We start from the raw sequence: 57,671 nt of genomic DNA, 5'->3' as shown, positions 1-57,671 counted from the left end.
CGCGGCGCTGACGTGGCCGTCGGAGGTCCCGTCCCCCTCGGTCCTGGCCTCCCTGGCCGGGTTGGGCGTGATCTGCACGGCCCTCGCCTTCGTCGTCTTCCTGGAACTGATCCGGGAGGCGGGACCGACCCGGGCGGTGGTCTTCACGTACGTCAATCCGGCCGTGGCGGTCTCGGCGGGGGTGCTGTTCCTGGACGAGGAGCTGACGGCGGGGGTGGCGGCGTCCTTCGCCCTGATCCTGCTGGGCTCCTTCCTGGCGACGGCGGCTTCCAAGGCGTCCACGGCCTCCGGAGCCGGCGGCGGAGCGGGAGGGGGTGGGCGCCCGGTACCATGGTCGACACGGCAGACGAGCCGGGCGGACGGCCGCGTGAAGACCCCTTCGGGGGACCTTCCCGAGGAACGTCCGGGCTCCACAGGGCAGGGTGGTGGCTAACGGCCACCCGGGGTGACCCGCGGGACAGTGCCACAGAAAACAAACCGCCCAGCGCTCAGGCGCTGGGTAAGGGTGAAACGGTGGTGTAAGAGACCACCAGTGCCCAGGGTGACCTGGGCAGCTAGGTAAACCCCACCCGGAGCAAGGTCAAAAGGAAACACCCCGGTGTTTCTGCGCGGACGTTCGAGGGCTGCCCGCCCGAGTCCGCGGGTAGACCGCACGAGGCCGGCGGCAACGCCGGCCCTAGATGGATGGCCGTCTCCCCGGCCGCCGCGAGGCGCCCGGGCGACAGAACCCGGCGTACAGCCCGACTCGTCTGCCTCTATGGGCCTTGATCAGCGAAACTGCTGGGCAGGGACCATTTTTCGTGGATCGGAGAGCTTGGCCGAACTCTGGTATATACCGGCCTAAACAGGGGCGCGTAGCTGCGTACGTAGCCATGAAAGTAGCCATGGATCAAAGGGCTGCTTGCCGAGGGCCACCGGCGAAAGCTGGACATGGGGTGGGTACAGGAGCTGTATGTGGCCGCTCACATACACTGCCGGTGCGTCGGCCGGGCTCGCGAACGCCTCGGGTGGCGGGGGATCAGCCGACCGACACAGCACAGGGACAGACACAGCGCAGGGGGAGGCCCGCAAGCAGTGGAGCCCTTGAGGGACGACGATCCGCGGACCATCGGTGTGTACAGGCTCGCGTGCCGGCTGGGCGCCGGTGGCATGGGGCAGGTCTATCTCGGGGAGTCACCGGCCGGTCAGCTGGTCGCCGTGAAGGTGATCAAGCCGTCGGTGCTCGACGAGGACAGCCGGGCCCGGTTCCTGCTTGAAGTGGACAGTCTCAGGACGGTGTACGGCCCGTTCATCGCGTCCTTCGTCGCCGCGGACGCCCACGCGGAACGCCCTTGGCTCGCCGTCGAGTTCGTCCCCGGGCCCGATCTCCTGGCCCACGTCACCGAGCGGGGGCCGCTGCCGCTCGTGGAGACCGCCAGTCTCGGGGCGCTCCTCGCCGAGGGGCTCGGGACCGTGCACGAGGCAGGGTTGCTGCACCGTGACCTCAAGCCGCAGAACATCCTGCTCGCCCCCTCAGGCCCCAAGGTGATCGACTTCGGCCTGGCGGTGCTGGCCGAGCGGCGTTCGACGCTGACCGCGACCGGTGTGGTGGTGGGTTCCGTGTTGTGCATGTCGCCGGAGCAGACCCAGGGCGGGCAGCACCTCGATCCGGCCGCGGACGTCTACGCCCTGGGCGCGGTCCTGCTGTACGCGGCCACCGGCCACTACCCCTACACCGGCACCAGCTGGCAGGCGATCGCGCGCCGGATCGAGGACCCGGCCGTTCCGCCGGACCTCAGCGGGCTGCCGCCCCAACTGGTACCGCTGATCTCCGCGATGCTCGCCCTCGACCTCGCCGACCGGCCGACGCTGACCCAGGTCACCGAGCAGCTCGTGCGGGTCATCGCAGGCCAGGGTCTGACCGCGGTCCGGGCCAAGCGCCGGCTCACGGCGCTGACCCCCGAAACCGCCCTGCCCGAGCTGCCGCTGCCGCCCGAGCCCCCGGAGCTTCTGGAGAGCCGGACCGCCTACACCCCGACCGTGGTGGACGTCGCCGTACGAGAGGATGACGAGGCGCCGCCGCAGGACCAGGAGCAGGAGGACGTTTCGTGGGACGGGGACGGGGACGATACCTCAGGTGCCGATACGCCCTTCGACGAAGCCGCCCCCGCCGCTCCGCCCACTCCGTCGGAGAGGCCGGCGAGAAGCCGTTCCGCCCGTCCGGGTGTCCGGTTCTCCGCGCCGCTGCGCATCGCCGAGGCGCTGAGGGCCGCGTACGCGAGCGACGCCCGCTTCTGAGGAGCCGCCCACCCCATCCGGTGAAGGCCTCTTCGCCACCGGGATTCCCTCATGCCCCGCATCCGCCTCGTGAAAGACTCGGGGCGGACCGAGCAGAGCACATTTTCCCGGTATGGACACCGGTACGAAAACCGATACGAAAACCGGTATGGACAACGGAGTGACCACGGGTGACAGAGCAGGGGCAGAATCGGTTTCCACCCGGGGCCCAGGTCCTCGTCCGGGACGAGGAGTGGCTGGTCAGGAACGCGCGCCGGACCGAGCACGACGGTGACCGTATCGAGGCCATCGGTGTTTCGGAGTTCGTCCGGGACGAGGAGGCCGTGTTCTTCACCGGCATCGACACGGTCGAGCTTCTCGAACCGGAGAAGACGCGGCTGGTACCCGACACCTCCTCCTACTTCCGGCGCGGGCGGCTCTTCCTCGAAGCGGTCCTGCGCAAGACGCCGCTGCCGCAGACCGAACGCGGGCTCGCCCTGGCCGACCGTTTTCTCCTCGACCCGCTGCCCTACCAGCAGCGTCCCGCGGAACTCGCCCTGTCCATGCGCAACCTCCGCCCCCGCATCCTGATCGCCGATGTCGTCGGCCTCGGCAAGACCCTCGAAATAGGCCTCACCCTCGCCGAGTTGATCCGCCGGGGCCGCGGGGAGCGGATTCTCGTCGTGACCCCGCAGAGTGTCCTGGAACAGTTCCAGCACGAGTTGTGGACGCGGTTCTCGATTCCGCTGGTGCGGCTCGACTCGCTGGGTATCCAGCGCATCCAGCGCGAGATCCCCGCGGGCCGCAATCCGTTCACCCACTACAAGCGCGTCATCATCTCCGTCGACACGCTCAAGAACATCGGCCAGTACCGGCATCACCTGGAGCGCATCCAGTGGGACGCGGTCGTCATCGACGAGTCCCACAACCTCATCAACCAGGGCAGCCAGCGCCGGGCCCTGGCCGAGACGCTCACCCCGCGTACTGATGCCCTGCTCCTGGCCAGCGCGACCCCGCACAACGGCGACAAGCGCTCCTTCGCCGACCTGGTCTCGTTGCTCGACCCCGCCGCCATCGTGGACCGCGACCACTACGACCCGGCGAAGGACCTCGGGCACCTCTTCATCAGGCGTACGAAGATCAGCCCTGAGGTCCGCAACGGCATCGGCAAGGAGTGGGCGGACCGGGGCCCCACCCGCTCGCTGCGCTGTCCGGCCAACGAGGCCGAGGAACGGATCTTCGCGGAGCTCGCCGAGTACTGGCTGCCCACGCCGTCCACCAGCACCGAGTTCGGTACGGCGGACCAGGAGCGGGCCTCGGTGAGCACCGACCCGCTCTTCGCGTACAACGTCCTCAAGACGTTCCTCTCCTCCCACAAGGCGCTGGGAGAGATGGTCGACCGACGCGTTGTCGCGCTCGGCGATCGGGTGCGGAAGATGGTGAAGGACGGCAGGCGGCCGGATCCGGCGATCGACGGCGAGCAGGCCGCCCTGCTCCGGCTGCGCACCCTCGTCGACTCGATGGGCGACGGCAGCGCACGGGGGGACTCCACCAAACTGGACGCCCTCGTCGAGCAGTTGGAGCAGATCGGCGTCGGACCGGGCAGCGCCACGCGCGCGGTGGTCTTCTCCGAGCGCGTCGAAACCCTCAAGTGGCTGGCCGAGAAGGTCCCCCAGCGCCTCGGCTTCACCCCCGGCAAGGACGGCGGCCACGAGGCCGTGCGCATCATGCACGGCGGCATCGTCGAGGAGCAACAGCGCGTGATCCGTGAGGAGTTCAGCCTCGCCGGTGCTCCGGTGCGACTGCTCTTCGCCGGTGACGTCGCCTCCGAGGGCGTCAACCTGCACCGCCAGTGCCACCACCTGATCCACTACGACATTCCCTGGTCGCTGATCCGCATCGAGCAGCGCAACGGACGCATCGACCGGTACGGGCAGCGCCACGAGCCGGAGTTCCGGGCGCTGATCCTGACCTCCGAACAGCCGGGCGCCAAGGACGACAGGACCGTCGCCGAGAAGCTCCTCGTCCGCGAGGAGGAGGCCCACAAGCTGAGCGGCACGGCGGAGGCGGAGACCGGCTACTACCGTGCCGACGAGGAAGAGCGGCGTCTCATCCGGGAGTTGATGGAGGGCGGCACGGTCGAGGACTTCCTCGCCGGCGCGCCCGCCGCGGACGACGCCGACCTGGCGGGACTGTTCGGCCAGGTCGACACCATCACCGAGGAGGAGCTGCCGGAGCGCGCCGAGGTCCCCTCGCTGTTCGACGGCGACACGGCGGCGTTCGTCGACACGGCGCTCGCGGAACTGTACGAGGACCACGCCGAGGACGTCATCGGCCTGTCCCGCAGCAAGGACGCCAAGCAGCGCCCGTACTTCTCCCTCTCCCCGGACATGGCCCCCGATCTGCTGCGCCGTCTGAAGGCCCTGCCGCCCTCCTATCTCAAGGAACAGGGTGTGGCCGAGCGGATGATCCTCTCCTTCGACCGCGGCCTAGCCCAGGACAAACTGACCGAGGCCCGCGAGGCGACGGACACGATCTGGCCCACGGTCTCGTATCTGAGTGACATCCACCCGGTCGTGGAGTGGCTCACCGACAAGGTGCTGGTGCAGTTCGGGCGGCAGGAGGCGCCGGTGATCACCTCCCCGCACGTGGAGCACCCCACCTTCCTGATCCAGGGCATCTACTCCAACGCACTCGGCCGTCCCACGGTCGTGCGGTGGATGGCCGTCAGCACCGACCCCGAAGCCCCCGTGGGCGAGATGACCGACGCCCTGCGCGCGGCGAAAGTCCGCCCGGACCTCGCCCGTACCGGCGATCCAGGTGACCTCGCGCACCTCCAGTCGCTGGTGCCCGCCGCGGTGGCTCGGGCCCGCGAGCATCTGGAGACGTCCAAGGACGACTGGGCGCGCCAGATCAGCGGCCCGCTCGCCGCCTACCGTGAGCGGCTGGCCGACTGGCGTCAGGAGTCCCTGGACTCGCTGTCCGGGGAGAGTGCCCGGCGCAAGCGGCAGGTCGAGAAGACCGCGGGCGACCAGGCCGACCTCCTCGACCAGTTGAACACCACCGGCCTTCCCCTGCTGCGGGTCCTCGCCGTCCTGGACAGGCCCGCTCCGGACGGGAGCGCGGACGACGGACAGTACGAGACCCCGGACGAAGCCCCCGATCACGGGACCCCCGACCACGCCTTCGACCCGGCGGAGAACTGACGTGACGTACGACTCGCTGGTCAACCACGGTGACTACCTCTCGGCGCACTACCTCGCCGAAGTCCTCCCCAAGGACCTCAAGGCCAAGGACGGTCTCCTGGCCCGGTGGGCCGAGACCGAGGAGCGGGAGCGGCGTGCCCACGCCACCGCTGTCGCCGAGGCCAAGTCGGAAGGGCTGGACCCGTCGACCGTTCCGCCGCGTGTCCGCACCCCTCGCGAGGGTCTGCGGGCCCTGCACGGCGCCTACTTCGCCTCCCGCGCCGACTTCGCCCGGGACGCGGAAGCCCTCGCCGTACCCGACGCCCCCGTTCCTGCCGACTGGGCCAAGCGGCTCACCGAGCTTCACCTGGACACCCTGCACGCGCTCGGCTTCGGCGAGGCCCACGAGCAGACCGCCACGGTCCACCGCTCGGGCCACGATTACCCGGTCCAGGTCCTGCACACCGAGCCCGGTCTGATCGCCGTCTCCTGCGGCTGGACCGACGAGCCGGACGCGGCCCTCGACCCGGACGGCGCGGGCCGCCTGCTGCACCCGGTGGCGTTGGAGGCGTCGGCACGCCTGACCGACGCCAAGGCCCTGGCGGACTTCCTCTTCGAGTGCGACGAGCCGCCGCGCTACGTCCTCATGCTGGTCGGCGGTGTCGTCGTCCTAGCCGACCGTCTCGCCTGGCACGAGGGCCGCTACCTCGCCGTCGGCCTGGATGCCGCGCTCAACCGGCGCGACGTGCGCAACGCCGGTGAACTCGACACGGTGGCCGCGCTGTTCGGCGCGGACTCGCTGCGCGTCCCCGAGGAGGGCGGCACCGCGCCGCTGGCCGGTTTCGTCGACAAGTCCGGCAAGCACGCGGTCGGTGTCTCCACCGAACTGCGCGAGGGGCTGCGCCTGTCCGTCGAGTGGATCGCCAACGAGGTCCTCGCCCGGCTGCGGGACCAAGGCGTCCCCCCGGAACAGATCGACGAACCGGCGCGCCTCGCCAAGGAACTCGGACGCGAGTCGCTGCGCTACCTCTACCGCATTCTGTTCCTGCTGTACGCCGAGGCCCAGCCGACGCTCGGGATCCTGCCGGCCGACGATCCCGAGTACGCCCGGGGCTACGGCCTTCAGCGCCTCGGCGACCTCGTCGTCCGCGACCTGGTGGGCGAGCGGTCCCGGGGCGGGTTCCATCTGTACGAGTCCCTCGACCTGCTCTTCCAGCAGGTCCAGAAGGGCCACCGGGAGTTCGGCAGCGAGCCCGAGGACCTGGAGGCCCAGGCCGCCGACCGAGCCGCCACCGAGGCCGAGCGGGAGGCCGCCGAACTGCTCGCCGCGGATGCCATCACCCGGGACGAGTACACGGAACGGATCCGTGAGGCCGACCGCGCACGCAAGACCGCCGCCCGCAGCGCCGACGTCGGCCTGCGCTTCGAGCCGCTGCGTTCCGACCTGTTCAAGAGTGACGCGGTACGTCTCATCTCGGCCGACCAGGTCGAGAACCCGGCGTACGAGGACGGCTCGGACCGGCCCGAGTTCCTGGACACCCGGCTGCGCAACGAGACCCTGCACAAGGTGCTGCGCCGCCTGATGCTGACCAAGGGCAAGGGACGCGAACGCGGCGGGTTCATCTCGTACGCCCAGCTCGGCATCAACCAACTCGGCGCGGTCTACGAGGGGTTGATGTCCTACACCGGTTTCATCGCCGACGAGGACCTGTACGAGGTGGCCAAGGGTGGTGACGCGTCCGGCGGCAGCTGGATGATCCCCGCCGGCCGTGTCCAGGACTACCCGGACGAGGTGTTCGTCGAGCGCCCCCACGAGGAGACCGGCCGCCCGCTGCGGGTCGTCCACCCCAGGGGCTCGTTCGTGTACCGGCTGGCGGGGCGCGACCGTCAGACGTCCGCCTCGTACTACACACCGAAGTCCCTGACCGAGGTCACCGTCGAACTCGCCCTCAAGCACCGCCTCGACCAGGACGGCACCGACACGTCGGCCGAGGAACTCCTCGGCTGGAAGATCTGCGAGCCCGCGCTCGGCTCGGGCGCGTTCCTCAACGAGGCGATCGACCAAGTGGCGGCGGAGTATCTCCGGCGCAGGGAAAGGGAGTTGGGTCGCCGCGTCGATCCGGAGGCCCGGCCCGTCGAACTCCAGAAGGCCAAGGCGTACATCGCCCTGCACAACGCGTACGGTGTCGACCTGAACGCCACCGCCGTGGAGCTGGCCGAGGTCTCCCTCTGGCTGAACTCCATGCACCCCGGCATGCGCGCACCCTGGTTCGGCCTGCACCTCAGGCGCGGCAACTCCCTGATCGGCGCGGGCCGCAAGGTGTACGGCGCGGACGCACTGCCGCACGGCCAGTGGCTGTCGAAGAAGGTCCCGCTGCCGCCCACCGAACTCCCTTTCCGCGACGGCGACTTGCCCGAAGGTGCCGTGCACCACTTCCTCCTCCCCGCGCTCGGCTGGGGCGCGGTGGCGGGGGAGCCCGAGGCGAAGAAGCTGGCGGAGGAGGAAGCGAAGGCGCTCGGGCAGTGGCGCCGGGGTGTGCAGAAGGCTCCCAAGTGCAAGCCGTTCGAGGAGCGGGACGGCGAGCCCCACGACAAGCGGCAGGCGCGTTACGACAGGTGGGCCAAAGCGGCGGCCAAGACCGAGCTGGGCCGGTTGCAGGCGGTGGCTCGCCGGGCGGAGTTCCTGTGGAGCCTGGTTGCCAAGCGCCTCGAACTCTCCGAGCGGAAGGTGTCACGCCGGATCGACGTCTGGGGCGCGGACTGGCTGGAGCCGGCGGCTGAGGCCGCCGACAAGCAGCGCGTCCTGGACGACCTGACGGCGGCCGGTACCCCGTACTGGCGGCTGAAGACGGTCATGGACGCGTGGTGCGCGCTGTGGTTCTGGCCGCTGGACCAGGTGGGGCTGATCGACGGCACGGACGCGAAGTACGCGCCGGGGGGAGGGGTGTTGGGGGCGGCGCCCGCCCCGGCGGCACCTGCCCCGGAGCCCGCCGCAGCCCCGAGCGGCCCCGCGCCGGGTGACCTCGCCTGGCGAGCCGCAGGACTCTTCGACGACCCGGACGGTGAACAGGACGAGCTGGGCGCCGCTGGTGCGGAGAGCGACAAGGGCCTGGAGATCAAGGGCCTGAAGATCAAGGGGCGGCGCGCGACCGGCCGACAGGCCGAGATCGTCGAGGACCTGCGGCGCCCTGTCATCCCGCTGAAGACGTTCGCCGACTGGCTGGACTTCCTGGAGCTGACGCTCGGAACGAGGGACGCCGAGGGCGACGCCGAGGGCAACACCTCGTTCCTGGACGGCCTGGACGATCTCCCCGTCGACGAGGCGCTGCCGCTCCTGGAGACGTACGAACGCAGCCTGGACGGCGTCCTGGGCATGGACAGCCCGTTCAAGCTGGCCGAGCGGTTCCCGTGGCTGGACGTGGTCGAGGACATCGCCGGCACGACGGAGCGCGACATAAAGGCGGAGGACGGGCACGGGTTCTTCCACTGGGAGCTGCACTTCGCGCATGTGTTTCGGGGGGAGCGGGGTGGGTTTGATCTGCAGGTGGGGAATCCGCCTTGGGTGAGGCCCCGGTGGGAGGAAGACACGGTTTTGGCGGAACTGGAGCCGTGGTTCAAACTCGCCGAGAAGCCAGGTGTAACGGCATGGCGAGAACGTAAGGATGAGGTGTTGGGAGCAGAAGGGGCGACTCCCTATTTCCTCAGCGAGCTGGCATCGAACGCGGCCATGGCGCAATGGCTTGCGTCGCCGGTGACGTATCCGGTACTCAGGGGGACCCAGCCGGATCTCTACCGCGCCTTCATGTGTCGGACTTGGGGAAATCTGGGGACAGAGGGGATCGCAGGTCTTGTGCATCCGGATACCCACCTCGGGGGGACCAAGGACGGGCGTATTCGCGGCGCGACCTATCAGCGACTGCGGCTGCATGCTGGATTTGTGAACGTTGGCAACTGGGCCTTCGAAGCCAGCAGGAACACCGAATTTGGAGTACACATCTACGGAGCCCCCAAGAGTGTCATCAGATTCGACAATCTGAGCCGTTTGTACGGAGTGGAACCCCTCGTGTCTTCCCTCGATCACGATGGAGAGGGAGAGGTGCCGGGAATGAAGCATGGAGGCGGCTGGGACCTTCGTCCACATCGGGATAGGGTCATTACGGTAGATGAATCGATGCTCGCGGAATGGCAGCGGTTGTCTGGCGATACTGCCACTCCCGCGCGGGAAGCGGCGTTGTTGCAACCGGTGACAGCTGAGGAGCAGGGGGCCATTGCTGCTCTCTCGGCGATGCGGGACCGCACAGGACAGCATGATCCGCATATCACGCGAGGCTATGACGAGGCGAACGGCAAAAAGGACGGCTTTATCAGCTGGGATACTTCGCAGCCCAGGTCGCTGTCCGATTTGATCCTTCAAGGACCCCATTTTGGCATCGCCACCCCGGTGAGCAAGCAGCCGAAGGTGCCTTGCCGGGGAAATCACGACTGGACGAGCTTCGACCTGACGGAACTGCCAGGCGACGCGGTGCCTCGATCCAACTACGTACGCCCCGAATCCTGTTCGCTAAAGCGCTATGAGAATGTCCAGGACCGCTGGCTGGACCGATCACGGTTGAGTGGAGAGTGGGAGCCCAGCGCGGAGCAGTGGGAGGGACGCGGCGATGTTCTGAGCGAGGAAGAATTGGCGCTCCCTGATGAGGAACAGCGGGAACTTCTGCGGCAGCGGTTGTGGTGGTTTCAGCCGTACACCAAGTTCTATCGACTGGCTTGGCGGCGCATGATTCCGTTCAACACGGAGCGGAGCTTGTTCGCAGCATTGGTGGCGCCTGGGCCAGCGCACGTACATACCGTGCAGTCAATGGCGTTGCCCAGCAACCTCGCCACGGCTCTCAACTCAGGCCTTTGGGCCGCACTGCCTGTGGACTACTTGCTTCGCATCACTGGTCGTTCGGATCTCCAGGTTGCCGAAGCCCAAAAGATGCCCTATGCGGATCCTGCTCATCCTCTGGCTGCCCCCCTCCTCCTGCGCACACTGCGTCTCAACTGCCTAACCGACGCCTACGCTCCCCTCTGGGCTGAGCTCTACGACACGACCTGGCCCGGCTGCGAGGTCTGGGCCGTAAAGTGGCCCAACCTGGCGCCGCTCGCTGGACACCTGAAGCCGCACTGGGAGTACGCCACACCTTTGCGTACCGAGTACGAGAGGCGTGCAGCACTCGTCGAGATCGACGCCTTGGTCGCGGTTTGGCTTGGCATGAGTGCCGACGAGTTGATTGCCATTCACAAAGCCAGATACGCGATTCTTGCGGACCGTGAATCGCAGATGTGGTTCGACGTGAGTGGTCGCCAACTTGCCAAGGACCCTTACGCTCACGGCCATGGCCAGGCGAAGGAGCACTACGAACAGTTCCTCGCCTACAACAACGGCGAGCGCCCCGACCCCCCAGCGGGCTACACCGCCCCCTTCTATAAAGCCAACCGTGAGAAGGAAATGCGGGCCGCGCACGCCGTCTTCACCGAGAGGCTCCGAAAGGCGCGGGAGAAGCAGGCGTAACGAGAGCGCCCCGCACGGGACTTGACTCCCGGCGGGGCGCTCATGGGTGGAGTAGCGTCAGTCTTGGCTCGCGTACGAGAGGAAGTGCGTCCACGTCTTCCCGGCGACAGCGAATTGCGGGCCCTGCCGCACCTTCGAGTCCCGGACGTGGACGGCGTCAGGGCATGAGGCCACTTCGACGCAGTCCCCGTCGCTGCCGCTGCTGTGGCTGGACTTGTGCCAGGCCAACGCCACCTCGACGCAGTCGTCTCCCTGCGAGCCGCTGTAACTGCTCTTGAACCAGGCCAGTTTGGACGTGTTCATAGCGCTCCTCGCATCCGCTTCAACAGGCCCAGGGAGTCCTCAGGGGTCAGAGCCTGTGAGCGCATCTTGGCATAGCGCTGGTGAAGACGGCTGATCTCTTTCGCGTCAGTGATGAGGCGACCGTTCTCCTGGCCTTCCGAGTAGCCGAACCAGCGATTGTCCGGACCCTCCGCCAGCCGCATCGGCCCATCCAACCCCGCATGCACCGGCTGCCGTAGCGGCATCAGCTGGAACTCCACGTTCCAGTGCCGTTCGACCACGTCCAGCAGGTGGTCGAACAGCTCCCGCGTCACCGCCTCCCCGCCCGTGTGCCGCTCAAGTACCGCCTGCTCCACGATGAAGCTGAACGCCGTGGGCGGTTTCCGGCTCGTGGACAGCAGATCCTGACGGGCGAGCCGCGCCGCGATGCGCTCGGTCAACTCCTGCTCGTTCGGCAGTGGCGGGACACTGAACGACACCGCTCGCGCGTACGCCTCCGTCTGCAACAGGCCCGGCACCACCCGGCATTCGTACGTGTTGAGGCTCACCGCCTCCGCCTCGAACTTCGCCCATTGCCGGAACCAACTAGCCAACCCCGGCTGCCGAGAAAGATGCCGCGACGCACCCCGTAGCGTCCCGAACGCGTCCAGGATCTCCTCCGACCGCTCCACGAAGTCCGGCTGCGGAAAGCGGCGGCCCTGCTCGATCTTGGCGACCGTCTGGACCGAGTACGGGACCAGTTCGGCGAACTCCTCCTGCGTGAGGCCCGCGCGTTTGCGGAAGGCCTTGAAGACCTCGCCGAATGCCCTGAGACTGTCCGACACCTCCGGCTCGCCGCCGCCCGGCGACCCACCCGATCCGCCCGACCCGCCCGCACCGTCCGTCATGCGAGGACTCCTCCCGTACGCCTGCCCCGCAAACCACTTCCAACCGGGCCATGGTTACGGTCAGTTGCCACCCCTGTCCACCCTCCGTACTCGTACTCTCACGCAGAGTACGAGTCGCTGACCTGGCGGGAAGGGCACGCGGGCGGCCAGTTTGGGGCCATGACGCCAAGTCCCGCCCGGCCAGCGCCGGTTACCGTACGTGTGTTCGCGCAGCGTTTCAGCTCCACTCCGCGCGGCGCCCGCCTCGCCCGTCACCTCGCCGTGCACCGGCTGAACGCCTGGGGCATCCCGTACGGCTCCGACGTCTCGGACACCGCCGCACTCCTCGTCGCGGAGCTGGCCGCGAACGCCGTCACCCATGGTCGTGTTCCCGGCCGGGACTTCGAGGTGCGGCTCGGTCTCGACGCGTACACCCTCCGGATCGACGTCTCGGACCCGCGCGGGGAGCGTCGTCCCGCCGGGCCGGGCGGAATCACCACCCCGGCCGCCCCGCCGGTCCCCGCAGCCCTCGCCGATGGCGGCCGGGGGCTGCTGCTCGTCGACGCGCTGGCCGACCGGTGGGCCGTACTCGACCGTCTGCCCGTCGGCAAGACGGTCCGCGCCGAACTGGACCTGCCGCACTGACGGGCGCGCCCGCCGTCCATAGACTGGCAGCCGGCCACGGATCAAGGTCGGTGACGGCGGACGGCGGAGGCGACGGGGAGTCATGGCAGGGCTTGAGGACAGCGGCAGTGGTCGGGCGACCGGGCGCGGGCGGGACGTCGGCTTCCGGCGCTACGAGTTCCCGCCGGAGGACACCGAACTGCTCCAGCCCGGACTCTTCCCCTCGCTGCACGGCCCCGTCGAGGTCGGTGGCGACGGGCTGCCGACCGGGGTGGAACTGGAGCAGCCCGCCGACGAGGAGGGCACCGAGTCCGGCGCGAGCACGCGGGACCCCGACGAGATCTCCGCGCCCTTCCGGCCCGAGAGCATCAAGATCGAGACCCAGTCGACCACCGTCGACCTGCTCCTCTCGCGGCTGAAGGAGGGCATGATCGACCTCGCGCCCGACTTCCAGCGCCGGGCCGGCATCTGGACCGACGTACAGCAGAGCCGGCTCATCGAATCGCTGCTGCTGCGCATCCCCATCTCGTCCTTCCACATGGCGCAGGACGAGAACGACGACTGGGCCGTGGTCGACGGCATCCAGCGGCTCACGGCCATCGCCCGGTTCATGGCACCGGAGGCGGTGAAGATGCCGCCGCTGACCCTGCGCGGCCTCGACTACCTGCGTGACCACCACGGCAAGGGGTACGAGGGCCTGAGCGGGCGGTTGAAGATCAGACTGCGCGAGACCCAGCTGGTGGTGCACATCATCCAGCAGGGCACGCCGGAGGCCGTGAAGTTCAACGTGTTCTCGCGGATCAACACCGGCGGGCTGCCGCTCACGCCGCAGGAGATCCGGCACGCCCTGGTCGACGGGCCGGTGCGCGGCTACCTCGCCGACCTCGCCGAGGACCCGGCCTTCGGAGACGCCACGGGGCACAGCGTGTCCAACGAGCGGATGGCCGACCGGGAGATGGTGCTGCGCTTCCTGGCATTCCGGCTGAGCAACCCCGCCGAGCACACACAGCGCGACTTCGACCAGTTCCTCGTCACCTCCATGCACCACATCAACCGGCTGAGCGAAGCGCAACGGGAGCTGCTGGCCCTGGAGTTCCGCAAGGCGATGCGCTGTGCTTCGGACATCTTCGGCGATCACGCGTTCCGGAAATGGAGGGGTGGAAAGGGGGCCAAGTCACCCATCAACAAAGCCCTGTTCGAGACGGTCGCGGTCAATCTCGCCATCCTGGACGATCACACGCGTGAGACGCTGGTAACGTCGAGTGACAGGGTGCTCGAAGGGTTCTTCGGGCTGATGAAGGACTGGGACTTCGACCGGGCCATCTCCGTCGCCACCGGCGACACGAAGAAGGTGCGCAAGAGGTTCACCGCGATGGCGGAGCTCTTCCAGGGGGTAGTGGGCAGTGATTGACCAGCTGACGCTGAGGAACTACAAGGCGTTCCAGCACGTGGACCTGCCGCTCGGGCCCCTCACCCTGCTGACCGGCCTCAACTCCTCCGGCAAGAGCAGCGTCCTACAGGCGCTCGGTCTCCTCCAGCAGTCCTACACCGCAGGTGACTTCGACGACGTACGGGATCTGGTGGAAGAGGTGGGCTCCGGCGAGGTCATGGCCGTGGACAACGGCTTCCTCCTCAACGGCGAACTCGTCTCCCTCGGCACCGGCCACGACGTCCTGCACGAGGACTTCGTGGGCGACGAGCCGGAGATCACCCTCGCCGTGAGCGAAGGCGCGTACCGCTACTCCTGGACCGTGGCCTACGACGCCGAACAGAACCTGCTGCCGCTGACCCGTGTCGACATCCCGCTGACGAGCGAGGGGACCGAGAAGTCCCCGGCCGGCGCCGCCGCCGTCGTCCCCGGATACTTCACCGCCGGGTTCCAGTACCTGCACGCCGACCGCATCTCGCCCGCCGAGTTCTACCCGCGTGACCACCACGTCTCCATCGGGCGCGGTTTCCTCGGTGTGCGCGGCGAGCACACCGTCAACTTCCTGCGCCACCACGCCAGGGACGAGGTCCCCGAAGGGCCGCTGCGCCACGAGCGCGCGGAGTCGGCCCGGCTGCTCGACCAGGCGGCAGCGTGGATGGGGGAGTTGTGCCCCGGCGTGGACCTCCAGGCCGAGACCATCGAAGGCACCGACTCGGTGCGCCTGTCGTACGGCTTCGACGGTCCGCGCGGCACCCGGCGGCGCCCCACGAACGTCGGCTTCGGACTCACGTACGCCCTGCCGATCGTCGTGGCCTGTCTGACGGCCACGCCCGGCTCCCTGGTCCTCCTGGAGAACCCCGAAGCGCATCTGCACCCGCGTGGCCAGACCCGGATGGCCGCCCTCGTGTCGGCGGCGGCCGCACAGGGGGCACAGCTCGTCGTGGAGACGCACAGCGATCACGTACTCAACGGGGTGCGGCTCGCCGTCAAGCGTGGGGTGCTGGCGCCGGACAAGGCCGTACTCCACTACTTCCGGGGCGGTTCCACGGGCAGTGAGGTGGCCAGTCCCCGCATCGACGGTGACGGGCTGCTCGACCAGTGGCCCGAGGGGTTCTTCGACGAGCTGGAGAACACGCTCGACGAACTGCTGGCCTGAGCACCGGCCGGGGGGCCTGCCAACGGGCGCGGACGACAACACGGAGGGGGATACGTGCCGCTGCTGTTCCTGAACGAGAGATCATGCGGGACCGGATGCGATCCGGCACACGCGGAGCGGGCCATGACGGAACTGGCGCGGGCGGTGCTCGCGGTACTCCGGGTCGACCGGCCGGGCACCGTACTGGTCAGCAACGACCCCATCACCGGGCTCCAGATCGCCGCCGGGCATCCGATCGGCAAGTGGCACGGCAACCCGAGGAACCGTGACGCCTGGCGGCGGCTCCTCCAGATGCAGAGCAAGTGGCCGCACCGCGTCGTCTTCCCCGAGGGAGAGGGCTACTACGACGTCGAATACCGGCACCGGGGCGAGACGGTGGAAGGGCTCGGAGCGGCCCACCTCATGGACGGGCTCGGTGTGTCGTTAGCCGTCGAGCCGTGCTGGGGCGACGACCGGGTCTCGCTGGAACGTGAGCAACTGGTCGAGGAACAGGACGGTGGGTTCACGTCGCACACCAGCGACGTGGAGCTTCGGCACGCGTCGAACGGGACGCACGTCGACGAGCATCTGCGATGGATCGCGCAACAGGTCGAGCTGGTCCGCAGGGGCGGCCTCGACGCGGTTGCCCATGGCGCCGACCTGTGGGAGCGGCGCGCGACCCTCTTCCCCCACCTGGAGTTCCTCCCCGGGGTCGAGGAACAACTCCGGGGCCTCCTGCAGGCCTGGGTGCGCCCGGTGGCGAAACGGCTGGCCGAGTTCGATCAGGCGGTCTCCTCCTGGAACCCGGACACCGAGCCCGAGGGGCCCCAGTGGCACTCCTGGGTGACAGGCGAGGGCGCACAGCGCGCCCGGGAACTCTGCGCGTTCACCGACCTCGACGGCCGGACGCGGATCTTCGACACGCATGCCCGCTTCACCCCGGGACCCGGCCGGGTGCACTTCCGGCTCGTGCCGGAGAACAAGGCCGTACGCATCGCGCACGTCGGCCGCAAACTCGGCGTCTGAGGCGACCGGACGAGCAGACCGGCAGTCCGGACGAGCGGGCCCGGCCACCACCGCCGGGCCGGATGTCGGCACCGCCCATTACGGTGGGGCCCGGAGCCGGGCAGGCAGCGGCACCGACGAGACATCGCAACGAAGGAGAAGCAGGGTGCGACCGACCCTCGCCGCCGAGCAGGTACGCGACAGCCTGAGCCAGTACCTGTCGACGACGTACGCCCTGGCGGACGAAGGCACCCGCAGCGCCCTGGAGCAGTTCCTCGGCGACACCGACGACGGCATCTTCCGCGGCCCGTACCTGCGCATCCGCACCCCCTTCCGCTCGGCTGAGAACGACGACTGGCAGCGGCACCTCACCTGGTGGCCGCGGATCAAGGGCTTCACTCCCCACCGTCACCAGGAGCGGGCCTGGGAACGCCTCTCGACCCTGCACGGCCCCGCCCGGCCCACGCTCGTGACCACCGGTACCGGATCCGGCAAGACGGAGTCGTTCCTCGTGCCGATCCTCGACCACTGCCGACGGGAGCGGGAGGCAGGCAGGGAAGGCGTCAAGGCCGTTCTCCTCTACCCGATGAACGCGCTCGCCACCGACCAGGCCCACCGCATCAACGACTACCTCGACAGCCCCCGGGACGCCCGGCTCAGGGACGCCGGGGTGCGCGCGGGGCTCTACATCGGCGACAAGGCGTCCAAGGAGTTCAAGCAGGCCAACCCGCGTATCGCGGTCGACCGGGACGAGATCCGGCGCACTCGGCCCGACATCCTCATCACCAACTACAAGATGCTCGACCTGATGCTCCAGCGGCCCGAGGACCAGCGGCTGTGGCAGGAGCCGGGCGGCTCCGCGCTCGCCTATGTCGTCCTCGACGAGTTCCACACCTACGACGGCGCCCAGGGCACCGACGTGGCCATGCTGCTGCGCCGGCTCGGCTCCGTCGCCGACCTGAACGAGCCGGGGAGGCCCCTCGGCCCGGTCTGTCCCGTCGCCACCTCGGCCACCCTCGGCGAGGGAACTCCGGGCACGGCGGGCGGGTCGATGCTGGACGTGGCGGAGCAGGTGTTCGGCGTGCCCTTCCCGCCGGACGCGGTGGTGGGGGAGGAGCGGCGCAGCGCCCAGGACTTCGCGGGGAAGAGCGACTTCGGGCTGCCCTTCCCCTCCCCGCACGAAGTGGCGGAACTCGGCGATCCCACCCGCGACCCCGAAGCGCTGGATCAGCTGGCCGCCGCCTTCACCGGCAGAAGCGGCCTCGACGCCGTACAGCTCGGCAGACAACTGAGCCGCCACCGGCTGACCGCCGCCGTCCTGGAGATCCTCGACGGCCGGCCGCGCACCACGCCCGAGATCATGGACGTCCTGCCGCGCTACGCCTACCACTGGGGCATGGCGGTCCAGCAGAGCCCAGCCGTCGCCGCCCAGGCCCTCGCGCGCTATGTCGCCCTGCTCTCCACGGCCCGCGACCCCGAACACCCCACGCGCCCACTCCTGTCGATCGAGGTACACCACTGGGTGCGCTCCGTCTCCCGGGTGCTGCGCGGCGTCAGCGCGGCGAGGGCGGAGTTCCGCTGGGACGACGAACGGGTCACCGGAGGCGGCAGGCTCACCGCGCGCAAGACCGGTGGCCGGAACAGCGAAGCCCTCACCACCGATGGCGACACGGGCGGTCCCGTCGCTCCCGCGGGTGACAGCGCGCCCCCGCCCGCCCAGGTGTTCCTGCCCGCCGTCTTCTGCCGGGAATGCGGCCGATCCGGCTGGGCCGCGCTCTCCCCGGAGGCGGACCCGGCGGAGCTGGACATGAACGCCACCAAGATCCGCCGGGCATCCGTCGGCCGCGACAAGAGCCGCGTCCGCAACATGATCGCGGCGACCCCGCAGCAGGCGTACGACACGGCCTTCGTAGCCGAGAAGCAGCGCAGCGGACCGACCGTTATGGTGCTCGACGGAGCACAGGGGCGGGTACGGCCGCTGTCCCGCGCAACGGACTTCGACCCCCCGCGGGACGGCGAAGGCCCGCACACGGCCAAGCCGTTGCACGACGCGGCGTTCGTCTGGGCGGACATCGGCGACGACCGGGCCGCGCGCGGCGACCAGTGCCCGGCCTGCCGCACCTACAACGCAATCCGCTACCTCGGTACCGGGCTCGCCGCGCTCGCCGCCGCCTCCATCACCCAGCTGTTCACGGGCGGCGAACTCGACAAGAACCTGAACGAGGACAAGACGCTCCTCTTCAACGACTCCGTGCAGGACGCCGCCCACCGCGCCGGATACGTCGCCAACCGCTCGTACACCTTCTCGCTGCGCTCCCTGCTCGCCAGCCGCATCGACGAGGACGAGCCGATCGCGCTGAGCGACCTGGCCGCCGACCTCATCACGGACGTCGTGGACAGCAAGGCCGTCCAGACCGCGGTGATCCCGCCCGACCTGCACGTCGTGCGCGGCGTCGACACCCTGCTGTCCGGACGCAGCCACGGCTCCCGCCCCACCTGGGAACTCATCGCCCAGCGTCTCGCCTTCGCGGCGGTCCTGGAGTTCGGGCTGAGGTCCCGGCAGGGCCGCACCCTGGAGCTGACACGCACGGTCGCCGCGGACGTCCCGCTCCAGGACCCGGACGCGGTCGCCGAGATCGTGCGCGAACTCCTGCACACCACCCCCGGGGACATCGCGCTGCCGGACGGCTCCGTGCCCGGCCCCGACCGCTGGATCGGGCATGTGCGCGGCCTCCTCGAACGGCTGCGCACACGCGGCGCCATCCGGCACGCCTGGCTCGACGGCTGGCTGAACGAAGCGGGCGTACGGCGCTGGCTGGTGTGGGGCGGGCGCAAGACCGGGATGCCGGCTTTCCCGCCCGGCGTGTCCGCCCCGGCGTTCCTGCTCGGCAGCCCCAAGCAGGGCAGCGACGACTTCGACGTGGTCACCGGACGCCTCGGCTGGTACCAGGACTGGACCCGGCGCAGCCTCGGCCTGCGCCCCGACGCCGCCAACGCCTTCCTCGTACGGCTGCTGCCCGCGCTCGTCGACGCGGGCATACTGTCCGCCCGCACCGCCAAGGACGGGGCGACCCGCGTCTACGGCCTCCAGCCCGGTCACGTACAGGTCCGCAAGCTGGCCGACGACCAGGTGGCCGACGCCTCCGCGCACTGCCCGGTCTGCTTCTGGGAGCAGACCGTCCACCCCGCCCTGGCCGACCAGTGGCACGGACAGCCGTGCCCCCGCTACCGCTGCGGCGGACTGCTGCGCACCGGCCAGGACCTGGAGAGCGGCGTACGGCGCCGGGACTTCACCCAGGACTTCTACCGCCGGATGTACCGCGACGCGGGCGTCTTCACCATCAACACGGCGGAGCACACCGGCACCCTCACCCGCCCCAAGCGTGAAGCCGTGGAGAAGGCGTTCCGCGAGGGCACCCGGGCCCACTACGCCAACCCGCAGGTCCTGTCCTGCACCCCCACGCTCGAACTCGGCATCGACATCGGCGACCTGTCGGCCGTGGTCCTCGCCTCGCTGCCCAAGGGACCCGCGAACTACGTGCAGCGGGTGGGCCGGGCCGGCCGTGCCACCGGCAACGCCTACCTGCTGACCATGGTCGACCGCGGACCCCGCGACCGCTACTACCTGGACGACCCCCGGCAGATGATCGCCGGGGACATCCAGCCGCCCGGCTGTTTCCTCTCCGCGAGCGAGATCCTGCGCCGCCAGTACCTCGCGCACCTCCTCGACCTGGCCGGTGCCGGACGCCTGCCCGTGCCCGACGGGGACGAGGACGCGCTCCGCCCGATGACCCACCTGGCCAACGACCTGTTCGGTGCTTCGGCGTGGCTGACCGAGTTCGAGGAGGCGGCACTGGCCGCGGGCCCTCGCCTTGTCGAGACCTTCCTGCTTCTGTTCCCGCCGTACGACGCGAAGAAGGGCACGGGCGTCAGCCCGCAGGCCGCCGAGGCGCTGCGCACCTACGCGACCGGGGGTCTCGCCGACGCCCTCAAGGACGCCCGCGATCAGTGGGAGGAGCGACGCGGCGAGATGCAGCGCCGCATCACGTCCATCGACGCGGCGCTGCGAGCCCTGGTGGCCGGTGACCCCGAGCACGAACGGCAGGGCAGGGAACTGCGCGCCGAACGGCGAGCCGTGTCCGGGCACGCCGGCGAGATCAGCCGCACCACCGCGCACGGCGCGCTCGTCGACCTCGGGCTGCTGCCCAACTACAGCCTCGTCGACTCGCTGACCGAACTCGAAGCCACCCTCACCTGGCGTGAGGACGGCAAGGACGGACAGCCCGAGCACCACAGCAAAGTACTCAGGTACGGGCGGTCGGCGCGCCTGGCCCTCGTCGACTTCGCGCCCGGCAACCACTTCTACGTACAGGGCTACAAGCACCGCGTCACCGGGCTCGACATCGGCAGCCCGAACCGCCCGGCGTGGCTGTGGTGGCGGGTCTGCCCCGACTGCGGGCACATCCGCACGCAGCAGGCACGCCAGGATTCCACCGCGTGCCCGCGCTGCACGTCACCGGCCATCGGCGACGTCGGCTGCCTGCACAAGGTACTGGTGCCGCAGCGCGTGACGGCCCGCGACCAGCGGGACGACATCCGGGTACGCGACGACACCGACGAGCGGGAACGGCGCCTCTACACCGTGGTCCCGGCCGTGGACATTCCGCAGGAGCACATCGAGGCGGGGTGGAAGCACAAGAAGGCCACCTTCGGCTGGGAGTTCACCCGGCACGCCGTGATCCGTCACCTCAACGTCGGCGCCTCCCGGGTGGACACCGGAGTGGAGGACGCCTTCGCGGGACGCCAGGTACGGCTCAACCCCTTCTGGGTCTGCGACTCCTGCGGATACGCCGACCCCGACGGCGGACCAGCCGCCGCCCAGGCCGGACAACAGAGCGCTTTCGGCACCTTCAGAGCCACGAAGTACCACCGCCCGTGGTGCCCCCGGCTGCGCGACGGACTCGGCGAGACGAAAACCGCGCAGCAGGGCGTGAAACTGCTGCTCGCCCACGAACTGCGCAGCGAGGCGCTGCGCATTCTCATCCCGGCAGTCACCGCCTACACCGAGGAGCGCCTGGCCACGTTCAAGGCGCTGCTTCTCGCCGGGATCGCCCAGAGCTACGGCGGCGACCCCGACCACCTGGCCGTCGTCACCGACTCGATGCCCGAGCCCGGCGGCGAGGTCCGCAGGCACTTCCTGGTGCTGTACGACTCGCTGCCCGGCGGCACCGGCTATCTGCACCGGCTCGCGGGACCCGAGGGGCTGCATGACGTGCTGACCCGGGCCCGCCAGGTCATCGAGCGCTGCGCGTGCGTCGGTGAGGAGCGGCCCGCCTGCCACCGGTGCCTGCTGCGGTACGTCGATGACAGAGAGTACGAACTGGTCTCACGCGAACACGCCCTCGACATGCTCGGTGAACTCCTCGGCCGCACCGGTGACGCCTGGGACATCGAGGAAGCAGGGACGACCGGGGCCATCAGTCTCGACAAACAGGTCGAGAGCGAGCTGGAAGCACTGTTCCGCCGGGGGCTCCTCGCCTGGGCCGAAGGCGACGACGGGGTGAGCGTGCGCTCCGCGCAGACACCAGACGGTGAGCGCGACACGACACTGCGGTTCACCGCGCCCGACGGCAAGGTCAGCGGCTGGCGCATGGAGACGCAGACCGACCTCGGGTTCACCGTGCCCGACGTGGTCTTCCGCAGTCTGGACGACGACCGGAAGCGGGTCGCCGTCTACCTGGACGGCTACCGCTACCACGCGAGTCCCGAGCACAACCGCGTCGCGTCCGACGCCGGTAAACGGACCCGGCTGCGCGCCGGACACGGCTGGCAGGTCTTCCAGCTGACCTGGGACGACGTACGCGCCTGGACCGGCGACGCGAAGGCCCCCACCGATCCCGTATGGGTGCCTTACCAGAACACGGCGCAGAAGACCGCGTCGGACATCCACCGGCGGCTGCACGGCGACGACCCGCGCGACCTGAACAACTTCGTGTGGACCAACCCGGTCAACACCCTGATCGGCTACCTGACGACCCCGGACCAAGAGGTGTGGCGGCGGCGTACCCAGAGCGCGCTGGCGGGGTTCGCCGCGGTGTCCGCGACCAGCCGCGCCCTGGCGGACGGGCCCGAGATCGGGCACCGTATCGCCGAGGCGCTGCAGGGCAAGCGGCTCTCCGGTGGACAGGGCGCCGTCCAGGTCATGGCCACCCAGGACGGCAGCGGATGCCCGCTGACGGTCGCCCTCGACCTGCGCAAGGGGCAGGCGGGCGCGGTGTGGACCGCTCTGACCGTGCTCGACGACAGCCCGGAAGCGCCGGCCCGCGACGAGAACGCCCATCGCAGGCGGTGGCAGGCCTGGCTGTACTGGACCAACCTGCTTCAGTTCCTCAACGAGGGCGAGGGCGACGGCGTCCAGCTGGCGGCGAGCCAACTGCCGGGCTTCGACCCGGTGGAGCTGGCCGTGACGGGGGGAGTGGGCTGGCTGGAGTCCCGCCGGCAGCCGCAGACGGAAGGGCTCTCGACCGAGACCGCCGAGGCCGCCGAGGCCGGGGTACCGCCCGTGGAGGCACCCCTGCCTGCGGACTCGGCGACGGGGGCCCCGCAGGATCCTGCCTGGGACGAGGTCGTCGACTACCTGGTCGAAGAGCCCGGACTCGCGGAACTCGTCGACGTACTGGTCCGGTCCGCGGTGCCCGCTCCCGCGGCCGGGTTCGAGCTCGGCGACGCCGCCTGGCCCGCCGAACTGGCCTGGCCCACCCATCGCATCGGTGTCGTTCTCGCCCCCGCGCAGGAGGACGAAGCCGCCCTTGCCGAAGCGCAGGACCGTGACCATGCCTACGCGTCGGCGGGTTGGACCGTACGGACCGCGGTGCAGTGGGACGCGCGGGAACTCGCGGCCGCCCTGACCGGGCGCGCCGAAGCAGACGGCGGCCCGGCCGGCAACGACGACGGCAACGCCGGCGACGGCGGCAATGCCAACGACAGCGACGACGAGGAGCAGGACCGATGACCAGCACCGGCGCGCCGACCGCGGGCGCGACCCTCCGCCTGCTCGACAAGGCGGACAAGGAGATCGTCAAGCTGGACCGGGCGATCGTCGGGGCGGTCTACAAATTTCAGCACGAATTCCGTAAGAACCCCGAAGCGCCGGGTTTCGACCTCAAGCCGCTCAAGGGGCACGAGCGGCTGTGGTCGGCGCGCGTCAACCGCGAGTACCGGGCCCTGCTGGTGCGCCTCGGCGGCAACGACTGGCTGCTGGTCTCGGTCAAGCACCGTGGACACGTCCACCGCAACCTCGACCGGCTCGCGTACGGCATCAACCAGGTCACGGGTGCGATCGAGTACGTGGACCTCCAGGTGGTGGAGGACGACGTCCTGGGCACGGCAGGACCCGGGGCGCGTCCTGAACCATCTGAACCATCCGTTCCGGAAGCCGTCGCCCCCGAAACTCCGCTGTTCGCCGCGTACACCGCGCAGCAACTGGCCGACCTGGGCGTGGCCGAGCCGCTGATCCCGATCGTCCTCAAGCTCACCACGGACGACGAACTGCTCGGACTCGCCGAGTACGCCCCACGGCACACGGGCGAGGTGTTGCTGCGGCTGCGCGACCAAGTCCCGTACGAGCAGGTCATGGAGGAGGTGACCGCGCCGGTCGCCGTCGCCGCCGAGGAGTCCCCCGGCAGCATCCGCGGTGATGAGTGGAGGGAGGCGGCCGACCGCTCGCAGGCCGTGGTGATCACCGATGACGACTCGCTGCGGAGCATCCTCGAAGAGGGCGACTTCGGCCGGTGGAAGGTGTTCCTCCACCCCACCCAGGAGAAGCTGGTGGGGCGCAGGTACTCCGGGCCGGCCCGGGTGGGAGGAGGCCCGGGAACAGGGAAGACGATCGTCGCCCTGCACCGGGTGAAGCACCTCGTGGACCATCTGCCTCCCGGCCATAACAAGCCGGTTCTCCTCACCACCTTCAACAAGAACCTCGCCGCCGATCTGCGTTCCCGCCTTCTCTCGCTCGGCGGTCCGCAGACGCTCGCCCGCGTCGACATCCTGCATGTGGACCAGTTGGCGACGCGTGTCGTGAGCGAGGCGGACCCGGGGAACACCAAGCGCAGGATCGACGACACCCAGGCTCTGCGCGAGTGGCGCCAACTGCTCGTGGAGGCCGGGGAGAACCGCTGGGACGCCGAGTTCCTCTGCGACGAGTGGAACCAGGTGATCCTCGGCCAGGCCGTGGCATCGCGCGCCGAGTACTTCAAAGCCCGCCGGGCGGGCCGGGGCCGCAGTGTGAGCCGTCCCGACCGGGCCGAGATCTGGCAGCTCGCCGAGCGCTTCACCCAACGGCTCGACGTCAAGGGACTGGAGACCCACCGGCAAGTGGCCGAACGGGCGGCCCAGTTGGAGATGGCCCGCGCTCACAGGATTGAGGAGCGCCGGCTGCGGGAGGAAGAGCGCGGCGGACCGGGCAACATCCACGCGGAGTCGGGGACAGGCGCGTGGCTGCGGCATCGCTACCGGCACGTCGTCGTGGACGAGGCCCAGGATCTCGGGGCCGCGCACTGGAAGATGCTGCGGGCCATGGTGCCCCGGGAGGCCGACGACATCTTCCTCGTCGGTGACACCCACCAGAGGATTTACGACAACCAGGTCACCCTGGGCAGTCTGGGCATCAACATTCGGGGCCGCTCGGCGAAACTGACACTCAGCTACCGCACCACGCGCGAGATCCTGGGCGCCGCGATCGGCATCCTCGAAGGGACCGACTTCGACGACCTTGACGGCAGCACCGACGACCTCGCGGGATACCGGTCGGTGCTGCACGGCGGACGTCCCTCCCTGCGGAGCGCGAACAGCTGGGACGAGGAACTCGACCTCGTGGTGGAGCAGGTGCACGCGTGGCACGACGTCCCACGCGAGTCCGTCGCGGTCTGCGTGCCGACGAACGAGAAGGTCGACGAGGTGGTCGCGCGGCTCGCCCGACGCGGAATCATGGCCACGAAGATCACCGGTGACGGGGCGCGGGGAGCCGAGGGAGTGCACGTCGGCACGATGTACCGCTTCAAGGGGCTTGAGTACCGCCGCATGGTCATCGCCGGTGTCTCGGAGGGCCTGGTCCCCCGCTCGGCCGTCGACGCCTGGGAACGGACCGACAAGCTGCGCCACAGGCGTGAACTGCAACGGGCCCGCTCCCTGCTGTTCGTCGCCGCGACCAGAGCACGGGACGCGCTCACGATCTCGTGGAACGGGGAACCCAGCCGCTTTCTCCGCCCGCTGGGCGCACTGGGTCGCTGAACCGCGCTGCAGCATGCCTGGGGGGGGCATCCGGTGGCGAAGCCTGCTGCTGCGACGGCCTTGCGGATCTCGCGTTCCGCAGGCCGAATTCACGGCCTGATCATCTCTCTGCAGGTGTAGTCGCTGCCCCACGACTGAAGTCCTGGGTGTTGCAGTGCAGTTGGGGATGAGGAACCCTACCTGGAAAGCGGCCCACCTCTGACGCTGCGTTCCTCGACTCAGGGCACTTCGCGTCGGCTAACGGCGGGGGAGATTCGTCGACGGCGGGCTGTTCCCAAGGGGCGACGTTCTGTTTTGAGGATCCTTGCTGGCCGGAGCGACGGGCGTCAGCTCGTGGTGACCAGCTCGTCGAGCAGCTGCTCCAACAGGTTGTTGTCACCGAGGAAGCTGCGTTGAGGGTCCAGGCCCGACCAGTTCAGGGCGTATCCCGCGTCGGCGCTGAGCTGGGCCAGGAACGCCCGCTGGGCACGGCCGTTGCCCTCGCGGAACGGGTGGAGGACGTTCAGGTCGCCGTACAACGTGGCCAGTTGGATGACGAATTCCTGCCGGGGGAGATTCCGCAGATGACCGGAGGAGACGGGACGGCCGAAGATTTCTCCGGCGTAGGGCACCAGGTTCCTCGCCGGCAGAGGGGTGTGCGCTTGGCGATGTTCACGGTGCGTAACTCGACTGCCCACGATAGATGTCACCGAAGATCGCGACAGGGAATGCTTGTAGATGGCCAAGGTCGTACGCGCCGGGTAGGGGGCGTTCGGCGAGCATGACGAGGCGTGCCCGGGTGATGTCCGCCTCCGTTACCGCGAGCAGCTGATGGTCGGTGATGCCGAGGTTGTGGCGCAGCACGCCGTTGGGCATGGCGTACGGAACGTTTATTTTGTCGGCCGCTCCGACGTCTGTCGGTGGCGGGCGATCGCGCGGGCGACAAGGGTGTCCGCGTCGAGGTCGCCCGTCACGTATGCCTCAGTGTCGCGTTCGGAGGCCTCGGAGGCCCGGAGCCCCTCGGCCTCGATGGAGCCTGTGGCCGAGGCGACAGCGGCACGTCGTGCCGCTCGGCCGCTCAGCGCCTCGAAGGCCTCGACGGACAGGAGGACAGCCTGGGGCCTGCGGTGGGCGCCGATCAGGACCGGGTCGGCATGCGCGCCGGCCTCCGACAGGGCGGTCAGGATCCGGGAGAGCCTCGCGCGCGCGTCGCTGACGGTCACGACTTCAGGGATCTCCACGCTGTCACCGTATCCATATAGAGCCTTGATTCTGTACAGATTCTAGTACGGATTCCAGTAAACGTCCTGCCTCGGGGGCCCTGGAGGCCTCTTTGCGTAGCCATCAAGGTAGCCACGGAAACGCCCTCCCTGTGCGTCTGTGCAGGTCATAGCGATGTGGTGACTCTCCCCGGCGTACAGCCCGACTCGTCTGCCTTTAGGGCCCTGACCAGGTCTTATGGCCAGGTCGGGGTCCTTTCGCTGTGCGCCCGTACGGACACGAGTCCACGTCAGCGAGAACCCATGCGTGGTCGAAGCCGCGGCCGACGCCAGCTGCACCGCGGCCCTGATCCGCACCTCGGGCAGCGCGACAACGGTCGTCCTCACGCTGCTGACGCGCTGGCCGCCGCCGGGTGCGCCTTTGCGTACCACGGTGACTTCGACTGGCCGGCATCGCGTCGGCCAAGCGTGTCGTGGAGCGGTACGGGGCGGAGCCCTGGCGCATGCGGGCGGGGGACTACGAGTACCTCGCGACGCGCACGCAGGTGCACGGCACTCCGTAGCTCCTCCTCACCGGCATACGGGTCGAGGTCACGTGAGACCGGAACTGGCCCCGACCATGGACGCTCTGGGAATCGCCCTGCACGAGTAGGCGGCGCTCTATCTGCTCTTGGAGGACCTCGGGTAATCGACCATCGCCTACCTCACGGGAGTGGAAGGCACGCCCATAGGGTCTTGCCCGAGGGCGGCCGGGGTTCACTGCCCCATTTCGTAGCCAGCGCGTCGACCAGGAGGAGGCCGCGGCCGGATTCGGCGGCGGGATCGGCGGAGGTACGGGTCCGGGGCAGGAGCTCGCCTCGTGGGTCGGCGACTTCTACGCGGAGCGTGTGCGAAGGCTCGATGGTGAGCGTGAGGCGGAAGGACCGGCCTCTCACGCGGCCGTGGGTCACCGCGTTCGCCGCCAGCTCGGCCACGATCGACGCGGTGGATTCGCTCGCCGTGCAGGCGGGTGGCCAGCCCCACTCCGCGAGTTGGTGGACCGCCAGCAACCGCGCGAGGTGGGCACCGCGCGGTGTGGCGCTGAGGAGTTGGGTGAAGCGGAACGCCGCTCGGGAGGTGGAGATTTGTGACTTCATGTCACCGAGCGTGGTCGGGTCGCTCTACCCTGACCAGGGAATCCTTCGGTACGGAGGGTGTGTGTACCAGTACGGACGGTGTCCCGTACGGGATGTCGGCCGTGACCTGATCGGGGTGACGGTGGCGGAGACGGCGGAGACGTACGACGAGGGCGAGCAGAGCAGTGACCTGAACCGGGCGGTCGGCAAGCAGGTCAGGCTGCTTCGGGAGCGGGCTGGGTTCACGCAACGGGAGTTGGGGGATCGGCTCGGGTACGGCGAGGATCTGATCTCCTCTCTGGAGAGGGGGCGGCGGACGCCTCAGCGTGAGTTCCTGGAGGCGGCGGATGAACTGCTGGGCGCGGGTGGGTTGTTGCGGGCGCTGATCGAGGACGTGGAGAAGGCCAAGGCGAAGGCGCGGGTTCGGCATCCGGCTTGGTTCAGGGATTATGCGCGGTTGGAGAGGGAGGCTGTTGAGATCAACGACTACAGCTGCCATGACATCCCCGGGTTGTTCCAGACTCAGCGGCGGATCCGGGCCCTCTATGAGATGCGAAAGCCGCTGCTGGACGAGGAGACCATTGAGCAGCGGGTGGCCTCCCGGTTGGCGCGGCAGGAGATTCTCACCCGCTGGCCTCCGCCCATGATCAGCTCTGTCATCGACGAGTCCGTACTGCGGCGCCCCCTCGGAGGGCCGGAGGTTCACAAGGATCAGCTGGAACAGCTGATCCGGCTCGGGGGTTTGCGTAGCGCAGAGCTGCAGGTGATGCCGACGGAGCGTACCGAACACGCTGGGATGGGCGGTGCCTTCATCCTGCTGACGCCCAAAGGCAAGCGGCAGGTGGGATACACCGAGTCGCAGGACTCCGCACACCTGTCAACAGACGCCGAGGCCGTACGTATCCTGGCCGCACGGTACGGAAGCATCAGAGCCCAGGCACTGACCATGCAGGAGTCCCTGGAACTGATCAAGAGCATGCTGGGAGAACGATGAGCACTCCGGAACCCGCGCGCCTCGCCTGGTTCAAGAGCAGCTACAGCGGCAACGAGGGCGGCGCATGCCTGGAAGTCGCCGCAACACCCCACACCACCCTCGTCCGCGACTCCAAGGACCCCGCCCGCCCCCACCTCGCCTTTCGCCACTCGGAGTGGTCGGCGTTCGTGCGCGGGCTCGTCGAACTCGCGTGACCCGGCAGCCACTTCAGGTGTTCAGGTGAAAGACCATGCTCAGCCTTACCGAGGCGAACATCAAAGCACTGGCCGGCCCCCGTTCCTTCGAGCGTGGGCGCGGATACCTCGACGCGGTGACCGGGATCGAGGTCGGTGACGGCTGGGTCACCGCGACCGTCCACGGCACGGAGCGGTACGAGGTCGAGCTGATCCTCGACGGGCCGGACGGTCTCACCGGCGAGTGCGACTGCCCGTACGGTCTGGAGGGCAACTTCTGCAAGCACCTGGTGGCCCTCGGCCTCACCGTGCTCGCCCAGCGGGAGAGACTGCCGCAGCAGCGGCAGGCGGCCCGCAGCCGTGCGCAGGATCTGGACGGCTGGCTGTCCGCCCTGTCCAAGGACGAGTTGCTCGCCCTGGTGCGGGAACAGGTCGGCGAGGACCGGCAGTTGCGGCGCCGTCTGGAGCTGCGGGCCGCGAGCGCCCGCGGGGACCTCGCCGGGGTCCGGGGGCGTATCCGTGAGCTTCTCGACATCGGTCCGTTCGCGCAGTACGGGTACGTCGAGTACGCCGACGCCCGCGCCTACGCCGAACAGACCGGGCAGGCGGTGGCCGCCATCGGCGCGCTCACCGGCTCCGGCCGGGCCGCCGACGCGATCACCATGGCACGGGAGGCTATGCGGCAGCTGGTCGAGGCGTTAGAGAGCGTCGACGACTCCGACGGCTGGCTCGGGCAGGTCGGCACCGACCTCGCCGACGCCCATCTCGACGCGTGCCGTGCGGCGCGCCCGGACCCGGAGGAACTCGCGCGCTGGCTCGTCGGCCATGTGCTCGGCGACTACGACAGCCTCACCGACATCGATCCGCTCGACTACGAGGACGTCCTCGGCGAACGGGGGATGACCGCCTTGCGGGAACTGGCGGTCGAGGCGTGGCGTGGCAACCGCACCGGGTGGGCCGAAAAGTACCTGATGGAACGCCTGGCCAAGGCGGGGGGCGACGTCGACGCGGTGATCGCCGTGCACGCGGCCGACCTCTCACCGAACGGTCACACGCACCTGCTCATCGCTCGTGAGCTGGACACCGCCCGGCGCCCCGACGAGGCCCTGCGCTGGGCGGAACGCGGCGTCCGGGAAACCCGGGACCTCGCCGCCGTCGACACCGCCCTCGTCGACTACCTCTGCGAGCGTTACGCGCAGGCCGGCCGACTCCCCTACGCCGTCGCCCTGCGACGCGACCACTTCGGCGTCCGCCTTTCCCTGCTCGCGTACCAGCAGCTGCGCGCCGCCGCGCGGGCCGCGGACTGCTGGCAGGGTGAGCGGGAGGGGGCGCTGGCCTTGTTGCGTGCCGACGCGGGACGGCGGCAGCCGGGCTGGTACGGCGGACCCGTCCTGGTTGACGCCCTCCTCGACGACAAGGACGGCGAGGCAGCTTGGGAGGCCGCCGCCGACAGCGGCGCCGACGACCGGCAGTGGCTCGCCCTCGCCGACCACACCCGTGCCGAGCGTCCCGCCGACGCGCTCGGGGTCTACCTGCGCCTGGCCGAGCCGCTCACCACGCAGACGGGCAACGCGGTGTACGAGCAGCTCGTCGGCCTGCTACTGAACATCCGGGACTGTCACCGACGGCTGGGCACACCGGGCGAGTTCACCGCGTACGTCACTGCCCTGCGCACAGCTCAGAAACGCAAGCGGAACCTGCTGCGCCTGATGGACGAGCACGGGCTGTGAGCCGGACAGCGGCGCCACGGCGAGCCACGAGGCACCTCAACTCGGGGCACGCGATGTGCACGGCCTCTGATCACACGAAACGTCCGGCAGCAGATAGAACGGCACTGGTCAAGCTGCCGCGCTTGGTTTTCAGGCGCTATGAGTGATCTTGAGATAGGCGGACGCGCCGGACAGTACTTCAGGAGTGTCAGAGGCACCCCATCGCCGGCGCCATCCCCGCCTCCCCCAGAACCTCACCCCACAGCGGACGACTGCTCGGTAAGTGAGGCTGGAATCAGCTGCTCCGCCCAGATGACCTTGCCTTCGCGGTTGTGGCGTGTGCCCCAGTGTTCGGTGAGTTGGGCGACGAGGAGGAGGCCGCGGCCGCCCTCGTCGGAGACGCGGGCGCGGCGCAGGTGTGGGGCGGTGCTGCTGGCGTCGGAGACTTCGCAGGTCAGGGCGGATTGAAGGATCATGCGCAGTTGGATGGGGCTCTTGCCGTAGCGGATGGCGTTCGTCACCAGTTCGCTGACCAGGAGCTCGGTGGTGAAGGCCAGTTCTTCCAGGCCCCAGGCGGTCAGCTGGTCGGAGGCGTGGGTGCGGGCCTTGGAGACGACTGCCGGGTCGCTGGGGAGGTCCCATGTGGCGACGTGATCGGCGTCAAGGGCTGCGGTTTGTGCCACGAGGAGGGCGACGTCGTCTGCGGGGCGGCCGGGCAGCAGCGCGGAGAGCAGTTTGTCGCAGGTCTCCTCGAGCGACGCCGGTGCTCGGGCGAGGACGTCGCGCAGTAGGGCGAGGGCGGTCTCGAGGTCACGGGAGCGGCTCTGGACGAGGCCGTCGGTGTAGAGGACCAGCCGGCTGCCTGGGAGCAGTTCGAACTGGGCGGTTTCGAAGGGGAGTCCGCCCAGGCCCAGGGGTGGGCCGATCGGCAGCTCCGGGAAGTGGACCGCGTGGGATGCGTGGGATGCGCCGGCATCGTCGTCAGCGGTTGGGGGAGAAACCACGGCTGGCGGGAGGTGACCGGCGCTGGCCATGGAGCACGTGCGGGAGACAGGGTCGTAGACCGCGTACAGGCAGGTGGCGCTGATCTCGTCCGTGCCCCGTTCCTCCTCGCGCTGCAGGCGGATGACCACGTCGTCGAGGTGGGTCAGCAGTTCGTCGGGTGTCAGGTCGATGTCCGCCAGTGTGCGGACGGCCGTCCGCAGCCGGCCCATGGTGGCGGCGGCATGCAGGCCGTGACCGATCACGTCGCCCACGACGAGTGCGACGCGGGCTCCGGAGAGTGGTATCACGTCGAACCAGTCGCCTCCCACCCCCGCCCGCGATCCGCTGGGCAGGTAGCGCGATGCCGTCTCGACCGCCGTCTCGGCTGCGGACTCGTCCGGCACGTGGTGCGGCAGCAGGCTGCGTTGGAGGGTGAGTGCGGTGGAACGCTCCTGGGTGTAGCGACGGGCGTTGTCGATGTTCACCGCCGCTCTGGACGCGATCTCCTGGGCCAGCAGCAGCTCGTCGTCGTCGAAGGGCTCCGCCGTTTCACGGCGGACGAACTGTGCGAGTCCCAGCGGGTTTCCGCGGGCCCACAGTGGGACCAGGAGCATTGAGCGCAGGCCCAGGGCGCGCAGGGCGAGCTCGTGGTCCGCCGACATCGCCAGCCATGGGGGGATGTCGGTGGAGGTGATGCGGAGCCGGAGAGGCTGTCCGGTGGCCAGTACCTGAGCCGGCTCCGAGTCTTCCGGGTAGGTGTGCGTCTGGCCTGTGACGACTGCCGGGGCCGGGGAGCTGTCCGAGGCGGCCTGGGCGATGCGGCGGAGCGTCGCAGGGCCGGCTGCCGGGTACGTCCCCTCCTCCTGGAGGGCGGAGCAAAGGAGGTCGACGGTGACGAGGTCGGCGAGGTGGTCGGCACCGACGTCCGCCAGTTCCCGCGCGGTGCGGGCGGTGTCCAGGGTGGTCCCGATCCGTGTCCCGGCCTCGTTGATCACGATCAGCCGCCGCTGCAGCCAGCGGTCGCGTTCTCTCTGGTAGGCCGCGACAGCCTGTTCCGCCGTGCGATCGGCGTACTCGAAGGCCATCGCGCTCAGGGTGAGCGTCGTCGCGTTGATCAGCTCCTGGGACCCGGCGACACGGACCGATTCCGTATAGAGCTGATCAAGCAGACGTGCGTGGACGAGCCGATGGACGCGAAGGAGCTTGCTGATCGGCACCCCGTGCTCGGCCAGTCGGCGGGCGAACTCGATGGCGGCGGGTGGCGTCCTGACCTTGGTCATATCAAGGTCGCGCTCGAGGAAATCCAGAACGGCGGCGATGTGTTCGGACAACGCCACCGGCGCCACGGAGGCGATGTCCTCGTACTTCCACACCTCGGGAAGTTCGTCGAGCAGGTGTCGCAGCACCACGTCGACCAGTTCATCCGCTCGGGGTACGAGGCCCCGAGCGAGATCGCTGAGGAAGACATGGGCGTCGGTTCCCATAATCAGAAGGTACCCCGACCATGACCGACGGGCTGTGCCGCGCGGAGGCCGGTGGGCGCGCTCGCCCACCGTCGGTCAGGGTCGCCCCGGCAGCCCGGCAGCCCGGCAGCCCGGCAGCCCGGCAGCCCGGCAGCCCGGCAGCCCGGCAGCCCGGCGTACCGCGCTGTCGGCCGTTCAGGGGGTGTGACCGGCGCGGCGGAGGACCGGGCGCAGGACCTCGATGACGCCGGGGTCGTCCACCGTGGAGGGGATGGGTTCGTCGCGTCCGTCGGCGATGCCGCGCATGGTCTTGCGCAGGATCTTGCCCGAGCGGGTCTTGGGCAGGGCGGCGACGACCGTGACGTCCTTGAGGGAGGCGACGGCGCCGATGCGCTCGCGTACGAGCTGGACGAGTTCGGCCTCGACCTCGCTCGGTTCGCGGTCGCTGCCGGCTTTCAGGACGACGAGGCCGCGCGGGATCTGTCCCTTGAGTTCGTCGGCGACGCCGATGACGGCGCATTCGGCGACGTCGGGGTGGGCGGCCAGGGCCTCTTCCATGCTGCCGGTGGACAGACGGTGGCCGGCGACGTTGATGACGTCGTCGGTGCGGCCCATGACGAAGACGTAGCCGTCGTCGTCGATGTGGCCGCTGTCGCCGGTGAGGTAGTAGCCGTCGTAGGCGGAGAGGTAGGAGGCGACGTAGCGGTTGTCGTCGTTCCAGAGGGTGGGGAGTGCGCCGGGCGGCAGGGGGAGCTTCACGACGATCGCGCCGTCGACGCCCGCGGGCGCCTGCTCGCCCGAGGGGTCGAGTACGCGTACGTCCCAGCCCGGGAGGGGGCGGGTGGGGGAGCCGGGCTTGAGGGGAGCGGCTTCGATGCCGACCGGGTTGGCGACGATGGGCCAGCCGGTCTCGGTCTGCCACCAGTGGTCGATCACCGGGACGTCCAGGAGGGCGCTCGCCCAGTGGTACGTCTCGGGGTCGAGGCGCTCACCGGCGAGGAAGAGGTAGCGCAGGTGGGAGAGGTCGTAGCCGGCGGTGAGCGCTCCCTTCGGGTCCTCCTTGCGGATGGCCCGGAAGGCGGTGGGCGCCGTGAACATGGTCTTGACCCGGTAATCGGCGGCGACGCGCCAGAACTGGCCCGCGTCCGGCGTGCCGACCGGCTTGCCCTCGTACAGGACCGTTGTCGCGCCGGCCAGCAGGGGCGCGTAGACGATGTACGAGTGCCCGACGACCCAGCCGACGTCGGAGCCGGTGAACATCGTCTCGCCCGGGCCCACGTCGTACACGGCGCCCATCGACCAGTGCAGGGCGACCGCGTAGCCGCCGCTGTCACGCACGACTCCCTTGGGCTTTCCGGTCGTTCCGGACGTGTAGAGGATGTACAGGGGATCGGTGGCGGCGACGGGAACGCAGTCGGCCGACGGCGCGGTGGCGACCAGGTCGGCCCAGTCGAGATCGTCGGGCCCCAGTGCGGCCGGCTCCTGCGGGCGTTGCAGGATCACGCTCTTCTCCGGCTTGTGCACGGCGAGTTCGATGGCCCGGTCGAGCAGGGGCTTGTACGCGATGACACGCTTGCCCTCGATGCCGCAGGAGGCGGAGACGACCACCTTGGGGGCCGCGTCATCGATCCGGAGGGCGAGTTCGCGCGGGGCGAACCCGCCGAAGACGACCGAGTGGACCGCGCCGATGCGTGCGCAGGCCAGCATCGCGACGGCGGCCTCAGGGACCATCGGCATGTAGATCACCACCCGGTCGCCGTGCCCCACGCCGAGCTGTGCGAGCGCTCCGGCGAAGGCCGCCACCTCGTTCCTCAACTGCGCGTAGGTGTAGGTGCGTTGGGTGTCGGTCACGGGTGAGTCGTAGACGAGCGCGGGCTGGTCGCCGCGGCCGGCTTCTACGTGCCGGTCGAGCGCGTTGAAACAGACGTTGAGCCGCCCGTCGGGAAACCAGCGGTAGAACGGCGCGCCCGAGGAGTCCAGGGCGCGTTGCGGAGTGACATCCCAGTCGATGCCCTCTGCCGCCTTCAGCCAGAAGCTCTCCGGGTCCTCGGTACTGGCGCGGAAGACATCCTCGTACGTTCCCATCGCGCACTCCTTTGTGGCATCGCGGGACGGTGGTGGGGCTTGCTGCGTGCGGAACGGTGTCGGACACAAGTACCGCATGCCGGTCGGCATGGTCGAGCAGGCTGCCCGGAGAGCGGCCGACCGGGCACCGGCATCGCGGTGGTGCGGCGGGGCACCGCGGTGGTGTGGCAGGGCATCGCGGTGGTGCGGCGGGGCACCGCGGTGGTGTGGCAGGGCATCGCGGTGGTGCGGCAGCCTGGCCGCCCGCCGGCAGGCTCCCGCCCCGCCGTCAGGTGCGGCTGCCGCTCACGCGCCGAGGTGCTTGCGGAGCCACTGGCCCATCTGCTGGATCGCCTGGTCCACCTCGGGTACCCGCCCGGCGCCCAGGACGAACGAGTGCTGGCCTTCGGGCATCGGGTGGACCTCGGAGGTGACCTTGAAGTCCGCGAGGCGGTGGCCGAGCTGGGCGCCGTCGTCGGCGAGGGTCTCGTACTCGCCGTAGTGGACGGTCGTGGGCGGCAGGCCGGTCAGATCGGCGTTCACGAGGCTGATCGCGGGGTCGGTGAAGTCCACCGCGGGGTCCTGCAGCCAGGCTCCCCGGAAGAGCTCCAGGGTGTTCCTGCTGAGCATCTTGTCGTTGTCCTCGTTCTCGTCCACCGACGGGTTCTGGATGGTGAGGTCGGTCCACGGCGAGACGCTGACGATCGCGCCCGGGGTCGCCTCGCCCTTCGCGAGCAGGCGCAGCGGCAGCATCACCGCGAGGGTGCCGCCGATCGAGTGGCCCGTGCTGCCGATGTTGCGCGGCTCGTAGCCCTGGGAGAGCAGCCACCGGTAGGCCGTCTCGGCGTCGTCGAGCTGGGCGGGGTAGGGGTGCTCGGGCGCCAGGCGGAAGTCCACGACGAGGGAGCGGGCTCCGGCCGCCTTCGCGATGTGGCCTGCGGCCTTGCGGTCCGAGTGCATCGAGGCGGTGACCGATCCGCCGAAGTGGAAGTGGAGCAGCGCCTTGTCGGGGTCGGCGCCCTCGGGGATGGCCCACAGGGCGGGTACGCCGCCCGCGTCCACCTCGGCGTAGGTGACGCCTTCCGGCTCGGTCGACGCCTTGTGGTTCGAGTCGACGATGTCGCGGATGACGGCCAGGTCGAGGCCGGGTGTCGACGACTTAGCGCTGACGCTCGCGAGGAACTCCGCGAACTCGTGTGCCTCTGGGCTTACTCCCATGGTGGTGCTCCTTCTCGGACGGGTGCCGTGCCGGATTTCCCTGCGGGAGCCGGGTCGAGCCGGGTCGATGTGCTGGTCATGACGCTAGCGGCTGAGTATAGGAAAGTAAACTCAGGCGAGGTTGGAATCACCCTCATGGCTGCGAGGAGGCTCTTCCGGGGCGTCGATGGGCATCGATGGGCGTCGAGGGTGCGATGTGGGCGGTCCTGCTCCTGCGCCAGGTTGTACGGCTCGTCCCGCGGGAGTGCTTGAAGTCGTGCACCGGCCGCGAAGACGGCACGACGAAGACGGCACGACTGCGGCGCCGATGACTGACCGGCGAACGGCGTCCGAGCGGGCCTCGACTCCCAACTCGGCGCCGCCTCTTGACTCGCCGGACAGGAGGGTGAGACCGGAGGGCGTTCACCGCACCGGAAACTCCTTGGCGTTCACTCCGGCATCAGCTCATCGGCCCGTTCGGCATCAGTTCGTCGGCCCGTTCGGCGACCTCATGCCGTAGAGCGGTCCACAGGGCGCGTACGGCGGGGTGTGTCACGGCCTCGCGGCGGACGGCCAGGGTGATGGGGAGCCGGATGTCGATCTCGTCGGGGAGCAGTCGGCGCAGTTGCGTCCGCTGGGCCAGAAAGGCCGGCAGGACGCCGATGCCGGCCCCCCGCTGGGTGGCTTCGAGCTGGGCGAAGACGTTCGTCGAGGAGAATGCCGGGGTCATTCCGGGAAGGTGGCGCTCGATGTCGAGGTCGCTGACCTGCAGCATCGACTCGATGTAGAAGATGAGCGGGTGCTCGCGCAGCTCGGCCACCGTCTCCGGCCGACCGTACTTTGTGAGGTAGTCGTCACAGGCGTAGAGCCCCAGCGTGTAGTCGGTGAGGTGTTCGGTCACCAGGCGGATGCTGGCGGGGACGCCGATGACGAGAGCGAGATCGAAACCGGACGGGCGCAGGGCGAGCTGCCGTGTCGCGGTGATGAGTTCGACCTGGAGCCGGGGGTGCCGGCGGCGTACCCGTACGAGGGCGGGTGTGGCGAAGGCGGTGCCGAAGCCGTCGGGCGCGCTGACGCGCACCGTGCCGTGCAGGGACGGCGAGTCCTGGCCCGCCACGGTGTCGGCGACGCTGTCGATGGCCTCCTCGATCGCGCGGGCGCTCTCCGAGACGGCTCGTCCGATGTCCGTCAGCGTCCATCCTTCCGTGCCGCGTTCGATGAGGCGCACGCCGAGGCTCTTCTCCAATGCGGCGATACGGCGTGACACGGTGGTGTGGTCCACGCCGAGTGCGTCGGCGGCTGTCACCAGGCGCCCGGTACGGGACACCGCGAGCAGGTAGCGCAGATCGTCCGCGCGGAGTTTGCGCGGATCGACGGCGCGGTGGGAGTCGGCCGGCTGCTGGGCGGGGTTCTCGTCCGGGGAGCGGGGGTGCACGGACCGACCGTATCTGCGTTTCCGCACAGGGGGTGTGCGCTATTGGTGGTTGTTTGCACACGGTGCGGGGCCGCACAGTCAGGGCAGCAGTGGGCGCGACATGCCTCGCCGTTCTTGCCGAAAGGGCCGCCATGGTTGCCAGCCTTTCCCTCCCGCGGATCCTGCGCGTCGGCAGTGGTGCCGTCGGCGAGCTGGGCGACGTCGTCACAGGGCTGGGCCTGCGCCGCCCTCTGCTGGTGACGGACGCGTTCCTCGCCGGGACCGGTGCGGCGGAACGACTGATGGCGACGCTTAGGGATGCCGGACTGCAGCCGCACCTGTTCGCCGGCACCGTCCCGGACCCGACGACCGACTCGCTCGACGCGGGCCTGGCCGTGCTGCGGGAACACGGGGCGGACTCGGTGATCGGATTCGGCGGGGGCAGTCCGATGGACACCGCCAAGGCCCTCGGTCTGCTGGGCGTCCAGGGCGGGCGGATGCGGGACTACAAGGCCCCGCACACCAACCTCGGTCCGGCGCTTCCCGTGATCGCGGTCCCGACGACCGCGGGCAGCGGCTCGGAGGCCACCCAGTTCACCATCATCACCGACAGCTCCACGGACGAGAAGATGCTCTGCCCGGGGCCGGCGTTCCTGCCGGTCGCCGCCGTCGTCGACTTCGAACTGACTCTGTCGATGCCGGCCCGGCTGACCGCGGACACCGGCGTCGACGCGCTCACTCATGCCGTCGAGGCGTACGTGAGCCGCAAGGCCAATCCGTTCTCCGACGGCCTTGCCCTGAACGCGATCCGGACCATCGGCCACCACCTCCGCCGCGTCTACGCCGACGGGGGAGACATCGAGGCTCGCGAGGCGATGATGCTCGCCGCGACCCAGGCCGGCATCGCCTTCTCCAACTCCAGCGTGGCGCTGGTGCACGGCATGAGCCGCCCGATCGGTGCGCACTTCCACGTCGCCCACGGTCTGTCGAACGCGATGCTCTTCCCCGCGGTGACAGCGTTCTCCGTGCCCGCCGCCGAGAGCCGGTACGCCGACTGCGCCCGCGCACTCGGAGCCGCCACCGACGGCGACAGCGACGCCTTGGCCGCCGATAAGCTCGTGGAGGCGCTCCGAGCCCTGTGTGAGGATCTTGAGGTGCCCACCCCCCAAGCCCACGGCATCGACAAGGACGAGTGGTTCCGCCTGTTGCCCCTCATGGCCGAGCAGGCGCTCGCGTCCGGATCCCCGGCCAACAACCCCGTCGTACCCACCGTGGACGAGATCCAGGATCTCTACGCGCAGATCTACGCCTGACACACGGCGAGTGAGGAACGTGATGGCCACGACAGGCCAGGTCCGCGCGGAAACGAAACGCGGAGACGAAACGCGGAGACGAGATGCGGGGACGAGATGCGGGGACGAGATGCGGGGACCAAACGCGGAGACCAAACGCGGAGACGAGATGACGATCGATGACTGATACCGCCGCGGTCGAGATTCTCGCCGACGTCCACCGGGGCGTCGGGCGGATCCTTTTGAACCGGCCCAAGGCACTCAACGCCCTGACGACAGGCATGGTCATCGCCATCGACGGTGTGCTCGCTGAGTGGGAGCACACACCGCTGTCCGCTGTGGTGCTCGCCAGCACCAGCACGAAGGCCTTCTGCGCGGGCGGAGACATCCGCACGATCCGCGAGCACAGCCTCGCCGGGGATGCCGAGGCCAGTGAGCGGTTCTTCGCCTCCGAGTACCGGCTCAACGCCCGGATCGCCGAATATCCCGTGCCGGTCGTCTCGCTCATCGACGGCCTGTGCATGGGCGGCGGTCTCGGTCTGTCCATCCACGGCAGCTTCCGCGTCGTCACCGAGCGCGCGGTGCTGGCGATGCCCGAGACCGGGATCGGGTTCTTCCCGGACGTCGGGGCCAGCTACTTTCTGCCGAGGCTGCCCGGCGCGATCGGCATGTATCTGGGATTGACCGGGCACCGTCTCGACGCGGCCGACGCCCTGTACACGGGACTGGCCACGCACTTCGTCCCCGCGGACGGGCTCGACGCGGTCGGGGACGCCCTGGCCGACAACCCCGGCGACCCGGTGGACGTGGTCCTGAACCGCCTCGCCGGCCGCTCCCCGGTGGTGGGCAGCAGGCTGGCGGAGGTACGCGGGGACGTGGACTGGGCGTTCGGCGCGCCGACCCTCGGCGAGATCGAGAAACGCCTCCACCACCTCGACAACCCTTGGGCGGCAGACGCACTGGTCGCCCTGGAGTCCGCCTCGCCGCAGAGCCTGGAGATCACTCACGCCCTGCTGGCCCGGGGCAGGCAGCACACGTTGCGCGAGTGCCTCGGCACCGAACTCGCCCTCACGCGCACGACCATCCGCACGCCGGACTTCCTGGAAGGCGTCCGCGCGGCCCTGGTCGACAAGGACCGCACTCCCAACTGGCAACGTGCGTCGCTCGGCGGACGGACGTCGCCGACGCTGCCGTCCTGAGGCTGTCCGCCGTGAGCAGGACAGCGCCTCGCGCAAGGGGCTGGCCATGCGGGAGGGGCGCGCTTCGACGAGACGGGAGCGCGGGGCCCGCCGACTGGGTTGTCACGGCAGACGCAGACGCAGACGCAGACGCAGACGCAGACGCAGACGCAGGCGCAGAGGCAGCGGCAGAGCGGCAGAGCGGCAGCGGCAGCGGAAGGCGCTATTGGTCAGTCATGCGTCCGTCATGAGCTTCGAGAGCTGCGAGGGTGTGCCGGCACGGTCTCAGTCGTTGTCGGGCACCATCGAGACCACGACCTTGCCGGCCTTGGTGCGACCCTGCTCGACGTGCGCCATCGCCTCGAGCGTCTGGTCGAACGGGAAGGTGCTGTCGATGACCGGGTGGAGCTTCCCGCTGTCGTAGAGGGCGCCGAGTTTGCGCAGCTGGGAGCCGTTGGCCTGCATGAAGAAGAACTCGTAGCGCACGCCCAGTGCCTTGGCCTGCTTGCGGATCTTGCGGCTGAGCGTGTTCATGATCAGGCCCATGAAGGAGGGGGCGCCGAGCTGCTTGGCGAAGCCGGCGTCCGGCGGGCCGACGACACTGATGGCCAGGCCGCCGGGCTTCAGCACGGTCAGCGACTTCTCGAGGTTCGCCCCGCCCAGGGAGTCCAGCACCAGGTCGTAGCCGGACAGCACCTTCGAGAAGTCTTCCTTGGTGTAGTCGACGACGACATCGGCGCCGAGGCTCGTGACCAACTTCTCGGTCTTGGTGTCCGTGGTCGTCGCCACTGTGGCGCCGAGGTGCTTGGCGAGCTGGATGACTGTCGAGCCGAGGCCGCCGGCGCCGGCGTGGATGAGTACCTTCTGGCCCGGCTTCACGTGGGCACGGTCGACGAGGACCTGCCAGGCGGCCAGGGCCACCAGCGGCACTGCGGCGGCCTCCTGGAGGGTGAGGGAGGCGGGCTTGGGCGCGACATCGTCCATGTCGATCGCGATGAACTCCGCGAAGCCTCCGATCCGCAGGTCACGCGGACGGGCGTAGACCTCGTCGCCGACCTCGAGGCCGCGTACGGCGGAGCCGACCCGCGTCACGACGCCGGCCACGTCGTGGCCGAGCACGAACGGAAGCTTGTACTTCAGGAGCTGCTTGAACTCCCCGTTTCGGACCATTTTGTCCAGCGGGTTGATACTGGCGGCGCTCACTTTGACCAGGACGTCGCGGTCTCCGACGGTGGGCTCGGGTACCTCTGCGGCGCGCGCGCCGTCCTTGCCGTACTTCTCGACGACGAATGCCTTCATGCCGGCCGCCTTTCCATGTGGGTGTTCCGGTGGTCAATGTGATTCTTCGCGCAGGTCCCGCTGCGCGCCCGTTTCTCGCGTGCGGCCGGGTTGATGTGCCGGCCATGACGCTACTTCCTGAGTATGGAAAAGTAAACTCAGGTGAGGTTAGGGTCACCCCATGGATGCGAGGACCGAAGCTCTTCAGGATGCCGACATGAACCCTCGTCTCGACCGGGACATGTCCAACTGCTCGATTGCCCGGACCCTTGAGGTCGTGGGTGAGAAGTGGACGATCCTGATCCTGCGGGAGGTCTGGTACGGCTCGTCCCGCTTCAGTGACTTCGAACGCGTCCTCGGCTGTCCTCGCAACCTTCTCGCGGCGCGGCTGCGGATGCTCGTGGAGGAAGGGATCCTGGCCGCCGAGACCTACAAGGAACCGGGCTCCCGGAGCCGGCCGAAGTACGTGATCACGCCCAAGGGCGTGGATCTGGTCCCGGCCGTGATGGGGCTCCTGCAGTGGGGCGACCGCTACCGCGCCGACCCGGAGGGTCCGGCCGTGCCGGCGCGACACCGCGGATGCGGCGCACACGTCGACGCCCAGATTCGCTGCGAACGGGGCCACGCCGTGCAGGCGGAAGACATCGAGAGCGTCCCCGGTCCTGCGTTTCGGATGAGGTCTGCCGAGTGAGCTGAGAGCGGGTCGCGTCAGGTCGAGGGGGCGCGAACGTCCTGCGCGTCCTGCTCGTCCTGCGCGTCCTGCACGTCGGTTCACGTCCCCATCGCTCACAGCTTCCACAGATGGGGCAAAGGGTTGCCGACGGACTACTCCGCAAGATCGGTTACGGGAAGTACGTCCTTGTTGAACGCATGGAAGTCAAACCCAACACCGCGCGGCTCGAGGTGCTGGCGTCGGACATCCGCAGCCGTACGGGCCGTCCGGTGGACGTCGTCACCGCCGACCTCGCCGATGCGGCGCAGATCTCGGTGGTCGAGGAGCGTCTGCGGACCGACGAGAGCATCGAGATGCTGGTCAACAACGCCGGCGGTGCGCTGCTCACGCCGCTGGCAGGTTCCGACGCGGCGGCCTACGAGGCCCTGATCAACCTCAATATGACCTCGCTGACCAGGCTGACCATCGCGGTCCTGCCGGGCCTGACGGCCCGCGGACGCGGCACCGTCGTGAACATCTCCTCTGCCATGGCTCTCAACATCCTGCCCGTCAGCGCCGTCTACAGCGGCACCAAGAGTTACGTGCTGACGTTCACCCAGGCCCTGCAGCAGGAACTCGCCGAGAGCCCCGTCACGGTGCAGGCCGTCCTGCCGGGCGCCGTCCGCACGGATCTCTGGGACGGCTCCGGTGTCGACCTCGCGACGTTCCCCGACGAGATCGTCATGAACGTGGACGACGCCGTCGACGCGGCGCTCGCCGGCCTCGACGCCGGGGAGCCCGTCACCATCTTGTCGCTGCCGGACATCAGCGACTGGGAGGCGTTCGAGAAGGCACGTCAGACGCTCGTCCCGAACCTGTCGCTGCGGGTCCCGGCCGCGCGCTACCGCGGCTGACAGCTACCGCGGCTGACCGCTACCGCAGCCGACCGCCGCTCCGGCTCCGGTGCGGGAGTTGCAGCGCTGTCCGGACCGCGACCGCGAGGTCCATGCTCACGACCGGAGGCGGGCGCCTTTTCCCAGCCGGGCGGTGACTTCGCGGGGGGTGAGGGTGGAGTGGTCCGTGGAGCACTCGACGACGACGCGGACCGGGGCGTCGCACTCGGTGTGGCGGACGTCCAGTAGAGGACCCTCAGAGCCGAGGGTGTATGCCTCGCCCCACTGGGTCAGCGCCATCAGGACGGGCCACAGGTCCCAGCCCTTGCGGGTCAGGCGGTATTCGTTGCGCGAGCGGCTGCCGGGCTCCTGGTAGGGGACGGTCTTCAGGATGCCGGCCGACGTCAGCTTGCGGAGGCGGTCGCTGAGGACGGCTTCCGACAGGCCGATGTGGCGGTGGAAGTCGTCGAAGCGGCGGACGCCGTTGACGGCGTCACGCAGGATCAGCAGCGTCCATTTCTCCCCGATCACGTCGAGCGTGCGCTGGACGGGGCAGTTCTCCGTGCTCGCCTCAAGCCACTCCATTCCGCCATCGTAAAGGTCTGGCTTCGCCATTGACAGTCAGGTGAGCAAAAGTCTAGCTTCACTTGAAAAAGTCAGCTGACAGTCAGAGGGAAGGGCGCTGGACCGTGGGTCGAACGCGTACGTACAACTGGGAAGATCCCGCGATCCTGGCGGAAGCCGCCGGACGCATGGCCGGCGTCGACTTCCTGCGCGAGCTGCAGGCGAGGCGACTGCCGGCACCGCCCATCAACCACGCCGTCGACTTCGCCCTGGACGAGGTGGAGCCCGGCAGGGCGGTCTTCTCGCTGACACCGGGGGAGGAGCACTACAACCCGATCGGCAGCGTGCACGGCGGCATCTTCGCCATCCTGCTCGACTCGGCGGCGGGCTGCGCCGTCCAGTCCCTCCTCCCGCAGGGCATGGCGTACACCTCGCTCGATCTGACGGTGAAGTTCCTGCGACCGATCACCGTGGACACGGGCCCGGTGCGCGCCATCGGCACCGTCGTCAACAAGGGTCGCCAAACCGCCCTTGCCCAGGCCCAGTTGGTCGACGCGAATGATCGACTGCTCGCGCACGCCACCAGCAGCTGCATGCTCTTCCCGGTGCCCGCCCCTCGGGTGTGACTCCGCGGGCAGGGCGCTCGGCCCCTGGGGGCAGCCGCGACAACGGGAGTGCATCGATATGCCACTCGGTGACGGCCCGCTGCCCCTTGGCGACTCGTCGATCACAGATTTCGGAGGGAGGGGGGTTCGTCGCCGCCGTGGCCGATGTGCGGGTGGGCGAGGTCGAGGGGTGCGAGGGCGCTCAGGGGTGCGGGTGGAGCTCGTGGGGGCGTTCTCCGCTGAGGTCGGACGCTCGCCCGTCGTCCTTGCCGCAGAGGACGACTGGCGGCGGGGTCGACGACCGTCGCCGACTGTCGACTCTTTGGCTTACGTTCGCAATACCATAGACTGTGAAGTCGGTGAAGGGCAACCGGTCCTTCCGGCCGGCGAAGCATAGGAGGGCGTGCTGTGGTGCGGTACGGAAAAGAGCACAAGTTGGAGACGAGGCGGCGGATCATCGAGACGGCGGGCCGCCGGTTCAAGCAGGACGGTATCGACGGCTCCGGGGTCTCGACGCTCATGAAGGACGCGGGGCTGACCAATGGGGCCTTCTATGCTCACTTCGAATCCAAAGATGACCTCGTTACCACGGCAATCGCCGAGCAGTTGAAGGCGCAGGCCGAGAATGTCGTCGCGCGGGCTGCGCCTGGCCGTGCCGGACTCGAGCAGATTGTGCGGGGGTATCTGTCGCCCCAGCACCGCGACAGCCTTGGCGATGGCTGCCCCAACGCCGCTCTGCTCGACGAGATCGGGCGCACCACCGACACAACCAGGCAGGCGTACACCGACGGCGTGCTGATCCTCATCGACGGCATTGCCGCCCGCATGGCGCCCGAGGATCCGTCCTCCGCACGCGTGAAGGCACTCAGTCTCCTCGGCCTGATGGCCGGCACGCTGCAGCTTTCCCGCGCCCTGACCGACCGTCAACTCGCCCATGAGCTCCTCGATCAAGGGATAAACAACGTCCTCACCCTGCTGGACGCCGGGCAGCGCGTCTGACGCACCACATCCCTGGCCCGGACTGTGGCTCTCGGGGAACAGCCCGACGCCAGCCGGCAGGTGCTCTCCGGTCGGTACTCAGTCGACGCCACCGGGTGGCCCCTCCTGCCGGCTTCGCAATCACCAGGGCCAGGCCGAGATGTTCCGGAGTGGAGGGGTGCCCGCGTCGGATCCAGTGAGGATGAAGGGCGGATCCGGCCGAGGCGGGAAGCAGGAATCCTCGGCGATGCCGCCAAGCCTTCCTGCTCCAGCACGTCATGTCCTCATGTCCCTCGTGATGCCCTTCGTGAAGGGCGTGACCAGCTTCCTCGCGGACCGGCCGCTCCAGCCCTCAGCCGAACCGGACGATTCGATCCGGGAGGGGCGGCGACACGAGATCGGGTGCCGCCGCGAGCCTGGGTGAGGTGGCGCTTGGCCGACGTGGCGGCGGAGTCCGTTGCCGGTGTCACGCAGGATCAGCAGCGTCCATGTCCTCCCCGACCGCATCGAGCGTGCGCTGGAGCGGACAGCTGTCCGTGCTCACCTCAAGCCTCTTCCTCCCGCCGCCGCAGGCTCCTGGCTTCATCATTGACAGTCAGGTGGGCGCGTGGCTAGGTTCATTTCTCGAACTCAGACGGAGAGGGCAGGGCCGTGGGACGGACGCGTACGTATGAGTGGCAGGATCCCGCGATTGTGGGAGCGACCGCAGGCCGCACCTCGGGCTTGGAGGTGCTGCGCGACCTGCTCGAGCGACGCCTGCCCCCACCGCCCATCGTGGCCGCTCTGGACTTCGTCCTCGAGGAAGTGGAGGAAGGCCGCGTGGTCTTCTCGCTGGTGCCGGGCGAGGAGCACTACAACTCCATCGGAAGTGTGCACGGAGGGGTCTATGCCACCCTGCTCGACTCGGCGGCCGGCGGGGCGGTCCAGTCGACCCTGCCGCAGGGCATGGCGTACACCTCGCTCGATCTGACCGTGAGGTTCCTCCGGCCGATCACCGTGGACACCGGCAAGGTACGCGCCATCGGCACGGTCGTCAGCAGGGGACGTCAAACCGCTCTCGCCCAGGCCCAGTTGGTCGACGAGGCGGACCGACTGCTCGCCCACGCCACCAGCACCTGCATGCTCTTTCCATTCCCCACGCCCTGAACCGCGACGGGCATCCTCACGCGTCGCACCGGCAGCGCTCCCGCTCCCGACCGCGACCGCGATTCGCGACCTCCGCTGACGACGGCCATACCACCGCACGTACGCATCAATTCGCCCCGGCCGAATGCGGCGAGCCACTGTCCGTACGCCGCCGCAGCCTTCCTGGTAAGTGTCGTACCCGCCGTCCCTGGCGCAATCCGAAGGACTTCGAACCCGTGAGCACCGGCGTCGGATTCGACGCGAGTGTGCTGCGCTCCTCGGTGGAGGACCTGCTGCCCGGCACCGTGGTGTCGCTGCTCGCCGCGCCGGTCGGCGGACAGTTGGTCCGCCGGTACGGTCCGCGGGTGGTCCTGGCGCTGGCGTCGGTGAGCGGCACGGCGGGCTTCGCCTGACTCACCCTGGACCACGGCCGCACTCCGTCGGTCATCGCGGCAGGCGCGTTCGTGGGCGCTGTCATCGGCCAAGTCGTGCCTCGTCCGGCCCTTCATGCGACGTGACGTCCAGATGAGAAGACCGTTCGTGGCAGGGTCGTGAGATGGGTGAAGGCGTCCGCCTGCTCCTGCCGCCGCGGTCAGGTGGGCAAAGAGAGTTGGCCGAGGGCGTGACGCGGGCGGCCGCGTGCACCGGTCGGTAGCGGAGTCACTCCGATTCGGCGGCGGCCCGGTTCCCGTCCCGCGGCAGGGGGCGCGTTCAGCGGCATCGGTGGTGAAGCCGCGGGAGGGCGTGCCGCCCAGGCCGGTGTTCCTGCGGCAGCGGGCGGGGCGTTGCCCCGGGTGTCGGCTCCGTGGTGAACATCCTCGCCCACCCTCATGTGAGTACGGTCATAATTCAAAAGCGGCCGGGCTCTTGATCGGGGCTCCCTCGTATGGTCGTATGGTCGTAATGCAAAAGGCTCCGGAGCGGCGGGCAGCAGCATCGCCTGAACCGCGCCGGTCCAAGAGGGCTCCATCCGAAAGGGCATCCCATGAACTCGCTGGTCTTGCCGAAGGTGAAGTTGGGCACGGCGGACGAGGCGCGGGATGCGGAGCGGACAGAGGCCGATGCGCCCGCGGCACGACGGACCCCGGGCGCCCCCCGTCCGCTCGCCTCCTTCGCTCGGTTCGTCCTGTTCGGCGGCGGTGTCGGGGTCGCTTCCAGCGCTGCCGTGGCAGGGCTCGCCGGACTGGTGCCCTGGGCCGTGGCGAATGCTCTGATCACCGTCGCCTCGACTCTCCTCAGTACGGAGCTCCACGCACGCTTCACCTTCGGGGCAGGGCATGCCGGATGGCGCCAGCACTGGCAGTCCGCGGGGTCGGCCACGGCCGCGTACGTGGTGACCTCCACCGCGGTGCTCGTCCTGCACCTCGTGCAGCCGTCGGCCGGAGTGCTCTACGAGCAGGTCGTCTACCTCACCGCCGCCGGGCTAGCCGGTATCGGGCGTTTCCTGGTGCTGCGTGTGTTCGTCTTCGCCGCCGGCCGGACCCGGACCACGGTGCGGGCCGTGAGCCCGGCGCCGACGCGGGAGACGGGTGCCAAGGTGTCCCTGTTCTTCCCGGCACCGGCCCTGTGAGCAAACGGTCCGACCGTGTCTCTCTCGCCGATGACCGCCGACTCCAGTGGGCCCGGAGGGCCCGCAGCTGAACGTCCTTGGGTGAACGTCCTTTGCCGGCAAGGCGAGGTGGGCGCCGGGCGGAATGCAGCCCTGCGATACCGGTGGCGGCCCCCCGCGGGTGAAGGTTGTCAGTCCTGCGCCCCGCGCCTGCCGAGATCAGCGGTGAGGTCGAGCAGGGACTCGTCGAGTCCCGGCGACGCGGTGAGTGACAGCCCCAGCGGAAGCCCCCCGGCTGTCAGGGCCGGCAGGCTCAGGGCGGGCGCCCCCGCGATCGGGGCCAGGCATGTCAGCCGGACGACCGCGAGCCGATCGGCCGGTGCCGCGCCCAGCCGGGGCGCGGGCGTCGGCGTCGTCGGCAGGGCGACCACGGTCGCCGACAGCACTCGGTGCAGGAGGTCGGCGGCCTTCTCGACAGTCTCCCGGGCCTTGGCGTACTCATCGGCGCTGATCGCCTCCGCCGCGGCGAAGCGCGCGGCGACGCCCGGCCCGAAGCGAGGCCGCCTGCTCCGGATCCATTCACCATGGCAGGCCCACGCCTCGGCGCCCTGGACAGCCGCGAACGCCGCCCGCGCCCGCTCCCACCCTTCCGCCCCACCGAACAGCGGTTCCTCCTCGACCTCGACGCCGAGCGCCCGGGCACCGGCCAGCACGGCGTCGCGTACCTCCGTACGGACCGGTAGATCCGTCGGCACCAGCACCCGTTCGAACCCGGGTGCGCGATCCGCAGGCGTGGCGAGGGCTCGCGGATCCGCGTGCACGCCAGGGCCCGTGAGCCTCGGAACCCGCTCCGGGTGGTTCGCGAGCGGGTCGAGGAGCGCCGTCACAGCGATGCGGAGGAGGGAAAGGTCGCGGGCGATGAGGCCCGGCGTGTCGAAGGAGGGTGCAAGGGGGACGATGCCGGAGCGGGGGGCGCGGGAATGCGTGGGACGGAAGCCGATCAGGCACGTGTAGGAGGCGGGAACGCGGATCGAGCCGGCGGTGTCAGTGCCCAGGGCCAGGTCGGCCAGGTTCGCCGCGACGGCCGAGCCGGAGCCGCTGGAGGAGCCGCCGGGGAGGCAGCCGGGGGCGGCGGGGTTCTCAGGAGTGCCGTAATGGACGTTGGTGCCGGCCAGGCTGTAGGCGAGTTCGTCGGTGTGGGTCTTGCCGATCACGGTGAAGCCCGCGGAGCGGAGGCGGGCGACGGCCTCAGCGTCGCGGCCGGGAACGGGGTGGGTGTCGCGCCAGAGCGGGTGGCCCGCTCCGGTGGGAAGGCCCGCGACGTCGATGACGTCCTTGACCGCCATCCGGCGGCCCGCGGCGGCCTCGGTGACGGGCAGCCAGGGGACGAAGGCGGATTGCGCGGTCAAAGGGATTCCAGGGTGGGCTTGGGAACGGCGAAGTGAACGCCCTTGACGGTATCGACGACCTGGGAGACGTGCGGATGGGCGGCGCTCAGATAGGCGAGGGCGATCGGCGCGGGAAGGCCGTAGCGGGTGCTGAGCAGGGTCAGCGCGGACCGGGTGGCCTTGCGGACCGCCTCGTCGAGGTCCTCGTCCAGGCCCAGCAGGAGATGTTCGGCGCCGGTGTCGGCGTAGGGGGCGGCCAGGGCCTCCCAGGAGACCTCGCCAGGCTCGGGGGGAAGGTATACATCGCCCGAGATCGCGCCGCGACCGGGCTGTAGTAGGTTCCTCAAAGAAACTTCCGATCACGCGCGATCACCAGCGGAGATCGTCGTATACAAGCATTCTCGTGAGAGGAATGCCAGCCCGCGAGGGGGAACGTGAGCGCCAGCAGCCGCAGGATGTCGCCGCCGCAGGTGTGCGGCGCGATCCGCGACGACGTCATCCGCGGCACTTTCGTGCCCGGCCAGCGCCTCACCGAGGAGTCTCTGGCCGAGCGATACGGGGTCTCGCGCATCCCCGTGCGCGAGGCGCTGCGCACGCTGGAGGCCGAGGGCTTCGTCCTGTCCCGCCCCTATGTCGGTACCTTCGTCGCCGAGCTCACCGACGACGAGGCCGCCGACCTCCTGGAGGTCCGCGCCCTCCTGGAGCCCCTCGGCGCCGCCCGCGCCGCGCTGCGACGCACCCCCGAACAGCTCGGCCGCCTCAAAGAGCTGACCTCGCTGGGGCTCGAGGCCGTCGGCGACGGCCGGCTCGACGCGGTGACCCGGCTCAACAGCCGCTTCCACGAGGTGCTCGCCGATGCCTCCGGGAGCGCCACCCTCAGCCATCTCATCACCCAGCTCAGCCAGAAGATCGCCTGGGTCTACGCGGTCGAGCTGCCGCGCCGCGCCCACGACTCCTGGCGCGAGCACCAGCAGATCTGCGCCGCCCTGGAGGCGGGGGATCCCGAGCGCGCCCGCCGGGTGGTCGCCGACCACATCGCCCAGGCGGCTTCCGCCTACCGCCGCCGGTCCGGCCTCTGACACTGTCGTAGGCACCCTGTTGTATACACCCTGGCTCGCCTGCGCCGGCTTTCTGGACGTCGGCCGCCGTGCGAACGGGGCCGACGCCCCCGACGAGTACAGGTCGGGGGTGATCGCAGCACGAGGCCAGCAGGACAGGGAAGGTGGGCAGGGCGCCGCCGCCCGCTACTCAGCCGCTGCTCCTCCCGCCTGCCGGCAGGTCAGAAGACGGGGGAGACGGCGGGTCCGGCACCCCTCGCTGGAACGTCCAGCTCTTGTATACGAGGCCTGCCCTCGGCGGCTTGAACCTCACCCCGCCGACAGTCGTCATGTTCGGGGTCAGCGCCGACATCCAGTACCTCAATTCGGCGAATGCGCTGGTGTCGCTGGTCGGTGACTCCTCATCAGGCCTGGTCATGAAGGGTCGACTGGTGTCTGCGGACTGGATCGCACCGGAAACGATTTAACCTCCGCCGGGAAACACAATCCTTGTATACAAGGGATCCCACAGCTATTGCACAGCTATTGCACAGCTATGCCGTTCCCCGAAAGAGACGTCGACATGACCCCTGGAAACCTGGGCACCGCCGCGATCTGCGCAGCGGTCCTCGCCCTCGCCGCCACCGGCTGCGGGTCCGAGCAGAAGGACGCCGCGACCTCCGCGAAGGCCACCAAGATCAAGGTGGGGGTCCTCATCCCCGGCTCGGTCTCCGACGCCGGCTACATGCAGTCCGCCTACGAGGGCATCAAGCGGATCAAGAAAGACCTCGGCGGCCAGGTGGAGATCTCCTATGTGGAGAAGGTCGCACCCGCCGACTATCAGCAGGCCCTCGTCCGGTTCGCGCAGAACTCCGAGCTCGTCATCTCCATCGGCGGCCAGACCGACGCCGACGTCCGCCGCGTCGCCCAGCAGTTCCCGGACGTCAAGTTCGTCGAGGTGGGCGGCCCGCCGACCGCCACAGCCAACCTCGCGGCCTACGACCCCAAGCAGGACGACGCCGCGTTCCTCGCCGGCGCCGACGCCGCGCTCGTCTCCAAAAAGGGCAAGGTCGGCTTCATCGCCGGCCTGGAGATCCCGCCGATCGTCGCCGTGGCCAAGCAGTTCGAGGCGGGCGCCAAGTACGCCAGACCCGGCGTCACCGTGCTGCCCCCGCAGTACACCGGCGACTTCGACGATGTGGCCAAGGCCAAGCAGGCCGTGACCGCCGACGCGGGCGCCGGCGGCGACGTCTTCTACCAGATCCTCAACAACGGCCTGCAGGGCATGCTCCAGGGCGCCAAGGAGACCGGCACCAAGGTGCTCGGCGGCCCGCTCGTCCAGAAGTGCTCCACCGACTCCGCGTTCGCCGGGTTCACCAAGTCCGACATCGGCTTCGCCACCGAGTACGGAGTCAAGCAGCTGGTCGCCGGCACCTGGAAGGCCGAGGCCAAGCCGTTCGGCCTCGCCTCCGGCACCGAGGCCTCCGGCATCGTGCTCTGCGGAGCCGACAAGACCGTCACCGCCAAGATCGAGCAGATCCGCGCGGACCTGGCCGCCGGAAAAATCAAGACGAGCTGATGGCGGCCCGCACGCTGACAGCCGCGGCTGTCGCCGACCAGGTCCGCACCGGCCGCCTCGCCCCGACGGACCTGGTCGAGGAGTTCCTTGCTCACGCCGCCCGCGTCGAGCCCGAGATCCACGCCTTCTGCACCCTCGACGCCGAAGGCGCCCGGAAAGCCGCCGCCGATCTGGAGCGCAGGATCGCCCGCGGTGAGGATCCGGGACCGCTGGCCGGGGTGCCGGTCGGTATCAAGGACCTCATCTGCACCCGGAACCTGCGCACCACGTTCGGGTCCAACGCCTACCGCGACCATGTCCCGGACGAGGACGACATCGTGGTGGAGCGGTTGCGCGCCGCCGGCGCGATCGTGGTCGGCAAGACCAACACCTCGGAGTTCGGGTACGCCGCGGTCGGCGACAACCTCATTTTCCCCTCGACCCGCAACCCGTGGAACACCGCGCTGAGCCCCGGCGGCTCCAGCGCGGGCTCGGCCGCCGCGGTCGCGGCCGGACTCGTGCCGCTGGCGCTCGGCAGCGACGGCGGCGGCTCCATCCGGATCCCCGCCGCGCTCTGCGGAACGGTCGGCTTCAAGCCGTCGATGGGCCGCGTCCCCGCCTACCCCGGCTGCAAGGACGAACGGCTCCCCGGCGTGTCCAGTTGGGACGCCCTGGAACACCTGGGCCCCCTGACCCGCACCGTCGCCGACGCCGCCCTCGCCTACGCGGTCCTCACCGGCCCCGACCCCCGCGACCGCTTCAGTTTGCCTGCCGCACCGGCGACCGTGGCCCGGCGTCCCCTCGACGGCCTGCGCGTGGGGCTCTCCTACGACTGGGGCTACGCCGCGGTCGAACCCGAGATCCGGGTGCTGGCCGGCCGGGCCGCCGAGGTGTTCGAGGGGCTCGGATGCGTGGTGGAGGAGGCGGATCCGGGTTTTCCCGATCCGTTCGCGGCGTTCGGAGCGATGATCGCCAACGAGACCGACCTACGGGGTCTGCGGGAGCTCGCGGTCAAGCATGAACCGGCCCCCTATCTGAGAGGCCTGCTAGACCGGCCCTGGACGGCAGAGGACCTCACCGACGCCCGAGTCGTCCGGCAGCGCGTCTGCCGGACCATGGCCACCCACATGGAACGCTTCGACCTGCTGCTGACCCCCACCTCGCCGGTTCCGGCGTTCGTCCCGGGGGACATCGGCCCGACCGTCATCGACGGCCGAGACGTCGACCCGTCCTACTGGCTGTCGATGACGCTCCCGCTCAACCTGACCGGCCAGCCCGCGATCTCGCTGCCCGCCGGACTCACTGGCGACGGTCTCCCCGCCGGGATCCAGCTCGTCGGGCGGCACCTCGCCGACCTGGACGTCCTGAACGCGGCGTTCGCCTTCGAGGAAACCGCTCCCTGGCCGGTTCTGTGAACGGGCCCTCAGCCCGCCGCCGGGTGCCGACGGCGGACCCGGACGATCCGAGCGGGGCCGATCTCGGTTTCCGACCCGCGACGCCTCGCGCAGCAGGGTCCGCCAAACCATTGCCCAGGCGGTCGGCCCCGCTCCGCCAGCCGCCTGCCCGGAACGGGCTCGACTCCGACGATGCGGCGCTTCAGCGTCTCGTACACCCGGTCGCGAAGTGGTCAGGTCTCCGTCACGTGCCCCGGCAGTAAGCAAGCCCAGTCAGCAAGCCACAGTAAGCAAGGAAGTGCCTCATGAATCCTGCCTTGGAGCTTGCCGGCGTCGGAAAGACCTACGGCACCGTGCGCGCTCTGGACGGCATCGACCTGACGGTCCGCGCGGGAGAGGTGCACTGCGTGCTGGGCGAGAACGGTGCCGGGAAGTCGACGCTCTGCAACCTCGTCTACGGCGCGGCCGCGCTGGAGGAGGGCACGATGAGCCTCTACGGCCGGCCCTACCGCCCGCGCCGCCCCGCCGACGCCCTCAAGCACGGCATCGCCATGGTCCACCAGCACTTCAGCCTGGTCCCGAACCTGACGGTCACCGAGAACCTCCTGCTCCGCGACGGCCTGCGCCTGCGCCTGCCGACGAGGGAGCTGAAGGCTCGCGTGGCAGAGATCGAGTCCTCGTACGGCCTGTCGGTCGACCTGACCGCCCGCGCCGCCGACCTTCCCGTGGGCGAACGTCAGTCGGTGGAAATCGTCAAGGCCCTTCTCGGCTCTCCCCGCCTGATCCTCCTCGATGAGCCCACCGCCGTTCTGGGTCCCACCGAGGTCCGGTCCCTCATGGCCACCTGCCGCAGAATCGCCGCCGCCGGCCATGCCGTCCTCCTCATCACCCACAAACTCGGCGAAATAGAATCCGCCGGCGACACCGCCACAGTCCTGCGCGGCGGCCGGGTAACCGGCACCGGCCCTCTCACCGCCCTGGGCCGCGACCACCTCGTGTCCCTCATGCTCGGCCGCCCCCTGACCGACCTGAATCCCCTCCTCACCGCCGGCCTCGACCTCCCCACCCCGTCCCACCCTCCAGCCCCGCCTCGCACTGCCGTCACCGCGTCGTCCGACTCCACAGCCACGCGTCACGTTGAGGCTGCCGCGTCGGCTTCGGACTCCGGATCGCGTAGTGCTGCCCCTGTCGCACAAGCTGGGGGCTCGGCGTCGGGTGGCGCTGCCCCCGTCGCACCGGCTGGAGGCGCGGGGCCGGGTGGCGCTGAGGCCCAGGCGCCGGCCGAGGTTGCGATCGAGGGGGTGCGGGTCGTCCGGCGGGACGGGAGTGCGGCGGTCGACGGGGTCGATCTGCGGATCGGGGCCGGCGAGATCGTCGGGATCGCGGGGGTGGAGGGCAACGGGCAGAGCGAGCTCGTGGCCTTTCTGAGCGGGGCGCTGGATGCCGTGGGGCGCTTCCGCGTGGGCGGGGTGGAGCTGAGCGGGGTCGGCCCGGGGCGGCGGACCGCGGCCGGGGTCGGGGTGATTCCCGAGGATCGGCATCACGAGGGGTGCGTGCCCGGGATGAGCGTCGCGGAGAACCTGTTCCTCGGGGAACTGGCGCGGTTCCGGCGGCGGGGGCTGCTCGACCGTAAAGCCCTGCACGCCGAGGCGGCTCGGGTGATCGAGCGCCAGGGCATCAAGGCCGCGGGCCCCGGGGTGGCGATGGCGACGCTGTCGGGCGGCAACCAGCAGAAGGTGGTCGTCGCCCGGGAACTGGGGATTCGCCCGCTGCGCTTTCTGGTGGCGGCGCAGCCGACGCGCGGCCTCGACCTCGGCGCGGTGGACGCGGTACTGGACCGGATCCGCCGCGTCGCCGAGGGCGGTGCGGCCGTGCTGGTCGTCTCCAGCGAGTTGTCCGAGCTGCTGGCCCTCTGCGACCGGGTGATGGTCGCCTACCGGGGCCGCCTCCTCGGCCCCGTCCCCTGCGCGGCGCAGAACGCGCGCGCCGAGATCGGCAATCTCATGGTGGGAGCGACCCCATGACGAAGAGCCTCAGCGGCTCCGAAGACCGCGCCGAACAGCAGCCGCTTCCCGGTGACTCCTCCCTGGCCGGTCGCGGCACCCGAGGCGCCGCCGGGCACGCGCTGCGCGCCGCGAGGATCCTGCGGATCGAGCGCGTGGCCCGCATTCCCCGGGCCGGGAGGGTGGCGCGGGACCTGTTGGTTCATACGGGGGCGGTAGGGGCGGCGCTCGCCGTCGGGGTTGTGCTGGTCGTCGGGAGCGGGGCCTCCGTCGGGCAGGCCGCCGGTGCGCTGGCCGATGGCATGGCCGGGACTCCATACGCGCTGGGCAGTGCGCTGAACGCCGCGGCCGTGCTCGCCCTGATCGCGACCGGGTTCACCGTCGCCTACCGGGCGGGGCTGGTCAACGTCGGCGGTGAGGGGCAACTGGGGGTCGGCGGGATCGGCGCGACCGCGGTCGGGGTGAGTCTGCCCGACGCGACGCCCGCCGTCCTGGCGGTGTCTCTCGTGCTGGGGGCCGGGTTCTGCGCCGGAGCGGCGTGGGCCGCGATCGCCGCCTGGCTGAAGGCGCGGCGCGGGGTCAACGAGGTCATCACCACGCTGCTGCTGAACTTCGTCGGTCTTGGCCTGGTCTCGTTGGCCGTCCACGAGGAGGGACTGCTGCGGCAGCCCGTGACCTCGGCCGACACGCTGCCGCAGTCCGAGCCGCTCGCAGCGGGGGCCCGGCTGCCACTGCTCGGCCTGACGGAGTCGCCGGCGACCATCGCGGTGCTGGTGGCGGTTGCGGCAGCCGTCGTCACCGGGATCGTCCTGCACAGGACGGCGACCGGCACCCGGCTGTCCGCGGTGGGCCAGTCGCCCCCCGCCGCCCGGCGGCTCGGGCTCTCGGTCGCCCGCCTCCAGATCGGCGCGCTGGCCACCGCGGGCGGCCTCGCCGGGACCGCCGGAGCCGCCCTCGTCGCGACCGTCCCCTATGTGCTCGCCGAGAACTTCACCTCCGGCTACGGCTTTGCCGGGCTCGTCGTCGGCCTGCTGGCCCGCGGCTCCCTGACGGCCGTCGCCGGGATCTCCCTGCTGTTCGGCATGCTCGCCGCCGGCGGGATCAACCTCCAGCTCGCGGCCGGGGTACCGGCCTCCTCGGTCCAGGTCGTGCAGAGCGTCCTCATCATCCTCATCGCCGGAGCGGCGACCCTCAGAAAGGAGACTGCCCGGTGAGCGCCGTGGGAGAACTGCTCGACGGAGGTGTACGCCTGGCAGTCCCGCTGCTGGTGGCATCCTCGGGGGAACTGGTCAGCCAGCGCGCCGGGGTCCTCAACCTCAGCGTCGAGGGCATGATGCTGACCGGCGCGTTCGCCGGGGCGGTCGGTGCGCACCAGAGCGGCAGCGCCCTGGTCGGCGTCGGGTGCGCGCTCGCCGCAGGGCTGCTGGTCGCGCTCCTTCAGGCCGTCCTCAGCGTGACGCTCGGAGCCGACCAGATCGTCACCGGGATCGCCGCCAACGCGCTCGCGCTGGGCGCCACCACCTACGGCGCCCGGCTGATCTTCACCGAGGGCCGGTCGGTGCCGGGCTTCGACCGGATGCGGATCCCCCTGCTGCGCGAGATCCCGTTCCTGGGCCCCGCCCTGTTCGAGCAGACCGTCCTCGGCTACGTCTCGTTCGCCCTGGTGGCCGTACTGGCTGTTCTATTCGGCCGGCGGACGGGCCTCGGCCTGGCGGTGAGCGCGATCGGCGAGGACGCCGTCACCGCCGACCGCTCCGGGCTGCCCGTCACCGCGGTCCGCTACGGCGCGGTCCTGCTCACCGGCCTGACCTCGGCGCTGGCCGGGGCGCAGCTGGCCCTCGCCGACGTGCACGCTTTCACCGACAACCTCACCTCCGGCGCGGGCTACCTCGCCGTGGTCGCGGTCATCGCCGGACGCTGGCGGGCCTGGCCGGCTCTGTTCGCCTGCCTGTTCTTCGGCGTCGCCCAGGCCCTTCAGTTCGCTGCCCCGGCGTTCGGCATCCACCTGCCGACGGCCGTCCTCGTCATGTCCCCCTATCTGCTGGCGCTGCTCGCGGTCAGCGGCCTGACCGGCGCCAGCCGGGCGCCGTCCTCGCTCACCCTGCCCTTCGTGAGAGAGGCCCGTGCGTGATGGCGCTGCCGTGTGAGGTTGGAGGTGCCCCAAGGCCCGCAGCAGACGCTGCGGGCCTTGAGACACCTCTTGGCCGGCACACCGGTGAACAGCGGGTCGGGGAGCGGGGGGGG

At 69.8% G+C, this 57,671-nt stretch carries 43 protein-coding genes, 1 other RNA gene and 2 pseudogenes (1 of these 46 running past the window's edge); 32 read left to right on the top strand and 14 right to left on the bottom strand.

Going from position 1 to position 57,671, the window contains the following annotated elements; all coding sequences use genetic code 11:
- The 5 genes and pseudogenes from ACTWQR_RS34870 to ACTWQR_RS34850 all read left to right on the top strand — a co-directional run.
- Positions 1 to 199: pseudogene (locus tag ACTWQR_RS34870) on the top strand (DMT family transporter) (its annotated part extends 584 nt beyond the left edge of the window); the annotation flags it as partial.
- A gap of 148 nt (positions 200 to 347) precedes the next feature.
- An RNA gene (gene rnpB, locus ACTWQR_RS34865) (RNase P RNA component class A) lies at positions 348 to 752 on the top strand.
- Positions 753 to 1,074: 322 nt separating this feature from the next.
- Positions 1,075 to 2,277: a serine/threonine-protein kinase gene (locus ACTWQR_RS34860; RefSeq protein WP_443231220.1), complete on the top strand. Its 1,203-nt coding sequence runs from the start codon at positions 1,075 to 1,077 to the stop codon at positions 2,275 to 2,277.
- A gap of 170 nt (positions 2,278 to 2,447) precedes the next feature.
- Positions 2,448 to 5,462 (top strand): SNF2-related protein, encoded by a 3,015-nt coding sequence (locus ACTWQR_RS34855; protein ID WP_443231219.1) that lies wholly within the window; start codon positions 2,448 to 2,450, stop codon positions 5,460 to 5,462.
- Position 5,463: 1 nt separating this feature from the next.
- On the top strand, positions 5,464 to 10,992 hold the full coding sequence (locus ACTWQR_RS34850; protein WP_443231218.1) for a class I SAM-dependent DNA methyltransferase: 5,529 nt from the start codon (positions 5,464 to 5,466) through the stop codon (positions 10,990 to 10,992).
- Between the two features lie 57 nt (positions 10,993 to 11,049).
- Here the strand turns inward: ACTWQR_RS34850 and ACTWQR_RS34845 are convergent, their stop codons facing one another.
- Positions 11,050 to 11,295, bottom strand: coding sequence for a DUF397 domain-containing protein (locus tag ACTWQR_RS34845; RefSeq protein WP_443231217.1), 246 nt, complete (start codon positions 11,293 to 11,295; stop codon positions 11,050 to 11,052).
- Positions 11,292 to 12,161: a helix-turn-helix domain-containing protein gene (locus ACTWQR_RS34840; RefSeq protein WP_443231216.1), complete on the bottom strand. Its 870-nt coding sequence runs from the start codon at positions 12,159 to 12,161 to the stop codon at positions 11,292 to 11,294. The genes ACTWQR_RS34845 and ACTWQR_RS34840 overlap by 4 nt, the downstream gene beginning before the upstream one ends.
- Before the next feature lie 159 nt (positions 12,162 to 12,320).
- Here ACTWQR_RS34840 and ACTWQR_RS34835 point away from each other — a divergent pair, with 159 nt between their 5' ends.
- The 6 genes from ACTWQR_RS34835 (at position 12,321) to ACTWQR_RS34810 (ending at position 25,621) form a co-directional block, all read left to right on the top strand.
- Entirely contained in the window at positions 12,321 to 12,785 is a 465-nt protein-coding gene (locus tag ACTWQR_RS34835; RefSeq protein ID WP_443231215.1) for an ATP-binding protein, read from the top strand.
- Between the two features lie 82 nt (positions 12,786 to 12,867).
- Entirely contained in the window at positions 12,868 to 14,175 is a 1,308-nt protein-coding gene (locus ACTWQR_RS34830; protein ID WP_443231214.1) for a DUF262 domain-containing protein, read from the top strand.
- Complete coding sequence (locus ACTWQR_RS34825) at positions 14,168 to 15,349, top strand: AAA family ATPase (RefSeq protein ID WP_443231213.1); 1,182 nt, start codon at positions 14,168 to 14,170, stop codon at positions 15,347 to 15,349. The genes ACTWQR_RS34830 and ACTWQR_RS34825 overlap by 8 nt, the downstream gene beginning before the upstream one ends.
- Positions 15,350 to 15,472: 123 nt before the next feature.
- On the top strand, positions 15,473 to 16,354 hold the full coding sequence (locus tag ACTWQR_RS34820) for a hypothetical protein (RefSeq protein ID WP_443231212.1): 882 nt from the start codon (positions 15,473 to 15,475) through the stop codon (positions 16,352 to 16,354).
- Between the two features lie 145 nt (positions 16,355 to 16,499).
- Positions 16,500 to 23,345, top strand: a complete 6,846-nt coding sequence (locus tag ACTWQR_RS34815; protein WP_443231211.1) for a DEAD/DEAH box helicase — start codon at positions 16,500 to 16,502, stop codon at positions 23,343 to 23,345.
- Complete coding sequence (locus tag ACTWQR_RS34810) at positions 23,342 to 25,621, top strand: UvrD-helicase domain-containing protein (protein WP_443231210.1); 2,280 nt, start codon at positions 23,342 to 23,344, stop codon at positions 25,619 to 25,621. The genes ACTWQR_RS34815 and ACTWQR_RS34810 overlap by 4 nt, the downstream gene beginning before the upstream one ends.
- A 326-nt stretch (positions 25,622 to 25,947) precedes the next feature.
- Here ACTWQR_RS34810 and ACTWQR_RS34805 read toward each other — a convergent pair whose 3' ends face one another.
- Genes ACTWQR_RS34805 through ACTWQR_RS34795 form a run of 3 tightly spaced genes read right to left on the bottom strand, consistent with a single transcriptional unit; the run spans position 25,948 to position 26,841 of the window.
- Positions 25,948 to 26,298 (bottom strand): Fic family protein, encoded by a 351-nt coding sequence (locus ACTWQR_RS34805; protein ID WP_443231209.1) that lies wholly within the window; start codon positions 26,296 to 26,298, stop codon positions 25,948 to 25,950.
- Positions 26,273 to 26,476: a hypothetical protein gene (locus ACTWQR_RS34800; RefSeq protein ID WP_443231208.1), complete on the bottom strand. Its 204-nt coding sequence runs from the start codon at positions 26,474 to 26,476 to the stop codon at positions 26,273 to 26,275. The genes ACTWQR_RS34805 and ACTWQR_RS34800 overlap by 26 nt, the downstream gene beginning before the upstream one ends.
- A gap of 14 nt (positions 26,477 to 26,490) precedes the next feature.
- A complete protein-coding gene (locus tag ACTWQR_RS34795) occupies positions 26,491 to 26,841 on the bottom strand; it encodes an antitoxin VbhA family protein (RefSeq protein WP_443231207.1) in 351 nt (116 codons plus the stop codon).
- A 217-nt stretch (positions 26,842 to 27,058) separates the two neighbouring features.
- Here ACTWQR_RS34795 and ACTWQR_RS34790 point away from each other — a divergent pair.
- Together ACTWQR_RS34790 and ACTWQR_RS34785 are read left to right on the top strand one after the other, a co-directional pair.
- Positions 27,059 to 27,232 (top strand): annotated as a pseudogene (locus tag ACTWQR_RS34790) (DUF2399 domain-containing protein); the annotation flags it as partial.
- A gap of 61 nt (positions 27,233 to 27,293) precedes the next feature.
- Positions 27,294 to 27,383 carry a hypothetical protein gene (locus ACTWQR_RS34785; protein ID WP_443231206.1) on the top strand — a complete coding sequence of 30 codons (90 nt, stop codon included), beginning with the start codon at positions 27,294 to 27,296 and terminating at the stop codon, positions 27,381 to 27,383.
- A 141-nt stretch (positions 27,384 to 27,524) separates the two neighbouring features.
- Here the strand turns inward: ACTWQR_RS34785 and ACTWQR_RS34780 are convergent, their stop codons facing one another.
- Positions 27,525 to 27,956, bottom strand: a complete 432-nt coding sequence (locus ACTWQR_RS34780) for an ATP-binding protein (protein WP_443231205.1) — start codon at positions 27,954 to 27,956, stop codon at positions 27,525 to 27,527.
- A 106-nt stretch (positions 27,957 to 28,062) separates the two neighbouring features.
- Between ACTWQR_RS34780 and ACTWQR_RS34775 the strand changes: the two genes are divergently transcribed.
- The 3 genes from ACTWQR_RS34775 to ACTWQR_RS34765 are packed head-to-tail and all read left to right on the top strand — an operon-like array spanning position 28,063 to position 30,832.
- The gene (locus ACTWQR_RS34775) at positions 28,063 to 28,929 is read left to right on the top strand and encodes a helix-turn-helix domain-containing protein (protein WP_443231239.1); all 867 of its coding nucleotides are present in this window, start codon (positions 28,063 to 28,065) and stop codon (positions 28,927 to 28,929) included.
- A complete protein-coding gene (locus ACTWQR_RS34770; protein ID WP_443231204.1) occupies positions 28,926 to 29,123 on the top strand; it encodes a DUF397 domain-containing protein in 198 nt (65 codons plus the stop codon). Before ACTWQR_RS34775 ends, ACTWQR_RS34770 begins: the two co-directional genes overlap by 4 nt.
- Before the next feature lie 35 nt (positions 29,124 to 29,158).
- Positions 29,159 to 30,832, top strand: coding sequence for an SWIM zinc finger family protein (locus ACTWQR_RS34765; protein WP_443231203.1), 1,674 nt, complete (start codon positions 29,159 to 29,161; stop codon positions 30,830 to 30,832).
- A gap of 233 nt (positions 30,833 to 31,065) precedes the next feature.
- Here the strand turns inward: ACTWQR_RS34765 and ACTWQR_RS34760 are convergent, their stop codons facing one another.
- From ACTWQR_RS34760 to ACTWQR_RS34745, 4 genes are all read right to left on the bottom strand, one after another.
- The gene (locus ACTWQR_RS34760) at positions 31,066 to 33,279 is read right to left on the bottom strand and encodes an ATP-binding SpoIIE family protein phosphatase (RefSeq protein WP_443231202.1); all 2,214 of its coding nucleotides are present in this window, start codon (positions 33,277 to 33,279) and stop codon (positions 31,066 to 31,068) included.
- Positions 33,280 to 33,453: 174 nt separating this feature from the next.
- Positions 33,454 to 35,343, bottom strand: coding sequence for a propionyl-CoA synthetase (locus ACTWQR_RS34755; protein WP_443231201.1), 1,890 nt, complete (start codon positions 35,341 to 35,343; stop codon positions 33,454 to 33,456).
- A gap of 285 nt (positions 35,344 to 35,628) precedes the next feature.
- Positions 35,629 to 36,540 carry an alpha/beta hydrolase gene (locus ACTWQR_RS34750; RefSeq protein ID WP_443231200.1) on the bottom strand — a complete coding sequence of 304 codons (912 nt, stop codon included), beginning with the start codon at positions 36,538 to 36,540 and terminating at the stop codon, positions 35,629 to 35,631.
- Positions 36,541 to 36,979: 439 nt separating this feature from the next.
- Positions 36,980 to 37,954, bottom strand: a complete 975-nt coding sequence (locus tag ACTWQR_RS34745; RefSeq protein WP_443231199.1) for a LysR family transcriptional regulator — start codon at positions 37,952 to 37,954, stop codon at positions 36,980 to 36,982.
- A gap of 131 nt (positions 37,955 to 38,085) precedes the next feature.
- Here ACTWQR_RS34745 and ACTWQR_RS34740 point away from each other — a divergent pair, with 131 nt between their 5' ends.
- Both ACTWQR_RS34740 and ACTWQR_RS34735 read left to right on the top strand, forming a co-directional pair.
- Positions 38,086 to 39,246: an iron-containing alcohol dehydrogenase gene (locus ACTWQR_RS34740; RefSeq protein WP_443231198.1), complete on the top strand. Its 1,161-nt coding sequence runs from the start codon at positions 38,086 to 38,088 to the stop codon at positions 39,244 to 39,246.
- 158 nt (positions 39,247 to 39,404) lie between these two features.
- The gene (locus ACTWQR_RS34735; protein ID WP_443231197.1) at positions 39,405 to 40,424 is read left to right on the top strand and encodes an enoyl-CoA hydratase/isomerase family protein; all 1,020 of its coding nucleotides are present in this window, start codon (positions 39,405 to 39,407) and stop codon (positions 40,422 to 40,424) included.
- A 264-nt stretch (positions 40,425 to 40,688) separates the two neighbouring features.
- Here the strand turns inward: ACTWQR_RS34735 and ACTWQR_RS34730 are convergent, their stop codons facing one another.
- Positions 40,689 to 41,702 carry an NADP-dependent oxidoreductase gene (locus ACTWQR_RS34730; protein WP_443231196.1) on the bottom strand — a complete coding sequence of 338 codons (1,014 nt, stop codon included), beginning with the start codon at positions 41,700 to 41,702 and terminating at the stop codon, positions 40,689 to 40,691.
- 196 nt (positions 41,703 to 41,898) lie between these two features.
- On the opposite strand from ACTWQR_RS34730, the gene ACTWQR_RS34725 reads away from it, so the two are divergent.
- Complete coding sequence (locus ACTWQR_RS34725; protein ID WP_443231195.1) at positions 41,899 to 42,372, top strand: winged helix-turn-helix transcriptional regulator; 474 nt, start codon at positions 41,899 to 41,901, stop codon at positions 42,370 to 42,372.
- Positions 42,373 to 42,482: 110 nt separating this feature from the next.
- A complete protein-coding gene (locus ACTWQR_RS34720) occupies positions 42,483 to 43,247 on the top strand; it encodes an SDR family NAD(P)-dependent oxidoreductase (RefSeq protein WP_443231194.1) in 765 nt (254 codons plus the stop codon).
- Between the two features lie 96 nt (positions 43,248 to 43,343).
- Here ACTWQR_RS34720 and ACTWQR_RS34715 read toward each other — a convergent pair whose 3' ends face one another.
- Positions 43,344 to 43,811 carry a winged helix-turn-helix transcriptional regulator gene (locus tag ACTWQR_RS34715; protein ID WP_443231193.1) on the bottom strand — a complete coding sequence of 156 codons (468 nt, stop codon included), beginning with the start codon at positions 43,809 to 43,811 and terminating at the stop codon, positions 43,344 to 43,346.
- Positions 43,812 to 43,915: 104 nt separating this feature from the next.
- On the opposite strand from ACTWQR_RS34715, the gene ACTWQR_RS34710 reads away from it, so the two are divergent.
- The 5 genes from ACTWQR_RS34710 to ACTWQR_RS34690 all read left to right on the top strand — a co-directional run bounded on the left by ACTWQR_RS34710 (position 43,916) and on the right by ACTWQR_RS34690 (position 48,068).
- Positions 43,916 to 44,416 (top strand): PaaI family thioesterase, encoded by a 501-nt coding sequence (locus ACTWQR_RS34710; protein ID WP_443231192.1) that lies wholly within the window; start codon positions 43,916 to 43,918, stop codon positions 44,414 to 44,416.
- A gap of 387 nt (positions 44,417 to 44,803) precedes the next feature.
- Positions 44,804 to 45,394, top strand: a complete 591-nt coding sequence (locus ACTWQR_RS34705; protein ID WP_443231191.1) for a TetR/AcrR family transcriptional regulator — start codon at positions 44,804 to 44,806, stop codon at positions 45,392 to 45,394.
- 630 nt (positions 45,395 to 46,024) lie between these two features.
- Positions 46,025 to 46,519, top strand: coding sequence for a PaaI family thioesterase (locus ACTWQR_RS34700; RefSeq protein WP_443231190.1), 495 nt, complete (start codon positions 46,025 to 46,027; stop codon positions 46,517 to 46,519).
- Positions 46,520 to 46,734: 215 nt separating this feature from the next.
- The gene (locus ACTWQR_RS34695; RefSeq protein ID WP_443231189.1) at positions 46,735 to 46,911 is read left to right on the top strand and encodes a hypothetical protein; all 177 of its coding nucleotides are present in this window, start codon (positions 46,735 to 46,737) and stop codon (positions 46,909 to 46,911) included.
- Positions 46,912 to 47,483: 572 nt separating this feature from the next.
- Entirely contained in the window at positions 47,484 to 48,068 is a 585-nt protein-coding gene (locus ACTWQR_RS34690; RefSeq protein WP_443231188.1) for a hypothetical protein, read from the top strand.
- 170 nt (positions 48,069 to 48,238) lie between these two features.
- Here the strand turns inward: ACTWQR_RS34690 and ACTWQR_RS34685 are convergent, their stop codons facing one another.
- Together ACTWQR_RS34685 and ACTWQR_RS34680 are read right to left on the bottom strand one after the other, a co-directional pair.
- Positions 48,239 to 49,456, bottom strand: a complete 1,218-nt coding sequence (locus ACTWQR_RS34685; RefSeq protein WP_443231187.1) for an amidase family protein — start codon at positions 49,454 to 49,456, stop codon at positions 48,239 to 48,241.
- Positions 49,453 to 49,782 (bottom strand): hypothetical protein, encoded by a 330-nt coding sequence (locus ACTWQR_RS34680; protein ID WP_443231186.1) that lies wholly within the window; start codon positions 49,780 to 49,782, stop codon positions 49,453 to 49,455. Before ACTWQR_RS34680 ends, ACTWQR_RS34685 begins: the two co-directional genes overlap by 4 nt.
- A gap of 87 nt (positions 49,783 to 49,869) precedes the next feature.
- On the opposite strand from ACTWQR_RS34680, the gene ACTWQR_RS34675 reads away from it, so the two are divergent.
- The 7 genes from ACTWQR_RS34675 (at position 49,870) to ACTWQR_RS34645 (ending at position 57,558) form a co-directional block, all read left to right on the top strand.
- A complete protein-coding gene (locus ACTWQR_RS34675; RefSeq protein WP_443231185.1) occupies positions 49,870 to 50,514 on the top strand; it encodes a GntR family transcriptional regulator in 645 nt (214 codons plus the stop codon).
- A gap of 281 nt (positions 50,515 to 50,795) precedes the next feature.
- On the top strand, positions 50,796 to 50,960 hold the full coding sequence (locus ACTWQR_RS34670; protein ID WP_443231184.1) for a hypothetical protein: 165 nt from the start codon (positions 50,796 to 50,798) through the stop codon (positions 50,958 to 50,960).
- Positions 50,961 to 51,055: 95 nt separating this feature from the next.
- The gene (locus tag ACTWQR_RS34665) at positions 51,056 to 52,051 is read left to right on the top strand and encodes a BMP family protein (protein ID WP_443231183.1); all 996 of its coding nucleotides are present in this window, start codon (positions 51,056 to 51,058) and stop codon (positions 52,049 to 52,051) included.
- Complete coding sequence (locus tag ACTWQR_RS34660) at positions 52,051 to 53,445, top strand: amidase (RefSeq protein WP_443231182.1); 1,395 nt, start codon at positions 52,051 to 52,053, stop codon at positions 53,443 to 53,445. The genes ACTWQR_RS34665 and ACTWQR_RS34660 overlap by 1 nt, the downstream gene beginning before the upstream one ends.
- A gap of 284 nt (positions 53,446 to 53,729) precedes the next feature.
- The gene (locus ACTWQR_RS34655) at positions 53,730 to 55,448 is read left to right on the top strand and encodes an ABC transporter ATP-binding protein (RefSeq protein ID WP_443231181.1); all 1,719 of its coding nucleotides are present in this window, start codon (positions 53,730 to 53,732) and stop codon (positions 55,446 to 55,448) included.
- Positions 55,445 to 56,641 (top strand): ABC transporter permease subunit, encoded by a 1,197-nt coding sequence (locus ACTWQR_RS34650; RefSeq protein ID WP_443231180.1) that lies wholly within the window; start codon positions 55,445 to 55,447, stop codon positions 56,639 to 56,641. Before ACTWQR_RS34655 ends, ACTWQR_RS34650 begins: the two co-directional genes overlap by 4 nt.
- Complete coding sequence (locus ACTWQR_RS34645) at positions 56,638 to 57,558, top strand: ABC transporter permease (protein WP_443231179.1); 921 nt, start codon at positions 56,638 to 56,640, stop codon at positions 57,556 to 57,558. Before ACTWQR_RS34650 ends, ACTWQR_RS34645 begins: the two co-directional genes overlap by 4 nt.
- The last annotated feature ends 113 nt before the right edge of the window (positions 57,559 to 57,671 follow it).

Source organism: Streptomyces sp. 2A115 (assembly GCF_052245575.1).
Taxonomy (GTDB): Bacteria; Actinomycetota; Actinomycetes; order Streptomycetales; family Streptomycetaceae; genus Streptomyces.
The sequence above is the reverse complement of the archived record's forward strand: the minus strand, read 5'-3'. Positions and strand labels throughout refer to the sequence as shown.

What these genes read in the sequence shown, in the direction of transcription:
- ACTWQR_RS34655 (WP_443231181.1), top strand. Translation starts at nt 53,730, where the DNA reads ATGAATCCTGCCTTGGAGCTTGCCGGCGTCGGAAAGACCTACGGCACC.
- ACTWQR_RS34845 (WP_443231217.1), bottom strand. Translation starts at nt 11,295, where the DNA reads ATGAACACGTCCAAACTGGCCTGGTTCAAGAGCAGTTACAGCGGCTCG.
- ACTWQR_RS34780 (WP_443231205.1), bottom strand. Translation starts at nt 27,956, where the DNA reads ATGAAGTCACAAATCTCCACCTCCCGAGCGGCGTTCCGCTTCACCCAA.
- ACTWQR_RS34715 (WP_443231193.1), bottom strand. Translation starts at nt 43,811, where the DNA reads ATGGAGTGGCTTGAGGCGAGCACGGAGAACTGCCCCGTCCAGCGCACG.
- ACTWQR_RS34820 (WP_443231212.1), top strand. Translation starts at nt 15,473, where the DNA reads ATGACGGAACTGGCGCGGGCGGTGCTCGCGGTACTCCGGGTCGACCGG.
- ACTWQR_RS34725 (WP_443231195.1), top strand. Translation starts at nt 41,899, where the DNA reads ATGAACCCTCGTCTCGACCGGGACATGTCCAACTGCTCGATTGCCCGG.
- ACTWQR_RS34840 (WP_443231216.1), bottom strand. Translation starts at nt 12,161, where the DNA reads ATGACGGACGGTGCGGGCGGGTCGGGCGGATCGGGTGGGTCGCCGGGC.
- ACTWQR_RS34835 (WP_443231215.1), top strand. Translation starts at nt 12,321, where the DNA reads ATGACGCCAAGTCCCGCCCGGCCAGCGCCGGTTACCGTACGTGTGTTC.
- ACTWQR_RS34830 (WP_443231214.1), top strand. Translation starts at nt 12,868, where the DNA reads ATGGCAGGGCTTGAGGACAGCGGCAGTGGTCGGGCGACCGGGCGCGGG.
- ACTWQR_RS34735 (WP_443231197.1), top strand. Translation starts at nt 39,405, where the DNA reads ATGACTGATACCGCCGCGGTCGAGATTCTCGCCGACGTCCACCGGGGC.
- ACTWQR_RS34690 (WP_443231188.1), top strand. Translation starts at nt 47,484, where the DNA reads ATGAACTCGCTGGTCTTGCCGAAGGTGAAGTTGGGCACGGCGGACGAG.
- ACTWQR_RS34730 (WP_443231196.1), bottom strand. Translation starts at nt 41,702, where the DNA reads ATGAAGGCATTCGTCGTCGAGAAGTACGGCAAGGACGGCGCGCGCGCC.
- ACTWQR_RS34755 (WP_443231201.1), bottom strand. Translation starts at nt 35,343, where the DNA reads ATGGGAACGTACGAGGATGTCTTCCGCGCCAGTACCGAGGACCCGGAG.
- ACTWQR_RS34810 (WP_443231210.1), top strand. Translation starts at nt 23,342, where the DNA reads ATGACCAGCACCGGCGCGCCGACCGCGGGCGCGACCCTCCGCCTGCTC.
- ACTWQR_RS34760 (WP_443231202.1), bottom strand. Translation starts at nt 33,279, where the DNA reads ATGGGAACCGACGCCCATGTCTTCCTCAGCGATCTCGCTCGGGGCCTC.
- ACTWQR_RS34765 (WP_443231203.1), top strand. Translation starts at nt 29,159, where the DNA reads ATGCTCAGCCTTACCGAGGCGAACATCAAAGCACTGGCCGGCCCCCGT.
- ACTWQR_RS34650 (WP_443231180.1), top strand. Translation starts at nt 55,445, where the DNA reads ATGACGAAGAGCCTCAGCGGCTCCGAAGACCGCGCCGAACAGCAGCCG.
- ACTWQR_RS34740 (WP_443231198.1), top strand. Translation starts at nt 38,086, where the DNA reads ATGGTTGCCAGCCTTTCCCTCCCGCGGATCCTGCGCGTCGGCAGTGGT.
- ACTWQR_RS34750 (WP_443231200.1), bottom strand. Translation starts at nt 36,540, where the DNA reads ATGGGAGTAAGCCCAGAGGCACACGAGTTCGCGGAGTTCCTCGCGAGC.
- ACTWQR_RS34660 (WP_443231182.1), top strand. Translation starts at nt 52,051, where the DNA reads ATGGCGGCCCGCACGCTGACAGCCGCGGCTGTCGCCGACCAGGTCCGC.
- ACTWQR_RS34665 (WP_443231183.1), top strand. Translation starts at nt 51,056, where the DNA reads ATGACCCCTGGAAACCTGGGCACCGCCGCGATCTGCGCAGCGGTCCTC.
- ACTWQR_RS34720 (WP_443231194.1), top strand. Translation starts at nt 42,483, where the DNA reads ATGGGGCAAAGGGTTGCCGACGGACTACTCCGCAAGATCGGTTACGGG.
- ACTWQR_RS34770 (WP_443231204.1), top strand. Translation starts at nt 28,926, where the DNA reads ATGAGCACTCCGGAACCCGCGCGCCTCGCCTGGTTCAAGAGCAGCTAC.
- ACTWQR_RS34800 (WP_443231208.1), bottom strand. Translation starts at nt 26,476, where the DNA reads ATGCCCAACGGCGTGCTGCGCCACAACCTCGGCATCACCGACCATCAG.